46 protein-coding genes and 7 pseudogenes are annotated in these 57,671 nt (G+C 41.4%); 34 read left to right on the forward strand and 19 right to left on the reverse strand.

Annotated features, from left to right (window positions below):
- Positions 1-183 (forward strand): annotated as a pseudogene (locus AACW06_RS02840) (ISAs1 family transposase); the annotation flags it as partial.
- Positions 184-213: 30 nt separating this feature from the next.
- Here the strand turns inward: AACW06_RS02840 and AACW06_RS02845 are convergent.
- A pseudogene (locus AACW06_RS02845) lies at positions 214-1,229 on the reverse strand (nucleotide sugar dehydrogenase); the annotation flags it as partial.
- Positions 1,230-1,288: 59 nt separating this feature from the next.
- A pseudogene (rfaD, locus tag AACW06_RS02850) lies at positions 1,289-2,247 on the reverse strand (ADP-glyceromanno-heptose 6-epimerase).
- A 302-nt stretch (positions 2,248-2,549) separates the two neighbouring features.
- Between rfaD and AACW06_RS02855 the strand changes: the two are divergent.
- From AACW06_RS02855 to AACW06_RS02965, 23 genes are all read left to right on the forward strand, one after another.
- The gene (locus tag AACW06_RS02855; protein ID WP_238336620.1) at positions 2,550-3,755 is read left to right on the forward strand and encodes an LPS O-antigen chain length determinant protein WzzB; all 1,206 of its coding nucleotides are present in this window, start codon (positions 2,550-2,552) and stop codon (positions 3,753-3,755) included.
- Positions 3,756-3,991: 236 nt separating this feature from the next.
- Positions 3,992-5,272 carry a Vi polysaccharide biosynthesis UDP-N-acetylglucosamine C-6 dehydrogenase TviB gene (gene tviB, locus AACW06_RS02860; RefSeq protein ID WP_192073903.1) on the forward strand — a complete coding sequence of 427 codons (1,281 nt, stop codon included), beginning with the start codon at positions 3,992-3,994 and terminating at the stop codon, positions 5,270-5,272.
- 66 nt (positions 5,273-5,338) lie between these two features.
- On the forward strand, positions 5,339-6,370 hold the full coding sequence (locus AACW06_RS02865) for an NAD-dependent epimerase/dehydratase family protein (protein ID WP_192073904.1): 1,032 nt from the start codon (positions 5,339-5,341) through the stop codon (positions 6,368-6,370).
- A gap of 45 nt (positions 6,371-6,415) precedes the next feature.
- Positions 6,416-7,702, forward strand: a complete 1,287-nt coding sequence (locus AACW06_RS02870) for a lipopolysaccharide biosynthesis protein (RefSeq protein WP_192073905.1) — start codon at positions 6,416-6,418, stop codon at positions 7,700-7,702.
- Between the two features lie 236 nt (positions 7,703-7,938).
- Positions 7,939-8,952, forward strand: a complete 1,014-nt coding sequence (gene pseB / locus AACW06_RS02875; RefSeq protein ID WP_192073906.1) for a UDP-N-acetylglucosamine 4,6-dehydratase (inverting) — start codon at positions 7,939-7,941, stop codon at positions 8,950-8,952.
- Positions 8,949-10,124 (forward strand): UDP-4-amino-4,6-dideoxy-N-acetyl-beta-L-altrosamine transaminase, encoded by a 1,176-nt coding sequence (pseC, locus tag AACW06_RS02880; protein ID WP_192073907.1) that lies wholly within the window; start codon positions 8,949-8,951, stop codon positions 10,122-10,124. The genes pseB and pseC overlap by 4 nt, the downstream gene beginning before the upstream one ends.
- Entirely contained in the window at positions 10,124-10,819 is a 696-nt protein-coding gene (gene pseF, locus AACW06_RS02885; RefSeq protein ID WP_192073908.1) for a pseudaminic acid cytidylyltransferase, read from the forward strand. The genes pseC and pseF overlap by 1 nt, the downstream gene beginning before the upstream one ends.
- Before the next feature lie 13 nt (positions 10,820-10,832).
- Positions 10,833-12,335, forward strand: a complete 1,503-nt coding sequence (gene pseG / locus AACW06_RS02890; protein WP_192073909.1) for a UDP-2,4-diacetamido-2,4,6-trideoxy-beta-L-altropyranose hydrolase — start codon at positions 10,833-10,835, stop codon at positions 12,333-12,335.
- A gap of 7 nt (positions 12,336-12,342) precedes the next feature.
- Entirely contained in the window at positions 12,343-13,398 is a 1,056-nt protein-coding gene (pseI, locus tag AACW06_RS02895) for a pseudaminic acid synthase (RefSeq protein ID WP_192073910.1), read from the forward strand.
- Between the two features lie 2 nt (positions 13,399-13,400).
- The gene (locus AACW06_RS02900) at positions 13,401-14,540 is read left to right on the forward strand and encodes an N-acetyl sugar amidotransferase (RefSeq protein WP_192073911.1); all 1,140 of its coding nucleotides are present in this window, start codon (positions 13,401-13,403) and stop codon (positions 14,538-14,540) included.
- Complete coding sequence (gene hisH, locus AACW06_RS02905; protein WP_192073912.1) at positions 14,530-15,150, forward strand: imidazole glycerol phosphate synthase subunit HisH; 621 nt, start codon at positions 14,530-14,532, stop codon at positions 15,148-15,150. Before AACW06_RS02900 ends, hisH begins: the two co-directional genes overlap by 11 nt.
- 9 nt (positions 15,151-15,159) lie before the next feature.
- Positions 15,160-15,879: a HisA/HisF-related TIM barrel protein gene (locus AACW06_RS02910; RefSeq protein ID WP_192073913.1), complete on the forward strand. Its 720-nt coding sequence runs from the start codon at positions 15,160-15,162 to the stop codon at positions 15,877-15,879.
- Entirely contained in the window at positions 15,860-17,044 is a 1,185-nt protein-coding gene (locus tag AACW06_RS02915; protein WP_192073914.1) for an N-acetyl sugar amidotransferase, read from the forward strand. The genes AACW06_RS02910 and AACW06_RS02915 overlap by 20 nt, the downstream gene beginning before the upstream one ends.
- Before the next feature lie 35 nt (positions 17,045-17,079).
- Positions 17,080-18,078: a hypothetical protein gene (locus tag AACW06_RS02920; RefSeq protein ID WP_192073915.1), complete on the forward strand. Its 999-nt coding sequence runs from the start codon at positions 17,080-17,082 to the stop codon at positions 18,076-18,078.
- Positions 18,072-19,148: a Gfo/Idh/MocA family oxidoreductase gene (locus AACW06_RS02925; RefSeq protein WP_192073916.1), complete on the forward strand. Its 1,077-nt coding sequence runs from the start codon at positions 18,072-18,074 to the stop codon at positions 19,146-19,148. The genes AACW06_RS02920 and AACW06_RS02925 overlap by 7 nt, the downstream gene beginning before the upstream one ends.
- A 10-nt stretch (positions 19,149-19,158) precedes the next feature.
- Positions 19,159-20,427 (forward strand): hypothetical protein, encoded by a 1,269-nt coding sequence (locus AACW06_RS02930; RefSeq protein WP_192073917.1) that lies wholly within the window; start codon positions 19,159-19,161, stop codon positions 20,425-20,427.
- A 24-nt stretch (positions 20,428-20,451) separates the two neighbouring features.
- Positions 20,452-21,534: a glycosyltransferase gene (locus tag AACW06_RS02935; RefSeq protein WP_192073918.1), complete on the forward strand. Its 1,083-nt coding sequence runs from the start codon at positions 20,452-20,454 to the stop codon at positions 21,532-21,534.
- Position 21,535: 1 nt separating this feature from the next.
- Positions 21,536-22,591 carry a hypothetical protein gene (locus AACW06_RS02940; protein WP_192073919.1) on the forward strand — a complete coding sequence of 352 codons (1,056 nt, stop codon included), beginning with the start codon at positions 21,536-21,538 and terminating at the stop codon, positions 22,589-22,591.
- Between the two features lie 26 nt (positions 22,592-22,617).
- The gene (asnB, locus tag AACW06_RS02945) at positions 22,618-24,561 is read left to right on the forward strand and encodes an asparagine synthase (glutamine-hydrolyzing) (protein ID WP_192073920.1); all 1,944 of its coding nucleotides are present in this window, start codon (positions 22,618-22,620) and stop codon (positions 24,559-24,561) included.
- 94 nt (positions 24,562-24,655) lie between these two features.
- Positions 24,656-25,549, forward strand: coding sequence for a DapH/DapD/GlmU-related protein (locus AACW06_RS02950; RefSeq protein WP_339379016.1), 894 nt, complete (start codon positions 24,656-24,658; stop codon positions 25,547-25,549).
- A 55-nt stretch (positions 25,550-25,604) separates the two neighbouring features.
- Positions 25,605-27,533 (forward strand): acyltransferase family protein, encoded by a 1,929-nt coding sequence (locus AACW06_RS02955; protein WP_192073922.1) that lies wholly within the window; start codon positions 25,605-25,607, stop codon positions 27,531-27,533.
- A gap of 2 nt (positions 27,534-27,535) precedes the next feature.
- The gene (locus tag AACW06_RS02960; protein WP_192073923.1) at positions 27,536-28,666 is read left to right on the forward strand and encodes a glycosyltransferase family 4 protein; all 1,131 of its coding nucleotides are present in this window, start codon (positions 27,536-27,538) and stop codon (positions 28,664-28,666) included.
- A gap of 161 nt (positions 28,667-28,827) precedes the next feature.
- Positions 28,828-29,910, forward strand: coding sequence for an ISAs1 family transposase (locus AACW06_RS02965; protein ID WP_192073924.1), 1,083 nt, complete (start codon positions 28,828-28,830; stop codon positions 29,908-29,910).
- Here the strand turns inward: AACW06_RS02965 and tnpC are convergent.
- From tnpC to wecA, 4 genes are all read right to left on the reverse strand, one after another.
- Positions 29,902-31,437, reverse strand: coding sequence for an IS66 family transposase (gene tnpC, locus AACW06_RS02970; RefSeq protein WP_192073925.1), 1,536 nt, complete (start codon positions 31,435-31,437; stop codon positions 29,902-29,904). The two genes, AACW06_RS02965 and tnpC, sit on opposite strands and share 9 nt — an antisense overlap.
- 59 nt (positions 31,438-31,496) lie before the next feature.
- Positions 31,497-31,850 carry an IS66 family insertion sequence element accessory protein TnpB gene (gene tnpB, locus AACW06_RS02975; protein WP_192073926.1) on the reverse strand — a complete coding sequence of 118 codons (354 nt, stop codon included), beginning with the start codon at positions 31,848-31,850 and terminating at the stop codon, positions 31,497-31,499.
- The gene (gene tnpA, locus AACW06_RS02980; RefSeq protein WP_192073927.1) at positions 31,847-32,167 is read right to left on the reverse strand and encodes an IS66 family insertion sequence element accessory protein TnpA; all 321 of its coding nucleotides are present in this window, start codon (positions 32,165-32,167) and stop codon (positions 31,847-31,849) included. The genes tnpB and tnpA overlap by 4 nt, the downstream gene beginning before the upstream one ends.
- 271 nt (positions 32,168-32,438) lie before the next feature.
- On the reverse strand, positions 32,439-33,527 hold the full coding sequence (gene wecA / locus AACW06_RS02985; protein ID WP_192074020.1) for a UDP-N-acetylglucosamine--undecaprenyl-phosphate N-acetylglucosaminephosphotransferase: 1,089 nt from the start codon (positions 33,525-33,527) through the stop codon (positions 32,439-32,441).
- A gap of 260 nt (positions 33,528-33,787) precedes the next feature.
- On the opposite strand from wecA, the gene AACW06_RS02990 reads away from it, so the two are divergent.
- The 3 genes from AACW06_RS02990 to AACW06_RS03000 all read left to right on the forward strand — a co-directional run bounded on the left by AACW06_RS02990 (position 33,788) and on the right by AACW06_RS03000 (position 35,940).
- Positions 33,788-35,104 (forward strand): MBL fold metallo-hydrolase RNA specificity domain-containing protein, encoded by a 1,317-nt coding sequence (locus AACW06_RS02990; protein ID WP_192073928.1) that lies wholly within the window; start codon positions 33,788-33,790, stop codon positions 35,102-35,104.
- 100 nt (positions 35,105-35,204) lie between these two features.
- The gene (locus tag AACW06_RS02995) at positions 35,205-35,630 is read left to right on the forward strand and encodes an HI0074 family nucleotidyltransferase substrate-binding subunit (protein WP_168520693.1); all 426 of its coding nucleotides are present in this window, start codon (positions 35,205-35,207) and stop codon (positions 35,628-35,630) included.
- Positions 35,620-35,940, forward strand: coding sequence for a nucleotidyltransferase family protein (locus AACW06_RS03000; protein WP_192073929.1), 321 nt, complete (start codon positions 35,620-35,622; stop codon positions 35,938-35,940). Before AACW06_RS02995 ends, AACW06_RS03000 begins: the two co-directional genes overlap by 11 nt.
- 13 nt (positions 35,941-35,953) lie before the next feature.
- Here AACW06_RS03000 and AACW06_RS03005 read toward each other — a convergent pair whose 3' ends face one another.
- On the reverse strand, positions 35,954-36,880 hold the full coding sequence (locus tag AACW06_RS03005; protein WP_192073930.1) for a D-2-hydroxyacid dehydrogenase: 927 nt from the start codon (positions 36,878-36,880) through the stop codon (positions 35,954-35,956).
- A gap of 71 nt (positions 36,881-36,951) precedes the next feature.
- Between AACW06_RS03005 and AACW06_RS03010 the strand changes: the two genes are divergently transcribed.
- On the forward strand, positions 36,952-37,539 hold the full coding sequence (locus tag AACW06_RS03010) for a YjaG family protein (RefSeq protein ID WP_192073931.1): 588 nt from the start codon (positions 36,952-36,954) through the stop codon (positions 37,537-37,539).
- Positions 37,540-37,605: 66 nt separating this feature from the next.
- Here AACW06_RS03010 and AACW06_RS03015 read toward each other — a convergent pair.
- Positions 37,606-37,797, reverse strand: a pseudogene (locus tag AACW06_RS03015) (hypothetical protein); the annotation flags it as partial.
- Between the two features lie 15 nt (positions 37,798-37,812).
- Positions 37,813-38,868: a CNNM domain-containing protein gene (locus AACW06_RS03020; protein WP_192073933.1), complete on the reverse strand. Its 1,056-nt coding sequence runs from the start codon at positions 38,866-38,868 to the stop codon at positions 37,813-37,815.
- A gap of 315 nt (positions 38,869-39,183) precedes the next feature.
- Here AACW06_RS03020 and hupA point away from each other — a divergent pair, with 315 nt between their 5' ends.
- Together hupA and AACW06_RS03030 are read left to right on the forward strand one after the other, a co-directional pair.
- Positions 39,184-39,456, forward strand: coding sequence for a nucleoid-associated protein HU-alpha (gene hupA / locus AACW06_RS03025; RefSeq protein ID WP_010320328.1), 273 nt, complete (start codon positions 39,184-39,186; stop codon positions 39,454-39,456).
- Between the two features lie 42 nt (positions 39,457-39,498).
- Positions 39,499-40,182, forward strand: coding sequence for a DUF1481 domain-containing protein (locus AACW06_RS03030; RefSeq protein WP_192073934.1), 684 nt, complete (start codon positions 39,499-39,501; stop codon positions 40,180-40,182).
- Positions 40,183-40,234: 52 nt separating this feature from the next.
- Here the strand turns inward: AACW06_RS03030 and purD are convergent, their stop codons facing one another.
- On the reverse strand, positions 40,235-41,530 hold the full coding sequence (gene purD, locus AACW06_RS03035; protein WP_192073935.1) for a phosphoribosylamine--glycine ligase: 1,296 nt from the start codon (positions 41,528-41,530) through the stop codon (positions 40,235-40,237).
- A gap of 95 nt (positions 41,531-41,625) precedes the next feature.
- The gene (gene purH / locus AACW06_RS03040; RefSeq protein ID WP_192073936.1) at positions 41,626-43,236 is read right to left on the reverse strand and encodes a bifunctional phosphoribosylaminoimidazolecarboxamide formyltransferase/IMP cyclohydrolase; all 1,611 of its coding nucleotides are present in this window, start codon (positions 43,234-43,236) and stop codon (positions 41,626-41,628) included.
- A gap of 164 nt (positions 43,237-43,400) precedes the next feature.
- Between purH and zntR the strand changes: the two genes are divergently transcribed.
- Positions 43,401-43,811 (forward strand): Zn(2+)-responsive transcriptional regulator, encoded by a 411-nt coding sequence (gene zntR, locus AACW06_RS03045; protein ID WP_192073937.1) that lies wholly within the window; start codon positions 43,401-43,403, stop codon positions 43,809-43,811.
- 144 nt (positions 43,812-43,955) lie between these two features.
- Positions 43,956-44,303 (forward strand): annotated as a pseudogene (locus tag AACW06_RS03050) (winged helix-turn-helix domain-containing protein); the annotation flags it as partial.
- Positions 44,304-44,334: 31 nt separating this feature from the next.
- Here AACW06_RS03050 and AACW06_RS03055 read toward each other — a convergent pair.
- Positions 44,335-44,526: pseudogene (locus tag AACW06_RS03055) on the reverse strand (transposase); the annotation flags it as partial.
- A 63-nt stretch (positions 44,527-44,589) separates the two neighbouring features.
- Here AACW06_RS03055 and AACW06_RS03060 point away from each other — a divergent pair.
- Positions 44,590-44,976, forward strand: a pseudogene (locus tag AACW06_RS03060) (lysine decarboxylase LdcC); the annotation flags it as partial.
- 132 nt (positions 44,977-45,108) lie between these two features.
- Here the strand turns inward: AACW06_RS03060 and AACW06_RS03065 are convergent.
- Positions 45,109-46,749: a methyl-accepting chemotaxis protein gene (locus AACW06_RS03065; protein WP_192073938.1), complete on the reverse strand. Its 1,641-nt coding sequence runs from the start codon at positions 46,747-46,749 to the stop codon at positions 45,109-45,111.
- Between the two features lie 455 nt (positions 46,750-47,204).
- Here AACW06_RS03065 and AACW06_RS03070 point away from each other — a divergent pair, with 455 nt between their 5' ends.
- Positions 47,205-48,422, forward strand: coding sequence for a tyrosine-type recombinase/integrase (locus tag AACW06_RS03070; RefSeq protein WP_192073939.1), 1,218 nt, complete (start codon positions 47,205-47,207; stop codon positions 48,420-48,422).
- Between the two features lie 43 nt (positions 48,423-48,465).
- Here AACW06_RS03070 and AACW06_RS03075 read toward each other — a convergent pair whose 3' ends face one another.
- The 6 genes from AACW06_RS03075 to AACW06_RS03100 all read right to left on the reverse strand — a co-directional run bounded on the left by AACW06_RS03075 (position 48,466) and on the right by AACW06_RS03100 (position 57,547).
- Positions 48,466-48,879 carry a hypothetical protein gene (locus tag AACW06_RS03075; protein ID WP_192073940.1) on the reverse strand — a complete coding sequence of 138 codons (414 nt, stop codon included), beginning with the start codon at positions 48,877-48,879 and terminating at the stop codon, positions 48,466-48,468.
- Positions 48,879-51,767 carry a type I restriction endonuclease subunit R gene (locus AACW06_RS03080; RefSeq protein WP_192073941.1) on the reverse strand — a complete coding sequence of 963 codons (2,889 nt, stop codon included), beginning with the start codon at positions 51,765-51,767 and terminating at the stop codon, positions 48,879-48,881. The genes AACW06_RS03075 and AACW06_RS03080 overlap by 1 nt, the downstream gene beginning before the upstream one ends.
- A gap of 27 nt (positions 51,768-51,794) precedes the next feature.
- A complete protein-coding gene (locus tag AACW06_RS03085; protein WP_192073942.1) occupies positions 51,795-53,771 on the reverse strand; it encodes an ATP-binding protein in 1,977 nt (658 codons plus the stop codon).
- A gap of 6 nt (positions 53,772-53,777) precedes the next feature.
- Complete coding sequence (locus AACW06_RS03090; RefSeq protein WP_192073943.1) at positions 53,778-55,001, reverse strand: restriction endonuclease subunit S; 1,224 nt, start codon at positions 54,999-55,001, stop codon at positions 53,778-53,780.
- Complete coding sequence (locus AACW06_RS03095) at positions 54,998-56,566, reverse strand: type I restriction-modification system subunit M (protein ID WP_192073944.1); 1,569 nt, start codon at positions 56,564-56,566, stop codon at positions 54,998-55,000. The genes AACW06_RS03090 and AACW06_RS03095 overlap by 4 nt, the downstream gene beginning before the upstream one ends.
- 378 nt (positions 56,567-56,944) lie before the next feature.
- A complete protein-coding gene (locus AACW06_RS03100) occupies positions 56,945-57,547 on the reverse strand; it encodes a YagK/YfjJ domain-containing protein (RefSeq protein WP_192073945.1) in 603 nt (200 codons plus the stop codon).
- Positions 57,548-57,671 lie beyond the last annotated feature (124 nt).

Raw genomic sequence — 57,671 nt, forward strand, 5'->3', positions numbered from 1 at the left:
GTTTTTAAAGAGGATAACTCTCGGATTACTTTAGATGGTGCCGTCGAGAACATAGCGCTGTTCAGACGCTTTGTAATGAATATGCTCAAGCAATGTGATTGTGGTGCGCCAAGCCAAAAAGTGAAGTCGAAAAAAGCGGGATGGAACGATGATTATCGGGCTAGAGTCTTCTTTGGGTTATAAATCCATCAAAGTATGCTCCCGCCCTGCACTCAATACCGGCTCATAGACAATGACTTCGATACCTTTGGCTTTTAATCGCTTCATAATCCCTTGAATTGATGAGGCTCGAAAGTTATCCGATCCTGATTTCATGATAAGGCGATTAATCCCTACCACTTTTGGATTGCGCTTGATGCTGCTATCAGCAATAAAGTCTTTGCGGGTTCGGTTAGCCTCGACGATTGCGCCAACAATATTGTTAGGCACATTCTGGTAATTGGCCAACAATTGCTTGGTGTCTTTAGGCAGACAGTAACCACCGTAACCAAATGACGGATTGTTATAGTGGTTGCCAATGCGAGGGTCTAACCCCACCCCTTCAATAATCTGGCGGCTATCAAGGTTGTGTGCTTCTGTGTAAGAATCTAACTCGTTAAAGTAGGCCACTCGCATGGCTAAATAGGTATTCGAAAAAAGCTTAACCGCTTCAGCTTCAGTTGAGTTAGTGAAAAGAACAGGAATATCTTTTTTTCCGCCCCTTCAACTAATAGGTTGGCGAATGTTTGTGCACGCTTGCTTTGTTCCCCTACGATAATTCGCGATGGGTATAAGTTATCGTAAAGCGCTTTACCTTCACGTAAAAACTCAGGCGAGAAAATGAGATTATGACAATTAAGGTCTTGTTTGGTTTTTTCAGTATAGACAACCGGTATTGTTGATTTGATGATCATAACCGCATCTGGGTTTATCGTCATCACATCGGCAATAACCGCCTCGACCGAGCTGATATTGAAGTAATTGGTTAATGGGTCATAGTCGGTCGGTGTCGCGATAATCACAAAGTCAGCATTTTCGTAAGCTTGCTGTTTGCAGGTTGTGGCGACAAAGTTGAGAGACTTGTTGGCTAAAAAATGCTCGATTTCACTATTGGCAATGGGTGATTGTTTGTGGTTTAGCAGCTCTACCTTTTCCGTGATTATATCCATAGCAACCACTTCGTGATGTTGTGACAACAGTATCGCATTCGAAAGCCCGACATACCCTATACCAGCAACCGCTATTTTCAATGTATTTACCTTACTATTCGTTATTCTTATAAGACATGTTGTTCATAGGACAGTAATCACTAAGCGTTAATAATGCTCATATATTCAGCAACACCTTCAGCGACAGTTTTAAATTGGTGATCACAACCAGCGCTTCTGAGCTTACTTAAGTCGGCTTGAGTAAATTCTTGGTACGCACCTTTTAAGTGTTCAGGGAATGGAATGGTTTCCACTTTACCTTTGCCATGGTGTTTGATAACGGCTTTTGCAACTTCCTGGAAAGATTCGGCATTAGCCGTCCCTAAGTTATAAATACCAGATACGCCATTGTCCATAAACCATAAGTTCACCGCAGCAACGTCACCGACGTAAACAAAATCACGTTGGAAGGTTTCACTACCTGCAAACAATTTCGGGTTTTCCCCAGCATTCATCTGGTTATTTAGGTGGAAAGCAACAGAAGCCATTGAACCTTTGTGCTGTTCACGCGGACCATAAACATTGAAATAACGAAAACCAGTGACTTGAGAAAGCTTCTCGCCATGTTGCTGCGCATCTTGCCAAACTCGGCGTACATAGTTATCAAATTGCTGTTTTGAATAACCGTAAACGTTTAATGCACCTTCGTATTGTTTTTCCTCGACGAAGGTGTCGGTATCACCGTAGGTCGCAGCAGAAGAGGCATACAAAAATGGGATCTCACGTTCTAAGCAGTAATGAAGCAACTCTTTAGAGTATTCATAGTTTTAGAGTATTCATAGTTGTTGAGCATGATGTATTTACCATCCCACTCGGTGGTCGCAGAGCAAGCACCCTCATGGAAAACCGCATCGATTGGGCCAAAATCATCACCCGCCATAACTTGGGCAAGGAAGTCATCACGGTCCATATAGTCAGCAATATCAAGGTCGACCAAATTTTGAAACTTACGACCATTTTTAAGGTTGTCGACAACAAGAATGTCGTTAATGCCTTTTTCATTAAGTGCTTTGATGATGTTGCTGCCAATCATGCCAGCGCCGCCAGTTACGATGATCATAAATTTGTCCCAAATAAATGTTAGCTGCATGGAAGTATAACATTTCAATAAGCATTAGGAAGAGTACTAAAGGTGAAGTGCCAATTGGTTGCAAAGTGAGCAGTTGCTGTTGTCGATATGTCGGTTTCATCACAGTTATTTCGTGCAGTTAAAAAAATAGAGTTCATGTCAGATAAAATAACGGACCGAGAAAGGAGTTACATCGTCAGCGGGTGTTAGAATGCGCTGCCTGACTATCGCCACTTTGGCTCGATTAAGGTACAATTTTGCCAAATTAATGCAGCGATTAACTGCTACACAAAATGAAGTATTATCGTATTGGGGTCATGCTCAAGGGCGGTAGCGTACCTAAATGTCAGAAAAAAGGGAAGTTTGTGAATAACCATTACCAGTCATCCAACCAAAATCCGTCTCCCCCACAAATCCCAAGCTTTTACGAGCAGAATGATGAGATTGACCTCAAAGAGCTTTTTATGGCTCTTTGGCAAGGAAAGTGGTTCATCATTTTAACTACCTTGGTATTTGCGATAGGCGCTATTACCTATGCGTTAACGGCGCAGGAATGGTGGAGTAGCAGTGCAAAAATTGCTGTGCCGCAAGTTCAAGATTTTACGCAATACCAATCTCAAGTTAAGCAATACCAACCAATTTTTGACGTTTATCAAGAAGACGGTACGATCTTAGTGAATAACTATTTAGATGGTTTGGTTATGCCTCAACAGCTATTTCAATCATTCATTATGGCTTTTGAGTCGAATAAAAATAAACGTAATTTTTTAGATGGTAATGCTGTCTTTCAAAATTTCAAAAATAAGTTAGATGCCGAAGCCGAAGCCGAAGCCGATGAAGCTACACGTCGTTTGTATAATGCATGGTTTAGTAAACTAGCAACATCACAACCAGATAAAAGCAATAAAAATATTATTGAGCTAAAGGTTCAGGCTACGACAAAGCTAGATAGCTATAATTTACTACAAAATTACATTGCTTATATTAGTGATATTGTTCGTCGCGATGCTTTGCAAAACTTAAATGCGATTATTAATACTAAAAAAGATGAGCTATTACAGCAAAAAACAGCACTTTCTTTACAAGCAAAACAAAATCTTGAAGTTGAAATTCAACGCGCTGAGTACGCACTGCAAATAGCAACAGCGGCAAAGGTTTACACACCCGTACAAAACCTAGGTGAGAAGGAGATTTTTTCAATAAACCTAGGAAGCGCAGCTATTGAAGCAAAAATAAATGCGTTAAAAACTATATCAAACTTGAGCGTTATTGAGCCGCGTTTACAACAGATAGACTCAAAACTAACGTTAATTAACAACACAAAAATAAACCCTGAGATAGAGTTTGCTACATTTCAGTATTTAGATGATGTTCAGATGCCATTTAACAGAGATAAACCCAAACGAGCACTAATTGCAGTGTTAGGTGCGCTGTTAGGTGGAATGTTGGGAGGGGCTGTTGTGTTAGTTAGATTTGTATTTAGAAAAGAATCTAAGTAATTGATTTTTTTAAAACCTGTCTCGAATTTGTTAAATGTGCATGAACTTTATCAAGTTAGTCGAGATGAAGGGCACATTGAAAAGACGGCAGTTAAAATTCGCATTGAATACGGAGTTCTGTGAGCGAGTTTTATTTGGTGATTAACATTTAGTTAACTCATGCGCGGACCCTGCTCAGTGGGGGAGTAAGCTGAGATGGGAAGTTGAAAGTTTATATTTGAACTAGGTTAGAAAAGATGAAACTATCATTAGAACAGACAAAAATAGGCATTATTGGTTTAGGTTATGTTGGACTACCACTAGCGGTTGAATTTGGGAAAAAAATTCCGACTATTGGCTTTGACATCAATGAAGCGCGTATTAGTGAATTATCTTCCGGTCAAGATAGCACTTTAGAATGTAGTGAAGAAGAATTGGCTGAGGCAGAATTTTTATCTTACAGTGCATCTTTGGAAGATCTGAAAGAGTGTAATGTTTATATTGTTACTGTCCCAACACCTATTGATGACCATAAACAGCCTGATTTAACGCCATTGATAAAAGCTTCCGAAGCCTTGGGAGCAGTGATTAGCAAGGGGGATGTAATTGTTTATGAATCAACAGTTTACCCTGGTGCTACTGAAGAAACTTGTATTCCTGTTGTAGAAGCTGCATCAGGCTTGGCTTTTAATAAAGACTTTTTTGCCGGCTATTCTCCAGAGCGAATTAATCCAGGAGATAAAGAACATCGTGTTACAAATATCCTCAAGGTGACTAGTGGTTCAAACGAAGAAGTAGCAGAATTTGTTGACCAGCTATACAAGTCAATAATCGAGGCTGGCACACACAAAGCATCAAGCATCAAAGTCGCTGAAGCAGCAAAGGTCATTGAAAACACTCAGCGAGATGTGAATATCGCGCTCATCAATGAGCTGTCTATCATTTTTGGTAAGTTAGGGATTGATACATTAGAAGTTCTAGAAGCTGCAGGGACAAAATGGAACTTCTTACCGTTCCGTCCTGGCTTAGTTGGCGGTCACTGTATTGGTGTTGATCCATATTATCTAACACACAAGGCTCAAGCTGTCGGATACCACCCTGAAATGATACTTGCCGGGCGTCGTTTAAATGACAACATGGCTAAATATGTTGTTTCAGAATTGGTAAAAAGTATGCTGAAAAAAAGAATTCATGTTGAGGGGGCTAATGTGTTAGTGATGGGCCTTACTTTCAAAGAAAATTGCCCAGATTTGCGTAATACTAAGGTTGTTGATATTGTCTCTGAGCTAAAAGACTATAACATTAATGTTGATATAACAGATCCATGGTGCTCAAATGCAGAGGCTCAATCTGAATACGGTTTGTGTTTGACCAATGAACCAGCGAAAGGCCAGTACGACGCAATTATTATGGCTGTAGGGCATAACGAGTTCAAAAACCTAGGTGCGGAAGCTATTCACAGCTTAGGCAAAGAGACTCACGTACTCTACGACTTGAAATACATCTTAGATAAATCAGATGTAGATATGCGCTTATAATTACAATTCAATAGGTATCAGGTAAATCACATAATGTGAGTTCTGATACCTAGTTACAGGTAAATCATGATTAAATTTGAACAAATCAAGCGTGAACTGCTTACTGAGCCCAAAACTTGGCTAGTAACAGGCGTTGCTGGCTTCATTGGATCAAACTTGTTAGAGACACTCTTAAAACTTAATCAAACAGTAGTAGGTTTAGATAACTTTGCAACAGGCTTTCAATACAACCTTGATGAAGTGCAAGGGCTTGTTTCTGATAGTCAATGGCGAAAATTCACCTTTATCGAAGGCGATATCCGTAACTATTCTGATTGTCAAACGGCTGTTAAAGGTGTTGATTATGTTTTGCACCAAGCCGCGTTAGGGAGTGTACCACGCTCTATTGCTGATCCTATTACTACAAATTCGGCAAATATATCTGGTTTCATTAATATGCTTAATGCGGCGAAGGAAGAACAGGTTACTAGCTTTACTTATGCCGCTAGTAGTTCAACCTATGGTGACCACCCTGCTTTACCAAAGGTTGAAGATAACATAGGTAAGCCTTTATCTCCTTATGCTGTGACAAAGCTTGTAAATGAGCTTTATGCAGAGGTTTATGCAAGAACATATGGCTTTAAATCTGTAGGCTTACGTTACTTCAATGTCTTCGGTAAAAGACAGACTCCAAATGGTGCTTATGCGGCGGTCATCCCCAAATGGACATCTTCAATTATTGAAGATGAAGATGTATATATTAATGGGGATGGTGAGACGAGTAGGGATTTTTGCTATATAGCTAATACAGTCCAAATTAATATATTAGCAGCGACTTGCGATGAAGCTTCTAAAAATAATGTATATAATGTTGCGGTCGGAGATCGAACTACATTAAATGATTTGTATGAAGAAATTAAAATTCAATTAAACAATAATGGTATTTCTACTGAAAAGTCCCCGTTCTATCAAGAGTTTAGAGCTGGAGACGTGCGTCATTCGCAAGCTGATGTATCAAAAGCTAAAGTCTTATTAGGGTATGAGCCACAGTACAATATAACCGATGGGATTAAAGAAGCGATGCCTTGGTATGTCAAAATACTCAAGCAAGGGGTGTGATTAATTGTGTTGTGCTTTAATGATATTCTCTTGTAAATTCATACTATGAGTAAAAAACTAATTGGCAACGGATTTATATATTTGTTTACAAATATATTTAATGCGGCAATACCATTTCTTCTTCTTCCGATATTGACAAGAGTACTAACTCCTGAAGATTATGGTTTAGTCACGATGTTTACGTTGTCAGTATCAATATTAGGAACATTTATTGGGCTTAGTGTACATGGTGCAATAAGTGTGAAATATTTTCAAATATCTGAGGAGGAACTGTCTGAATATGTAGCATCATCACTGCTGATACTTATTGTTAGTTGTTTGTTAGTCTTATTTATAGTTTGGAATGTCGACTTCGTTAGTGACTATACACTATTACCAAAAACTTGGTTGATAATAGCCTGTTTTACTGCAATGTCACAGTTTATTGTAAATATTAAATTGGCATTATGGCAAGTAAAGAAAGAAGCAATTAAATTTGCACTATTTAAGATATCATTAACATTATTAAACGCGACTTTATCAGTTTTCTTCTTATTCTTTTTATTGAAAAGTTGGGAAAGTCGTACCCTAGGTATTTCAGTATCCATTTCATTGTTTTCTATTATCGCGTTATTATACCTTTACCTTAATGGTAATTTAACTATTAGAATAAAACGAAAACACTTATTGGAAATCTTAAGGTTTGGAGTGCCTTTACTTCCTCATGCTGTTGGTGCATTTGCGATTTCAATGGTGGATAGGCTTATTGTTGCCAATATTTTAGGTGATAAGTCTGTGGGGGTTTATATGGTAGGTCTGCAAGTAGCAATGGTGATGGCTATATTATCTGATGCATTTTCAAAAGTTTATTCACCTTGGTTGTACGAAAAGTTAAAAGAGAAAACTGAATCAGCATACCTTATGATTACAAGTTCTACTTATATTATATTTTTGTTTTTTTCTATGATGATTTTCCCAGTATATTTTGTTTTGAAGTTTCTACTTCCTTATATAGTAGGCTCTGAATTCTATTCAGCTGATGAGCTAATTATTTGGTTTGTTATCGGTAATGCATTCACGGGTATGTATCATGCTATTGCAGGCTTATATTTCTTTACTGGAAGAACTGGTTTGTTATCCATGGTTACTTTGTTTTCTGGAACCCTGTCTATATTATTAACCTATTATATGGTTTTACGGTGGGGGATCATAGGAGGGGCGATTTCGTTTGCAATTAGTAACGCATTTATGTTTTTATCTGCTCTTTTTGTATCGTCTTTTATTATAAAGCTTCCTTGGTGTAAATATTACTCTATGTTTGTTTTTTTAAAAGTTAATATAATAAAAAGATGAGAAATATCATAGCGGTTAGTGTTGTGTTTTATTTGTAATGATACACCTTTCAAGGGCGTGTCATTATGGAAGTGCATATGTATTTGTTATATAATAGTAAAGGCTGATGAAGTATCTAAATGAGAATGCCATACTATTTTTACATTTTGGTAAGTAGCTACCAGATATGGACGTTATGGCTAGTTGGTGGTTTTTCTGAGACGATATTACGATTTTTTAAAATATAAAGGTGTTTCATGCTAAATAATAAGAGCGTATTGATAACTGGCGGTACTGGTTCATTTGGTAAGCAGTTTATAAAAAGTATTCTGGAGCAGTATGATGATGTTAAGAAAATAATCATTTACTCTCGTGATGAGTTAAAGCAGTCAGAAATAAAGCTACAGTATCCGAGTAAAGATTACCCTCAACTTCGCTTTTTTATCGGTGATGTACGCGATCAAAACCGCCTAATTCAAGCTTGTGAAGGTGTAGATGTCATAATTCACGCCGCTGCAATTAAACAGGTTGATACAGCTGAATATAACCCGACTGAGTGTATTCGTACTAATGTCGATGGTGCTGAAAATGTAATCAATGCGGCTTTACAGTGTGGAGTAAAAGATGTTGTTGCACTTTCTACTGATAAAGCTTGTGCGCCCATTAATTTATATGGTGCAACTAAATTAGCATCGGATAAGTTGTTTGCTGCAGCTAACAATATTAGAGGCTCTAAAGATATCCGTTTCAGTGTTGTTCGTTATGGTAACGTGATGGGTTCTCGTGGCTCTGTTATTCCATACTTTATGAAAAAGAAAGAAGAGGGTGTTCTGCCAATTACTCACGAAGAGATGACACGTTTTAACATCTCTTTGCAAGACGGCGTAAATATGGTGATGTACGCACTAGAAAATCATTTAGGCGGTGAAATTTTCATCCCCAAGATCCCATCATACAAAATCCTAGACATAGCGGAAGCAGTGGCTCCTGGCGTGGCTACAAAGGTTGTGGGGATTCGCCCAGGTGAGAAACTACATGAAGAGATGATTACAGATACGGACTCGCTAAATACGATTGATTTAGGTCGATATTACGCAATTTTGCCATCAGTATCACTGATTTATAGCGAACAGGAATATATGGCTCACCATAAAGCAGAAAAAGTACCATTCGGCTTTAAGTACAACTCAGGAACAAACACTGAGTGGGAAACTATTGAAGGCCTGCGTGAACTTATCAAAGAGCATGTTGATCCAAACTTTGCAGTGTGAGACATATTGTGATTCCTTACGGTAAACAAGATATCAATCAGCAAGACATCGACAGTGTTTTGGGTGTTTTGAAATCGGACTTTTTAACTCAGGGGCCTCAGGTTCCTGCATTTGAGGCTGCGCTTGTTGAATATACGAGCGCTGGTTATGCGCTAGCCGTAAACAGTGCGACATCGGCACTCCATATAGCTTGCTTGGCTTTAGGGCTTGGGGAAGGGGATTGGCTATGGACATCCCCAGTCACTTTTGTAGCGTCGGCAAACTGTGGCTTGTATTGTGGTGCACAAGTTGATTTTGTCGACATAGACCCTGCGACCTACAACCTGTGTCCTAAACGTCTTGAGGAAAAGCTGATTGCAGCCAAAGCAAATGGCAAGCTACCTAAAGTCGTTGTTCCTGTGCATTTGTGCGGTCAACCTTGTGATATGGCTGCCATTGGTAAACTGGCAAAAGAGTATGGTTTTAAAGTCATTGAAGATGCGTCACATGCGATTGGTGGACGTTATAAAGGTCATCCGATAGGGAATTGCGAATACTCAGATATTACGGTATTTAGTTTTCACCCAGTTAAGATTGTAACCACTGCTGAAGGTGGAGCGGCACTGACTAATCAAAAAACGCTGGCAGATAAAATGGCGCTGTTGCGCAGTCATGGTGTGACTCGCGATCCTGAGTTTATGCGTGGGGAGTCTCATGGCGGTTGGTATTATCAACAAGTCGACCTTGGTTTTAACTACCGCATGACGGAGCTTCAAGCGGCGTTAGGTGTGAGCCAAATGCAGCGTCTTGATGAGTTTGTGACGGCTCGCCATAAGCTTGCTAATGGATATAACGAAAAACTCGCTGATTTACCTTTAGTGTTACCTTATCAGTTACCTGATACGTATTCTGGGCTTCATCTTTTCGTGATTCGTTTGCGTTTGAATGAGATTGAGTTAACGCATAACCAGGTGTTTGATGCGCTGCGTGAACGTGGAATAGGGGTCAATCTGCATTATATTCCTGTTCATACTCAACCTTATTATCAAGATATGGGGTTTGTTGATGGGGACTTCCCGGAATCTGAACGTTACTACAGTGAAGTAATTTCTCTTCCGATGTTCCATAGTATGACGGGAGAACAGCAAGATACAGTAGTTCAAACTTTGACCGATATCTTGCAGGGACGTTAATGAAAATTGCAATCATTCCTGCACGTGGTGGTAGTAAGCGGATCCCACGTAAGAACATCAAGGCGTTTCATGGCAAACCTATGATTGCGTATTCGATTGAAGCTGCAACAGCATCGGGGTGTTTTGATAAGGTCATTGTTTCTACTGATGACGTTGAAATAGCCAATGTCGCGAAAGAATACGGAGCGCAAGTGCCGTTCTTGCGCCCTGATGACATATCCGATGAGCATGCGACCACCATGGACGTGATGGCCCATGCCATTCGTTGGTGTGAAAGCGAAGGGTGGAACGTAGAGGCGGTGTGCTGTTTGTATGCTACCGCTCCTTTTGTACTGCCTAAAGATCTCCAGGAAGGTTATCAATTGCTTCAAGACTCTGGGGTTCAGTTTGCTTTCAGTGCAACGTCTTTCCCATTTCCAATCCAACGCGCAATTAAGCTTGATGAGCAGGGTGCTGTTTCCATGTTCTCTCCGGAGAATGAGCAAGTACGGTCACAAGACCTTGAGGAAGCTTATCACGATGCGGGTCAGTTCTACTGGGGGCAGACCAATGCCTTCTTAAACAAACTTTCTATCTTCTCGCCTCATTCTAAAGCCGTGCGACTGCCTCGTTGCCGTGTTCAAGATATTGATACGCAAGAAGATTGGGAACTGGCAGAAGCGCTTTACTCTGCTTTTAAATTGGCTGAAAAATAAAGTCGAAATTGCTATGAAAGTCGTTTTTCGAGTCGATGCTTCCTTATTGATTGGAAGTGGTCATGTCATGCGGTGTTTGGTGCTTGCTGACCAACTGAAGCAAAAAGCTTATGACGTCACTTTTGCATGCACGCCTTTAGAAGGGGACATGCGGTCGTTCATTCAGCAAAGAGGGTTCGGTGTTATAACACTGCCAGCCCCTCAACAAGTTGTCGCTCCCCTGCACGATGCCGATTATGTGGCTTGGCTTCAAAAAAGCCTTGCTCAAGACGTAAGCGACTTCGTTGCCGCTGTGGGCTCTGCGGATTTGGTCGTGACAGATCATTATGCTATCGATGAACAATGGCAGCACTCAGTTAAGCAGGCGATGAACTGTCGCTTGTTGGCCATTGACGATCTTGCTCGCGTTCACTGTGCGGATGTCGTGCTTGATCAAACTTTAGGGCGTGCCGAGGCAGATTATCGTGGCTGTGCTTCAGTTGTATTGGCAGGAAGTGAATATGCCATGCTGCAACCTGCTTTTGCCAAAAAGCGAGAGTTGGCATTGTCTCGAAAGCTTGTGTCGGAGCCCTCAAAGGTACTGATATCGATGGGTGGGGTTGACGCTCCCAATGCGACTCTCAAGGTTCTGGAGTCTTTAGTGCCTAACGTTCATGCTAATTTTACCGTCCTGCTTTCTCCGCGCGCGCCTCATTATAAAGAGGTTAAACAGTGGTGTGCGGAACATCACTTTGTTACTCATCTGGACTTTGTCTCCGACATGGCGAGCTTAATGTTGGCGCATGATGTTGCGATTGGTGCTCCTGGCACAACCAGCTGGGAGAGAGCCTGTTTGGGGTTACCAAACCTGATTGTTCCTCTGGCGGACAATCAGAAGTTGATCAGTCAGCAGTTGGTTGATTGTCAGGCTGCTATTAAGGTGGAAGTTGAAGATATCTCCACCAGAGTCGTGAGTGCTTACTCTGCATTGATTGAGCGTTGGCATGAGATGAAACTTGCCAATTTAGCGTTGTGTGATGGCCGTGGTGTTCGCAGAGTCGCGCTCATCATAAATGAGTTACTCACATCGGATAAAGCGCCTTTGTCGTTAGTCTTGGCAGCTCAAGAAGACATCCAGCTTGTCTATGAGTGGCAGTGCCACCCGCGCACGAGAAAGTATGCGCTAAACTCAGATCCCCCTACTTGGGCAGAGCATCAAGCTTGGATGTCAAAAAAACTGACTGAAACGTCTGACTATTTTTATATGGTAACGGATCGCTTGGATCAACGTCATTTGGGTGTCGTGCGCTTAGACAGAATAAAGGTCGGACATTACCTTGTGTCGATCTTTGTGGAGCCAGGGAGTTACGGTCAAGGCGTTGCATCACAAGCTCTTGCGATGGTTGATGCGATACACCCTGACGTTACTTTGCATGCCACGGTTTTAAAATCAAACGGTGCTTCTCAGCGACTATTCCAGAGAGCCGGTTACCAACAAGTCGATGATGAAACTTACCTTCGACAACCTATTGATTGAGGTAAAAATGAAACCATTTATAACCATTGACGGCCGCCAAATTGGCCCAGATTTTCCACCATATATCATTGCTGAGTTGTCTGCTAATCATAATGGTGATATCAACCGCGCCTTTCAGATTATGGAAGAGGCGAAGAAGGCTGGGGTGGATGCGATCAAGCTTCAAACCTACACTCATGAAACCATTACGATGGACTGTGATTCTGAAGAGTTTCAGATTCATGGTGGTCTATGGGGTGGCCAAACCTTATATGAACTTTATAAAGGCGCTCACATGCCTTGGGAATGGCATAAGCCCTTGTTTGAAAAAGCAAAAGAGCTAGGTATGACGATATTCAGCTCACCTTTCGACTTCACGGCCGTGGATTTACTGGAAGAGCTAGATGCTCCTGCCTACAAGATTGCATCGTTTGAGGTAATTGACTTACCGCTGATTAAACGCGTTGCTCAGACTGGTAAGCCAATGGTTATCTCTACCGGTATGGCGAATGAAGAAGAGATTGCCGAAGCCATTAAAACGGCGAAAGATAATGGTTGCCAAGAATTGGTTGTGTTGCATTGTGTGAGTGGGTATCCGGCACCCGCTGAGCAGTATAACTTAAGAACGATTGCAGATATTGCTCAGCGCTTTGATGTGCTTTCTGGTCTTTCTGATCACACAATAGATAATGCGACAGCAGTGACGTCTGTTGCTTTGGGGGCTTGCTTGATAGAGAAGCATGTGACGATGGACAGAAATGGTGGTGGCGCTGATGATAGCTTCTCTCTTGAACCTGCTGAGTTAAAAGCTCTTTGTCAAGATACGAAAACAGCATGGCAAGCACTCGGTCATGTGAATTACGAAAGAACAGAAGCAGAAAAAGGTAATGTGAAGTTTCGCCGCTCTTTGTATGTAGTTAAAGATATAAAAGCAGGTGAAGTGCTGACGCCTGATAATGTGCGTAGCATTCGTCCTGGATTTGGCTTGGCACCGAAGCACTATGAAGCGGTGTTAGGCCGAAAAGTAACGCAAGCCCTTTCCCGTGGTACGGCACTGTCGTTTGGTATGATAGAGATAGATTGATAATGAAATACTGCAAAAAGTGCTTAACGACGGACCTTCGTCCTAACGCTTCTTTGTCGGAAGGAGTGTGCATCGCGTGTCGTTATTCTGAATCAGAGAGTAATGATAATGCCAGCTTGAAATTGAAATTGCTTAAGGACAAGATTCAGAAAAGTCGTCAGAAACAGAGAAACAAAGGTGCGTATGACTGCATCGTCGGTGTGAGCGGAGGAAAAGACAGTACCCGCCAAGCTCACTGGGTTCGTGACCGTTTAGGGTTACGACCGTTATTGGTATGTTGTGCTTATCCTCCGAAGCAGATGTCTGAAATCGGTGCGCGAAACCTAACAAACCTGATTGAAATGGGTTTTGATGTCATAGCCGCTACGCCAGCACCACAAACGGCCGCTCAACTCGCTCTAGAGTCATTTAAGCAATTTGGCAATGTTTGTAAGTCAACGGAGATGTCCCTGTTTTCTACGGTGCCTCGCTTGGCGATAGAGCTTGGAGTGAATACCATTTTTTGGGGTGAAAACCCTGCGCTGCAAGTTGGTGATGCGGCGGTTGAAGGCTTTGATGAGTTTGATGGTAATAATTTGCGTCGATTGAATACTTTGACGGCAGGCGGTACGGATTGGCTGAAAGCCGCGGTCGCCTCTCCTTACCTGGCTGAACATTATTTATACCCAAATGAGATAGAGTTTGAGCGTAAACAAATCAACATTTTCTATCTTGGCCCTGCATGGGACGATTGGAGTAATGATGACAACTCTGCCTATGCATCGCTGCAAGGTTTAACACTTCGACCGGGTGAGGAGCTGGAGACGGGGGACCTGTCAAACGCGTCTATGCTGGATGAAGAGTTTACGAACATCAATATGATGTTGAAATACTATAAATTTGGTTTTGGCCGAGCAACCGATGCGGTGAATGAGCAAATTCGCGCGGGTAAACTCACTCGAGAGCAAGGGGTTGAAATCGCAGAAAAGTACGATGGCCTTTGTTCAGACCGCATCATTCAAAGTTACTCAGATTATGTGAGTATAACAATGGATGAGTTCTGGAACATTGCGAATCACTGGATAAATCCTACCATTTTTGAGATTAGACCGGGTCAACGTCCAGTGAGAAAATTCAGTGTGGGAGTGGATTATGAAGGTTGATATTCTTGATATCGGTAGTGGTAACATTCGCTCGGTAAGAAACTGGATAGAGAAATCTCATGTATCTACTCGAGTTGTGACTTGCCCGGAAGATATTCAATCCGAGATGCTTGTTTTACCTGGCGTCGGCTCGGCGGGCTCATACATGCAACGAATGAAAGCGGGGCATTTTGATGAAGCGGTGAAAGAGCATGTCAAGCAAGGTCGTCGTTTGATGGGGATCTGTCTTGGTTTTCAGTTAATGATGGAGCACTCCGAAGAGGATGGTCATGTTGAAGGGCTGGGCTTGCTTAGCGGGCATGTCGAGCATCTGCCTAGTGCAATCTCTCATAACGGTTGGGAGTCGCTCTCTTTTCATCGGCATGAGATGAATGGTCAACGTTTTGGAAGCCGTCATCAGTTGAGTCAGAAGCGTATTTTTGATGGACGCGTTTTTTATAATCATGAGTATGGTGTAGTTAGTCAAGACGATGCCGCCTTTGCTCTTCCAGTGAGTCATGCTCTGGAACAGTACAGCGGACTGTTGGTGAAAGATAACATCATCGGTATTCAGTTCCACCCTGAGAAAAGTCAGGTGTCAGGAACGGACTTAATCAATATGATTCTTTAGGGAGATACGATGCGAGTCGGCTCTACAGTTTTATTACACAACCAACAATGTGTGCAGTCTTATCAATGGACTACCCTGCGCCCTTTAGGTGACTTACAAGGGGTATTGGACTCATTAGAAGAGTACCAATGTGACGAAGTCGCCATTATTCGCCCCGTGAGAGCGTGTGATACGTTGGCGAAATTTGAAGAAGACATTCAGGTGTTACACCGCTTGAAAACCATGACGCCTATCAGTTTTGGAGGGGGGATTCGAACGTTGGAGCATTTAGCGTTGTTGAATGACTTGCCGGTTGAGCGGTTGGTGTTTTCCTCTGCATTCCTGTCGAAAGATCGTGAATTGCTTGAAACGGCTAAAGATCTCTTTGGTCACCAAGCGATTCAATGCTTACTCCCGATTCAGAATGGTGAGGGAAGTATGCAAGTCTACTGTTCTGAAAAGGCGATGTTTATTCCATTGAGTGACGTTGATTTCGACTTCATTCAGGCGTATGCCAACGAGGTCATCTTGTTGGATGTGATGCATGAAGGGGCGAATAACCAATTTGATTTTGAACTGCTGAAACACATTCCACTGAGCCATCGCAAATTGATTGTCAGTGGTGGAGTTGGGTTTGAATCCGTCAAGTCAGCACACAAACAAGAGCTTGCTTCTGTGTTGGTTGATAACAAAGTCCTACATAAAGAATATTCAATTACGAGTTATAAACATGCTGTCAAGATGTCCTAAATGTCATTATCCAACAAAGCATCCATTTGGTTTGATTGTTTCTGAGCAAGAATGCTCGGGTTGCTTCACTCATAAAGAAAAAGATCAAATAGATTGGAGTGTCAAAGCTGGTGAACTTGAACTGACTCTGAATCGATTTAAAAAACAGCGCAGACAATACGATTGTGTTGTCCCAGTTGTTGGCGATGCCGAAGATTACTACACCTTGAGTAAGGTATTAGAATTAGGACTGTCTCCACTTGTCGTGTGTGTGAATGACTACTTTAAGAACGATATTGGTTGGCATAACCTACATAACTTGATCACACACTTTGATGTGGACTCATTTGTATTTAACCCAGATATGCGGGTATACAAAGATCTGGTGAGAACCTCGTTGCGAAAATTTGATCATATGATGCTGCCTTTTCTTCAATTGCATACTTCTTTCCCCGTACACGTTGCGTATGAAAGAAAGATCCCACTTGTTATTTGGGGGCAAAATCAAGCGGTGGAACAAGTGGGTAAGTTCTCCCACCATGATGCAACTGAAATGAGTCGTTGGAGCCGTCGAGAGCATGACTTATTTAATGTCGAGGTTGAACATTTAATAGGTAATGGTGCTCAAGTTGATGAGCGTGAGCTTAACTACTATCGATACCCAAATACTCAGGCTTTATCGCGTCGAGGGGTACAAGGGTTATATCTAAGTAACTACATGCGTTGGGACCCACTGGCTCAAAACCAAGCGATGACTCAGCACGGGTTCGTGCCAGAAGCAAACTCATCTTCATTTGATGTGTATGAGCGAGCAGGCAGCTCGGTGTACTATCAGTTGCATGATTTACTTAAATTGAAGAGAGTAGGTTATCGTAAGGTGAATGATCATGTGGCAAGGGAGATTCGTCACGGTCGTTTAACGAGTGAGGAAGGTCGCACCGTATTGGAAGGGTATAATCAAGCCCCGGTTCATGTGAAGCCATTTTTTGATTGGTTGGGTGTCAGTAAGAGTGGCTACGACTGGTTTAAGATGCATCGCCTCAAAGCAGTTCAAGCGCTTATCACTGAAAGTCGCTGTGACGTTGACATTATAGTGAGGTTGCCAAGAGCTGTGAGAGATTTTTTATTACCGACAAAAACAGCACGAGAGCACCATGTTGTTTTTGGAAAAGGTATATCTATCTGATATTGAGTGTTTTAATTGCAGTTTGGGATGTGTGAATGAAAATTAGAAAATCGCAGATTTATCAACTTGAAGCCCCTAAAGAGCTAAAAGTTATAGATAGGGAACTCTCGATCGAAAGTGGCGATCAAGTGTTAGCTGAAAGCATTTATAGCGCTGTATCTCCAGGTACAGAGCTGTCAGCATGGATGGGAAAGCCTCCTTTGCGTCCGGGTAAGATATACCCACGAGTGCAAGGCTACTGTAATTTGGCTCGAGTTGTTTCTATTGGTAATCAGGTTAAAAATACTAAAATAGGCGACTGGATTCTTACTCATCAGTCTCACCGAACTGAATTCTGTATTTCTGAGAGTGAGATATTAGTTTCATTTGATAACTTAACGGATGTTGAAGCAAAAAAAGTTGTAAACACTTATTTGTATCACTTAGGCTACTCTTCATTACTTAAAGCAAAATTTTTCCCAGGACACAAGGTGGGAATTATTGGTTTTGGTGCTTTAGGCTATACAACGGCTGCTTTGGTTGCTGCATTTGGTGGGGCGCCAGTTTTAATCACTAGCGATCCTAAACGTGTATCTATATTTAATGACCCATGTGTTTCTACATTGTCAAAAGAAAGAGCACGAAGTAATGATGAACAAGATTCGTTCGATATAATTATCAATACATCCGATAGTTGGGACGATTATTTAATTGGATTAAAGCTGCTACGGTTAGGGGGCGTTTGTGTGCTATTAGGCTTCCCTGGTCGAGGTGAGAACCTACCAAGCTTTAACCCTTTAGATTCTAGCTACCTTTACGATAAGCAGTTGAATATAAAATATGCAGGTCATGTTTGTGAAAGTGATTGTCTTCCTATAGATGTCAGGTTTACGCTAAAAAGGAATATGGAATATATATCGGATATGATTTTGAGTAATAGAATTGAAACAGCAGCTCTTAATTCTTATGTAGAGAATTGGAAGGAATTAGAACAAGTATATACTCATTTAAATAATAGAACTGTCCCATCTCTAGGGGGTATTTTAAAGTGGTAGCAAAGTGTGCAGTGATCGGTTGTGGAAGAATGGGGGCTCAAAAATCTGAGCGACTAGAAGGCATTGTTCCTTCTGGTTGGTTACCAATATCACATGCTGAATCAATAGAACAAACTGATATTATGAGTTTGGTTGCATTTTCTGATAATGATGAAAATAGGCTTGCAGAAGTTTCAAGTGACTATGATGTAGATAAAAAATATCTAGACTATGAAAAACTGTTAAAAGACGTTCAGCTAGATATTGTTACAGTTGCAACTAGAACGCCGATGAAGTTTGATATTATTAAAAGTTCAATTTTAAAAGGTGTAAGGGGGATCTATGTTGAGAAACCACTTTCAAACAGTTTGAGAAAGACTGTTGAGCTTTTAGAGCTTGCTGATAGCCACAGGTGTTTTTTATCATATGGCGTAAATCGAAGATTTCATTACGTATACAGAAAAGCAAAAGAGTTGTTGGCTGAGGGTGCTATCGGTAAGTTAATAGAAGTTAGTGTTGAATTTGGATGTTCACCATTGCTCTGGACTCACCCTCATAGCATGGACATGCTCACGTACTTCGGTGGAACTCCTATTAGTGTTAGAGCTGATTTAGACTCCAACTCTTTTAACCTTGTTAGTGATAATATCGTAGACTCTGATCCATTAATCCTAAGTGCTCAAATTGTATTTGAGGGTGGGGTTCGAGGTTCAATAAGCTGTGGTGAAGGAGGTGTTGTTCGATTGTTAGGCTCTAATGGCACAATGATTATCCATGGTGATGGTGCTTGTATCCAAATGTCTACTAAATCAGAATCTCATTCTCCATATTTTCATGATCAAAAGTTTATAACACCTCAAGCGCCTAAAGGGGCAACTAAAGTTGCTTTCGAAGAATTAGCAAAGGTTGTACAGGGGAATATATCAGAAGAAGAGTTTATCGAAAAAATATCACCTAATGATATCTTGTATGGACAACAGTTACTATTGGGATGTGCTTGGTCACACTTAAATTCTAATAAATACATTGATATTGATACTATTCCGAGTGATCTAACTGTTACTGGTAAAAACGGGCAATACTTCGCATAAGTTACAGAATATGAAGAAATTTCTAAATGCAATAAAGACGATTCGTAGTGCTATTCTTGTAAAAGATGAAAAACCAGACTATATATCAAAAAATTCAATCTTGTTTGGCTGTCATGATGTTAACCGTTCTATGAAAGAAAATGGAAAATATTATTCTCCAATTTTAGAGGGTGTTAAATCATTACTAATTGGTAAGTATGATTTTGTAAATATCTCACATCCGTTTGCTATACTATCTAGTGGTAAAGTAAAGGGAGGAAGCATAACTTTAAACTATAGGTTCTTAGCTATGCGAGTTAAATTGTTTTTTAGCTCTATATTAGGTTTGAAGAATTATGATGATTATCGAACGGAATTAGAGCTTCGAATATATAGTGATTTACTTGAAAAAATAAACCCATTGATGATAATTTCGATTCAACCGCCACTTGGACTGTGTAAAGCTGCGCGTTTGAGAGGAATAAAAGTGGTTGAACTAATGCACTTTAATAATATAAGTGCACATGATGATATATTTACAAAACATTTCTCTCTTCCTGATGAGTTATTACCTAATGTTATTCTGAGCTTTGATCAATGTAGTTATAAGACTGTTTCGGGTTTGTGTGAAGGTCGTGACATAATATCTTATCAAACCGAAGATGCTTGGTATAATCATTTGATGTTTAATAAAGATAAAAATAATGATGAATTAAAGTCGATAATCGGCGATTTTGACAAAGTTATTCTAGTATCGCTTCAGTGGGGCTATGATGGTGAAAGAGACCGGTTATCAAATATAATACCTAACGGTATAGTTCATCCTGCTATTGAAGATTTAATTCAAGAATCTAGCAAGGATACTTTATTTTTAATTCGTCTACACCCAATTCAGATGTTAAGACCTTGGTATAGACACCATGTGGAACATGTCCGAGCATTAGCTACAAAATATAAAAATGTTGAATTTGAAATGTCAAGTAATTTACCACTGCATTACATACTTGATGACGTCGATGTGCATTTGACTATGTCTAGCAGTTGTGTAGGTGAAGCTGCGATAGCAAAAGTTCCTTCTCTTTTACTATGTCCATCTTTAAAGCTCGGAAATGAAAACTATGGACTTTTTAGAGAGCTTGAGTCTGAAGGGTATGTTACCTTTGGTGAATTGAATAAAGAGTATATACAGAAGTGGGTTAATATATCGTGTAAACAAGGTTCAAAAGATATTTACAATGTCGAAGAAGTTCGAAATTCATTGAAAGCATTTTATTTTGATTTAATAGAAAATAAATATTAAAAACAAACCTTAAGGTTAAAGTAAGTGAAAAAGTATATAGTCATGGTTTCAGGTGGAATTGGGGGGGCTGAGAAACGATTCTTTGATATTTTTAAAGGGTTAGTTGCATATGATAAAGAAATATATCTAGTCCTACCAAGTTGCCTGTTTAACTTGATATCGGAAAGCGAAGATGTCCAGCCTTATCTTTGCAATATTGTAATAGTGGACATGCCTGCGTGGTCACCAATACGCTTTGCCTGGAGATTTTATAACGATGTTCTTAAAGTGGCTAAGAACGAAGATGTTTTCCACTATCCTTTAAGCCCTCTTTTTTTTCTGCACCTTTTCGGAGGTAAAAAATTCACAATTTCATATTGCGATTGTTACAATCCTCCTAAATTAAGTACTAATAATAAAAATTCGACACTACAATATATTGCCAGCTTTTTCTCAAGTAAAATTGATATTTTGAGTCCAAATGTTTTTTCTCTTGTAAAAGATAGGAATCCTTATCTTAAAGACAAAATATCATTGACTCCTGGGGGGACATATATTTATCCAACTGAAAATGGAAATGAAGAAAAAGAACGAAAGTTAGTTTTTCTATCTAGATTGGAGCCAAATAAAGGAGTTGAGGTGCTATTCTCATTATTGCCTAAAATTAATGAGCAATTGAGCTCGGAGGCATCAGTGCGATTTGAAATTTATGGCTTAGGGAGTCTATCTGATTTTGTAACGGAGCAAGTAGAGATACTGAGGCTTAAGGGAATAAATATAGACTATTTGGGTTATGGTGACCCTAAGAAAGTTCTTCCAACTGCTTGGGTTGTTTTTTCTTTACAGGAAGTGACGAACTACCCCTCAAGAGTTGTAGCAGAGGCGCTATTGGAAGGGTGCGAGGTTATTATTTTAGATACTGGTGATAGTCGAAGATTTGGTGACAAAAAAGGAGTAAGTTATTTGGATGAAAATTTAGAGAACATAGAAGAAATTGTTAGTGATATTATCGAAAGATCTACTTATAATAATATTAATATTGTCAATGTTATAAAAAATGAAGCCCGATGCTCATTTAGTTCGAATCAATATATCAGCTACTTCTATACATTACTAGGCGGTAAATAAGGTGAATGTTGGTAAATCAAATTCATTGATCCTATGTGTCATTTCTTTTTTTATTGTAAGCTCGATTATAGTATTTTTTTCAGAATCTATTCAAGCGATGCATGCTGCTGATTATGGAAGTGCCTATTGGTTTGCTAGTGACCCTGGTGTTTATTATAAAATATTTTTACTGCGTGATGGTTCAACCATGACAACTGAGTCATTAATTTACTCATTTATGGTTGGTGCGCCGGTTTTAATGCTATTGCTAACTGATGGTCAAGTTTCACCTATTCTTATTTTTTCTTGTATGGTCTTCTTTTTTTCTCTTTATTCATCTATGAAATATTTAGAAAGAAATAGGATTCTATTTTTCTTTGGGATTGTTCTGATTCCATATGTTGCATTAGGCTTTTTTGCTTTAAACAAAGAGATATTTGTAGTGTCGTCAACTCTATTTTTTTTGGCGTACTATAAAAGTAACAATATTAAATATTTATTATGTTGCTTTTTTTTTCTGTTTTTTGCTCGTTATTACATGCTGTTTGTGTTTGTTTTTTGTTTATTTATTTTCCCTCCCGGAACTGGTAAAGTTCGTTGGAATTTTTTGTTATTGTCTTTATTTTTAGTTTCATTGCTCTCGCCCTTTGTTTTAAAAGGAGGCGCCTTGATGTCCTACTCTAGTGATGCAGCTGTTGGTGATAGTGGTTTTGTTTCTTTAACATTTTCAAATATGATTAGAAACTATATGTACTTTGTGGCATACATACCTAAGTATATTATGTTAATATTATCAAGGTTTTGGACTGTAATTGTGTCGGGAATTCATGCGGGTGCTAAAGCTAATTTATTGGGGTTTCTGTTTTCATTGTATACAATATTGGTTTTAATTTCGGTTGTTTTTAAAGTACATAACAAAAAAAGTGACTCATATCCATACCTAATGATGGCGATATTTTCCCCACTTCCAATTATGTTTAACGATATATTTCATTGGCGTTATTATATCTTTACAATTCCTGTTTTTATTTTTTATTTAAACCAAAGGAAAATTAATAATAGTGAAAAAAGACATTAAGTTTTCTTATCATCGAGAGATAAAGTATGTGCGGTATAGCAGGTTTTTATAGTAAGAATATCCCTTCAACATCCAGTTATGATGTTTTACGTAAAATGGGTAATCAAATAGAATCAAGAGGCCCAGATAGCTCAGGAGAATGGCTAAATTCAGAAGGAAAAGTTGGTTTCGCTCATAGAAGGTTGGCTATTTTAGATATAAGTGAGTCTGGGTCACAACCAATGACTTCTCAGTCAAAAAATTTTACTATTGTATTTAACGGTGAAATATATAACCATCTAGAGTTAAGGGCTTTAGTGGAAGAAGAGCGTGAAAATTTTGAGTGGATAGGTTTCTCTGATACAGAAACAATTTTAGCTTGTCTGGACGTGTGGGGTGTAACAAGGACTCTTAGTAAGTTGGTTGGTATGTTTGCTTTCGCTGTCTGGGATGAAGGTTTAAGAAAGTTAACTTTATGCAGAGACCGTATGGGTGAGAAACCTCTTTATTATGGCTGGCAACAAGATGAGTTTTTGTTTGGCTCAGAGCTCAAAGCACTTAAGGCTCACCCAAAGTTTGTCGGTGAAATAGATAGAAGGTCTTTAGCACTTTTACTTCGTTATTCTTATATTCCATCGCCAAATTCAATCTATCTAGGTATATCTAAATTAAGTCCAGGACATTATTTAGAAGTAGATTTAGAAAAAAATACATGCAACGAGTATAAATATGAAGACGCTGAAGACCTAATTCTTTCAGCAAAGAATAACTCATTTAATGGTACTGAACAAGAAGCTATAGAGAAGCTAGAAGGTCTCTTAAAAAAAGCAGTAAAAAGTCAAATGCTCTCAGATGTTTCAGTCGGAGCATTTCTTTCTGGAGGGGTTGACTCTTCTTTGGTGGTTTCCTTGATGCAATCTCAGTCAGAGACTCCGATAAAGACTTTTTCAATAGGGTTTCAAAATGAGGCTTATGATGAGGCTGTTTATGCGAAAAAGATTGCTGAGCATCTAGGTACAGAACATACGGAGGTGTATGTAAAGCCAGAAGATGCATTAAATGTTATTTCACTTTTACCTCAGCTATTCGATGAGCCTTTTGCTGACTCTTCTCAAATACCAACCTATCTGGTATCCAAAATTGCAAGCCAACATGTAACTGTTGCGTTGTCTGGAGATGCAGGAGATGAAGTATTTTGTGGTTATAATCGTTATATTGTGACTGACAAAACTTGGAGATCGCTTGCTAAATTACCTTTAAGTGTAAGGGCAATATTGTCTAAATTGATAACACTTTTACCTATAAAATATTGGGATGCACTTAACAAGGCTTTGCCTTTTAAGCACCAAATGTCCCGGCTTGGTGAAAAAATGCACAAAGGTGCTGCGGTATTAACCTCTGATTCTCTCACTGATCTTTATACAAACTTGGTTTCGAATTGGCGAGAGCCAGAAAGTGTCGTTTTAGGAGTGGACAAGAGACATGTTTCCTCAATTAAAGAACATGCAAGTAGGCGCTTGTCAAGCGATATTGAACATATGATGCTCTTAGACACGCTCTCTTATTTACCTGACGATATATTAGCTAAGGTTGATCGTGCTGCAATGGGAGTATCTTTGGAAACTAGAGTTCCTTTCCTCGATCGTGATCTTGTTAGATTCGCTTGGTCTTTACCTTTAAACCAAAAAATTAGAGATGGTGTAGCCAAGTGGTGTCTTAAAAAAATATTGTATAAGTACGTTCCCAAAGAATTAATTGAGCGCCCTAAAATGGGGTTTAGTCTTCCTTTGGCTGAGTGGTTACGTGGTCCGCTCAAACCTTGGGCTGAAGAGCTATTAGATTGTGATAAAATGAAGACGCAAGGATATCTTGACTCTTCCGTTATTAGAGAGCTTTGGCTGGAACATTTATCTGGTCGTAGCGATAAACATTCTCAATTATGGCCGGTTCTTATGTTTCAGCAATGGTTAGAATATAATGAGTTCAGTTGAACACTTCTCATTGAGGGAATTTTTAAAAGCTCACACAAACATACTTGTTATATTTGTGTGAGTCTATGAAATTAATTTAATTAAGGTATAGATGATGTCAAATAGGGCTATCGATTCAGATTTATTAAAGAAAATACTGGGTGTTGATGTATCCCCTGTTTCTTTTTCTGCTATCGGCGACATTCATTCAAATCATTCAAATAATTTGTTGACCTATTTGAAAGAGAAGAAATATATTGAAGTTGTATTAAATAATAAATTTATTCGGGGTGTCATATGTACCCAAGAAGTAGCTAATTTGTTACCGGATAAAATTGTTAAAGTTATTCATAATGATCCAAACTATGCTTTTTTCTCTATTGTTGATTATTTCGGCAATAGTAATGTAGGCGACTTTGACAGTGTTATTAAATCTCCAGTTTACTATTCTAATATAACGATTAGTAATAAAAATGTACAAATTGGCGAAAACGTTATTATTGAGCCAAACGTAACAATACATTCCGGAGTTGTAATAGAAAATAATGTTATATTAAGAAGTGGTTGTGTAATTGGTTTAGATACATTTCAACACCAAAAGACGTCTAAAGGAATTATTAGTCCAAAACATGACGGTATTTTACACATAAATTCAGGGTGTGAAATCGGAGCTAACTCTACTTTGAGTCGTGGTTTTAGTTACCGAAATACTGTTATTGGCAATCATTGTAAATTAGATGCTCAGGTGTACGTCGGGCACGGCACGATTATCGAAGATAACGTGTTGGTCTGCGCAGGTGCTAGAATTATGGGGCATGTTCGTATCTGTGAAAATGCCTTTATTGGTCCATCAAGTTCAGTTAGCAGTAGAATCCATATAGGCTCTAATGCAAGGGTTTCTATTGGCTCTGTTGTTACTAAAAATGTCGAATCTGACAGCGTCGTATCTGGGAATTTCGCAGTTCCTCATGATAAATTTATTCAGTTTATGAAAGCACAGGTTGAATAAATAATTTCTTTAATTTTAAGAATTGAAGTTATACTTAGTTCTTTAGAGGTATATAGTGAAGTATAGAAAAGATATTGATGGCTTAAGAGCTGTGGCTGTTCTATCGGTCATCTTTTTTCATTCTGGCGTGATTGCATTTTCTGGTGGTTTTGTTGGAGTTGATGTATTTTTTGTTATAAGTGGTTATTTGATAACAACTCTAGTTTATAACGACATTAAGAAGGGAGAGTTTAGCTTTTTATCATTTTATAAGAGAAGAGCGTTAAGATTACTTCCTGCTCTTAGTATTACGCTATTTTTTGTTTCTCTCTTTGGTTTTATTTTTCTTAATAATGCAGAGTTTAGTAATTTAGGAAAAGAAATAATATTCTCCTCTGTTGGTTTGGCGAATATATTGTTCGCTCAGGGGAGTAACTATTTTGTTAATGATAGTGTTTTCAATCCATTAATCCACCTTTGGTCACTGGGTGTTGAAGAGCAATTTTATTTTTTTTGGCCATTGATATTATTCCTTTTAGGACGCTATAACTTTCGCTTTCTATTTGTTATAACATTGTTTTTCATATGTTCATCTTTATATTTGTCAGAGACTGCAATTGAGATGAACCCTATAAAGTCTTATTATTACCCACATTATAGGTTCTTTGAGTTATTAGTAGGTGCTATTTTTGCTATTTTAGCTTCGGATAGGCGTTTTTCTTATTTGCATTCTAATGCCGTAATTAATGAGTTACTTTCATTTTTTAGTTTTTTTGCTATAGTTTATTTTAGTTTCGCATTTGATGAAAATACTCTATTTCCAGGGCTCAATGCCCTTTATCCTTGTATTGCTACCGGCATTTTTCTGTTTTGTTCAAAGTCAACAAAAATGGGTGACATATTAGGGAGTAAATTTTTTGTCTTTATTGGTTTAATATCTTATCCATTATATCTATATCACCAACCATTTTTATCTGTATTGCATTTTTTCAATATTGATATGAACCCTGTAAATTTAGCAATTTCTACGTTATTGGTTTGTAGTCCCTTAGCTTGGCTGACTTATAGATATATAGAGAGGCCGCTCAGGAAATCGTCTAGCTTCCATAAAGGAAAATGGCCAAGTTCATTAACTTTGGTTATATCTACTATTCCAATTTTTGTTGCTATAGGTGTTTTTATTAATAGAACACATGGTGTCCCTTGGAGATTTAATCTTTTGAACTCATTTGCATATGAAGTGAGTCAAAACAATGTTAGTAGCTTTCATGATAATTTTCAGCGCGGATATTCAGTGGGGCAGGAATCTGAGGGTAGGGTGTTATTCGTTGGTGATTCTGTATTACAAAATTACGTGGTTCCAATTGTTAATGCTCTAGATATCGAGCAATATGATCAAGTGGATGTAGTAAGTCGGGGAGGGTGCGTATTACTTAAAGGAGTTTCATTCCTTGATATTTTTTCCGATATATCATGTGATGACATTCGTGATAAGTTGTACTCTAGCGACAAACATTATAACTTAGTAGTTATATCGCAAAGCTGGTCTCTATACGATAAAAACATTCTGAACACTATAGATGATGGTAGCGAACTCTATTTTTTAAAAAAATGGGATAAACTACTATCGGATACCGTTGAATATTTTAATAATAAAGCTGATAAGGTGGTGATTATAGGAGCACATCCTTTTGTATCTGGAGCACAAGCTATTGAGCCTAATATACTGTTGACTAAGTCGAAGTATTTATCGGAGATACAGAGTTTAGAAGTGGTAAATATTAATTATTTGATAGACTCAAAGGTTTTTTTTCAATCATTTGTTAACGATAAAACTTCTATCTTATACCCATATGATATATGGTGCGGTGATGGTGGGGCCTGTAAACTTCATGATGAAGATTGGTCTTTTTTTGTAGATACAAAACACATTTCGTACGCTGGTGCTAGTTTCGCTGAAAAAAGATTGAATCAAGAGAGAATGTTGGATCTATTTAAAGACTAATTATGAAAAAAATAATTTTTGTTGTTAATGATGACTGGTTTTTTAAGTCACATAGGCTCCCAATTGCGTTGCGTGCAAAGCAATTAGGTTATGATGTACATATTGCTACGGGCCAATATGAAGGGTATTCAATCTTTAAGGAGTATGGGTTCAAGCATCATACTTTTAGAATTGCAAGGGGAAAAGTTAGCCCGATTTCTGATCTCTTTATGTTGGTTGATTTATGTCGATTATATTTCAAAGTTAAACCTGATATTGTTCATCATGTAACTATAAAACCAGTGATTTATGGTGGGATTGCATCGAGAATTGCGAACGTCAAAGGGATCGTTCAAGCAATATCTGGACTTGGTGTTATATTTATTGGTGAGGGTATTCGAGATCAAATCAAAAAGTATTTAGTATCAAAGTTATATAAAGTCGCTTTAGGTGGAAAAAACTCCGTAATTATTTGTCAGAATACTGATGATAAAGCAACATTAGAAAGTTTAGTAGGGTTGCCAAAACTCAACTTTAAGATAATAAAAGGGTCAGGTGTTGACTTGGTAGCATTAAAATATGTTCCATATAAAACTAGAGGAAATAAAAGGGTGGTTTTGTTATCTAGGATGCTAAAAGATAAAGGAGTATTAGAATTTTATGAAGCAGCAAAGCTATTAAAGCCCAGTTTTTCAAGTACAAAGTTTATTTTAGCCGGAGGAACCCACGACAATCCATCCTCCCTTGATGAAAAGAAGCTGGAATCTTGGAACAAAGAAGGGGTCATTGAATGGATCGGTCATGTGGACAACCCTAATAGTGTAATAGAAGATGCCGATATCGTTGTTTTACCCTCATACCGTGAAGGGCTTCCTAAAGTGCTTCTGGAAGCTGGCGCTATTGGGAGAGCGGTAGTTACAACCGATGTCCCTGGTTGTAGAGATGCTGTAATTGATGGACGCACCGCATTGGTTGTGAAAAGTAAATCAATAGATGAATTATCTGAGGCAATTAGAACTTTGTTATTAGATCATGAATTATGCGTATGTATGGGACTAAATGGACGGCAACTTGTAGAAAAGGAGTTCTCGATCGAGCATGTGGTTCTTAAGCATTTTGAAATATACGATTCTTTCGGTAACAGATCAATTTAGGGCCGGCTCACCCCATTTCAGAGACATCTGACATTAAAAAATTATCAGAGAACTTCTTTTTCCACTGAAGAGGGGTGAGAGTGTGCCGTGGCACTGAATCCGGTTTTCTAAGCAGGGAAAATTCATGAACATACCCATGTTTAAAGCAGGATAAGCCGAACATGAATTATATGGAATTTAAAGAGCATTTTAGCATATTGAGTGATACTCGTCAGGAAAGAAAAACGACTTATAACTTCTTCGAAGTGATGTTCCAAGTAGTGACCGCGATGTTATGCGGAATGAAAACTTGGGATGATATTGAAGCCTTCGGCGAAGAGAATTTAACGTGGTTTAGAAAGTTCAGTGACTATGCCCATGGAGTGCCGAGCCACGATACGCTGGCACGCATTGTTGGGTTGGTTGACCCGGACGAATTCTCACTGTGTTTTGTCCGTTGGTGTAATGATATTCAGCGCGAAATGGCGCTTGAAACTCATCATGTTGCGATTGATGGCAAGTCCTTGAGAGGAACATATGATTACAGCAAAAACAAGTGTTTAACACATATGGTCAATGCTTATTCGGTAGATGCAGGGCTTGTTCTTGGTCAGTTAAAGACAGATATCAAATCCAATGAAATTACGTTGATCCCAGAGATTTTAAAGCTAATCAAAGTGAAAGGACGGGTAATCAGCCTTGATGCTATGGGCTGCCAGCGAAGCATAGCAAAAGAGATAGTGGAAAGAGGTGGCGATTACTTAATGTCGGTGAAAAGTAACCAACCGCGTTTACACGGCCTGTTCGAATCGAAATTTGCTTTTGATAAGCTTGGAGAATACGCAGCCCAATCGGTTGAGCAAGAAGAGGTCGGTAAGCGAGGGCGCAAGATGGTGAGAACGTATATTACCGTACCATTTGAGCAAGAGCATGGTGACTTTGCAGTAGACTGGAAAGAGTTGAAAACGCTATGCATAGCAGTAACTTACCAGAAAGATAACCACGAATTATCAGGCAGTATGGGAATACGGTATTTTATTTCCTCGAAGAAATTAACCCCATCAGGCTTTGGTCAGTTGTGCCGTGGAAACTGGGGTGTAGAAAGCATGCACTGGTGGTTAGATAGTGTGATGAATGAAGATGATAGCAGAATCATCTACAAGCACGCCTCAGAAAACTTGTCACGAATTCGTCAAATGTGTATGAACTTTATCAAGTTAGTTGAGAGTATCCGCCCCACGATCCCACGGGGCGTTTTAGTGTGAGAAGTTCCAAGGAAGCAGTGAGTTGATATCAGGCTCGGACTTTGCCAGCTCTTTCATACATTTGACCATGTAATCGTAGAGTATCAGTCCGTTGGCTTTCGCCGTCTCGATGATGCTATACAGCAAAGCGCTCGCATCAGCACCAAGCGGATTCGTCGAGAATAACCAATTTTTTCGGCCAATGACCAGCGATTTGATTGCGCGTTCCACTCGGTTGTTATCGATAGATAAATGTCCATCGTCAACATAGCGTATCAGCTTAGGCCACTGCCCCAAGGTGTACTTAATCGCTTTTCCAAGCGGACTCGATTCAATGACTTTCTGCGAGGTTAACCAGTCATAGAGATCATCCAGCAGCGGTTTGGCTCGGGATTGCCTTTCAGACCAACGTTCTTCGACCGAAGCGAGTTTTAATCGCGATTCCAGTGCATACAGCTTTTGGATTTTGGCTAACGCCACATCCGCTTTACCTGTTTTGCCTTTGCCCTGAAGCTTCTTCGCCTCCATGAACTTACGGCGAGCGTGAGCAAAGCAACCCACATTGGTCACGTTAGTTAATCCGTCATAAGCCGCGTAGCCATCACTTTGCAGATAGCCTGAGTAATCGCCCAAGAAGTTCACGGGACACGCTCTCGCGCGACTGTTTTGATAGTCGAACAAGACGATATTTTTCATGTCAGGTAAGGTGGCTTTGGGGGAGTCGGCTCCCGAGCAGTACAGCCACATGTAACATTGCTTGTCTTCCTTGAGTACATTGAGTGGCGTTTCATCGGCCTGAACCACCACTTGTTCAAGTAAATGTATTTTTAATGCTTGATAAAGCGGTTTGAACTTTTCACTGACTTGGATTACCCACCTTGCCATGGTCGTTCTCGATAACTCAATGCCTGATTGGGTGAACAAGGTTTCCTGACGATACAGCGGCAGCGCATACTGATATTTGCCTAAAATAATGTTGGCAAGCAGGCTTTCGGTAGCGAAGCTTTTGGGAATGATGCTTATCGGTGCGGGTTGTTGGTGAATTTTGCTTTTTTCAGCCTGTTGTTCACACTGACGACAGGCGTATTTCGGGCGAACATATTCCAACACTTTTAGGACGGCGGGCGTGAACTCCAGCTTTTCACTGCGGTCTTCGCCGATTTTATGCAGAGTGTGTTGGCAGCATGAGCACTGTTTGTCGTGCTCATCTAGGTCAAGCTCGATAATGTCACGTGGCAAGTCTTTAGGAAGCGGTTGACGTTTACCACGATGTTTGATGGTCGTCGTTGTTGTGGTGGTGATAACCTCATCTTCCGCTTTCGCCGCTTCACATTCCGCCTCATTAAAGAGGTCGCCCTGTGCTTCGTTATATGGTTTTAACGCTTCCGAGCGTTTGGCGAACTGACGGTCAAGGGCCAGTTTAAACTGCTCAATTAAGGATTGGCGCTCTTGTTGCCACTCTTTTTTCTCCGACATCAACGCTTTCACCATAGCTTGAAGCTCGGCGATGTCTTGGCTTTCTGGGTTAATATCGGGCGTCTTTTTCATGGCATTGATTATACTAAAAACACCACGCCAAAGCTTGATATAACTGACTTTTTTCGAGCTTAACTCATTGTGAAATTGTCTATTTTTATCGGTTTATGGCCGATTATCGTGAAGCCAGATAACAGCCTGTCTAAGTCAAAGTGAGTCAGGGTGTACATCTGTTTTTCCTCTTGAGTGGGCCATTTGAATTTGGCTTTTTCGAGCCGTTTGTACCACAGGGCAAAGCCCGTTTTATCCCAGTACAACACTTTAACTTTGTCGCGTTGTTTATTGGTAAACAGGAATAGCGCACCTGTGCCTAACGGCAAATCGGTTTCGGACTCGATAATTGCGGCTAATCCATTGATGGATTTTCTAAAGTCCACGAACTCTCGATACAAGTAAATATTGGGTGCACTGAGCATTCTCTTCATGATAGTACCCCAATTAGTTCGGCTAAGTAATGGACGGGAGTGCCTTGAGGTACGCTGAGTTCAACGTTATTTATCGATAAAGTCATATTGGCTACGGATGCTTGAGCCACTTGGTAGTGAGTCGTTTTTTCGATAACTTCGGCTTTAACAAAGCCGCCGATATTAGCTGACTGTGTAGTTTGTAACTGTTGGCGTTTGGCATAAAAGGTAGGCAGACTTAGCCCGTTACGCTCACAGAAGACCCGCTGGGATAGATGACTGGATTGGTATTTTTCAAACAGGGTTTGCCATTCTTGGTCGGTGCGTCGTTTTGCCATTTCAAATCTCCTTGTGGTTGGAGATTTGATCTTATGGCGGACTGAGGATGATTAGAATGTGGGGTTTATGATGCGCTTACAGTTGAGATGAAGGGCACCCTGAAAAGACGGCAGTTAAAATGCGCATTGAATACGGAGTTCCGTGAGCGAGTTTTATTTGGTGATTAACATTTCGTTAACTCATGCGCGGACCCTGGTTGTGAGCCTTTATGTAGAAAGGGTGTTTATTAATTTTCTATGGTGCATGCCCTTGGTGAATATTTTCATTTTGTTATTCACTTTTATTATTTTTTGTCGGAGAAACATCCAAAGCTTGCTTTAACCACGTAGTGATACGCCAAACGTAAGTGAGGATAAGCAAGTAAATCAAGAAACAGGCGATGAAGGCATAGAACATAACATATTCAGGTACGCCCATTATTTCTGCATAAATACCAATACCAGCATAAGTTGCTGCAATCAGGCAAATCACAATTAGAGTCTGAGTTGAACTCAGGCCTAGGCGCTGAAAAATGTGATGTAAATGCTCTCTGTCTGGTTTGAAGGGTGAGCAGCCACGTTGCATTCGACGTATCATTATTGCAGCCATGTCCATAAGCGGTACAGCAATCAACCATAGTGCGGTAACTGGCTGAAGAGGTGCCCCTTTTCCATTTTGGCTTGAAAGCAGTAAAAACCAAATTACAGTGAATCCAATAACCATGCTTCCAGCATCACCCATAAAGACTTTGCGTTTTCTTCCAAATGCACCAAGGTTTAGAAGTATGTATGGCAGCATGATCACAACCATCACCAAGCAAAGGTAGGCAATATTTTGTTGCCCATCATGTGCCAGTAGAATCCCCAATCCGCCAAAAGTGACGACCGAAAGCCCTCCTAATAGCCCATCAATACCATCAACCATATTAAACGCGTTGATAGCGCCAACAACGGCAAATATTGTAACCAAGTAACCAAACCACCCTAATGTGATTACATCTCCTGTTCCAAAGACATCACCAATCGTGTGGAGTTCAATTCCTCCTATCATCATCATGGCTACCGATAGTATGGCTTGAACAGCAAATCTAATCTTGAAGCTTATATCGAATTTATCATCCAACGCACCAACAATAACTAAGGTCATGATACAAGCAGCAAATAGAGGTGTATGGGGGATTATAGATGTGTTATTGAATAAAAAATAAAGCATAGATATACATATCGATATGCCCCCAACTAAAGGGATTGAACCATTGTGTAGCTTTCGTGCATTAGGCTTGTCGACTAAGCCTATCTTTTTTGCAAATTTTCTCAGCAAGAACAATGAAGCCAGAGAAAAGAAAAAAAGGAATGCGAGGTCAACAAGTGGTATTAGCACGAAAATAAGCCTTTTAGAATAGTGATGAACAATATTAAACGAATTACACTTTTCGATAAAGTAAAGCGATTCGTTCGGTGAGTATATCCTTAGCTTTTTGCCATCAAAACAGTGTTTTTTGATTAACTTTCTTAAAAATAGGTGTACCAACACAGTTTATTACATTGTGAAATTGATGTCGATCGGGCTGATTGAATGAGAAATTCACTTTGGATTGAATTGAATTCACAATGCATTTTTGATTCTTTAGGAACTCGCGTATGAACATCACCCATCATGGCGGAAAACATACGGTCACCGGCTCTTGCCATGAACTCAATCTTAATGGGGGCAGCGTACTCATTGATTGTGGTTTAGTGCAGGGGAAAAGTCCAAAGTCGCTCAATATCGAATTTGCGCTTCGCCATATCAAAGCGTTGGTGTTAACGCATTCGCATATTGATCATATCGGGCGTATTCCATGGCTATTGGCTGCAGGCTTTAACCAACCGATTTACTGCACTCCTGCAACTGCAGAGCTTGTGCCACTGATGCTCGAAGATGGCTTAAAGCTTCAACTTGGGCTTAACCATGGGCAGCGCCATCGAGTATTGGATCGCGTAAAGTCACTGATTAAGCCTATTGAATACGGCGTGTGGCAGCCAATTTCTCGTGATCTCCCTCATTGCTATTTTCGCTTCAACCCAGCAGGTCATATATTGGGTTCGGCATTTGTCGAGTTTAAATTACCAAATAACGAGATTGTGGTTTTTTCTGGTGATCTCGGTCCAAGCAATACGCCACTGCTGCCAGACCCTGTTTCGCCACCACGTGCGGACTACCTCTACATTGAAACGACCTATGGCGATAAAGTTCACGAAAGTGTCGAGCAAAGGTCGCAGCGCCTACAGGCCATTATCAACCGTTCACTGCAAGATGGCGGCACGATCTTGATTCCTGCGTTTAGTGTTGGTCGAACTCAGGAATTACTGTTTGATATCGAGCAGTTGATTTTCGAACATGGTATTGCTGGAAATATTCCGATTATTTTAGACTCGCCGATGGCGCAAAAAGTAACCAAGTCTTATCGCCGTTTTAAAAAACTGTGGGGCAAAGAAGCGAAAGTGCGTTTAGACGCAAAGCGGCATCCATTGGCTTTCGAGCAGTGTATAACGGTTGAAGATAATCGCTCACATCATGCTTTAGTGAACCGCTTAGCCTCAACGGGCGAGCCCGCAATTGTTGTTGCTGCTTCTGGTATGTGTGAGGGTGGGCGAGTGATGGACTATCTAAAAGCGCTATTGCCAGATCAGCGCACCGACGTCATTTTTGCAGGTTACCAAGCTGAAGGAACGCTAGGCCGCGCAATACAGCAAGGTGATAACCAGGTGTGGATTGATGGTAAACAAACGCAGGTTAACGCGTTCATTCATACCATGTCTGGCTATTCAGCCCATGCAGATCAAGCAGACCTGTTGCGTTTTATTGAAGGTATTGCTGAAAAACCAAAGCAGATCCATCTAATTCACGGAGAGCCGGAAACAAAGCAAGCTTTTGCTGTAAAGCTCAGAAGTGCGGGGTATAAGTTTGTGAGTTGAGGTGAGTCAGCGAACGAAGGTTTGCGTTTCTCTTTCCTTGGTGGGAAGGTATCATACTTCATCCGTTAGAATTCGAGCATCCCGTGCTAAGGTGAATACGATGACTTTAAATCCTCAACGTTGGAAACAGCGTCTACAAAACTTATCCAAAGCGCAGCATCGTCTTGAAAAAGCTTGTTCTCAAAAAACTTACAATGAACTAGAGCTTGCTGGGTTAGTGCAAACGTTCGAGTTTTCATTTGAGTTAACTTGGAAAACGCTAAAAGATTTACTTGAATTTGAAGGTTTTGATGTTGCTTCACCACGAAGTGTTATTCGTACTGCATTAGAGGCGAGACATCTTTCTTCTGATCAATGTGAGGTGCTACTTGAAGCATTGATGAAGCGAAATCTGCTATCACATACCTACGATGAAAAAAATGTCCTTGAAGCACAACAGCTTATTGTGGAACGTTTTTCTCCGGTAATCGGTGAGATTACCGACTATTTAGAAGTGAAAAGTTTAGAGGCAAAAAGTGGTCAGTAAAGCCCTTGTCTCAATAAAAATTGGTTTAAAACTTCATCAATATCAGTTATTGAACGACGCAGTATTGTCCAACCCTTTGGTTGAGCGTGCGTGGGTTTTTGGCTCTCGGGCGCTGGGTACATTTAAAGAGAGTTCAGATATCGACATTGCGTTAGAAGGGAAAGCGCTCACCTTAAATGAGATTGCGCTGATGCTTGATACTTTGGATCAATCATCTTTACCATACAAGGTCGATTTGTTGATTAAGCATAAAATCACTTCACCTGAATTGTTGGCCCATATCGAACAGCATGGCTTGCGGATCAAGTGAAAGCCGAAACCCCTTAATACCCTTTATCAAAATCAATACGGTTTTCCAGTTGGAAACCTTCACGCCATAACTGGTAGTTGCGTGTAAAAATCTCTACCACCTGCTCAGGAAAACTGACAGCGGCAATGTGCGGAGTTAACGTGATGCTCGGGTGTTGCCAAAACGAATGTTCCCTATCGAGCGGTTCTTGCTCAAATACATCCAGATAGGCGTGTTGAATGTGACCCAGTTCAATCGCGGTAATGAGGTCACTCTCGACGAGGTTTTTGCCGCGTCCGACATTAAACAATAACGCCTGTTGGCAATGACTCAGCGTATTCTGGTTTAACAGACCGAGCGTTTGAGGCGTGTTGGGTAAGGTACTGACCACAATATCGGCTTGGGCAAAGGCCGCGCCAAGTTCATTGACATGATAGGTCTGATCAAATTGGCCACTTCTAGCAGGGATCCCTGTACTGTTAACCCCAACAACCGTTAAACCAAACGCTTTTGCTACCTGTGCTAAGTGACTACCAATCGCACCCGTGCCGAGTATAACCATGGTTTTGCCATTAATTGACTGGTAAGCATGCGGTAGCCATTGTTTGTGTTGCTGTTGAACTTGGTAGCGTGGAAAGTGCCTGAAATGTGCAATAGTGTAGCCAAGTACATACTCGGCAATTTGTTGGCCAAAGATGCCTTTCACATTGGTCAATTGGTAATCTTGACGCAAATTAGGGTCAATTAAAGTATCCACACCGGCATAGGCTGATTGTAACCACTCTAGATTAGGGAAGTCTTGCAGACACTTTGCGGCCATTGGGGGAGCTGCTAGCAGAATAGTTGCTTGGTGGCGATCGGTAGTGATAACCAAGTCTGTCAAACCCGCTTTCTCTAGAGCTTGGCGGTAAATCTCATCATGCTCGGTAAGAATATACACTTTATCGGTGAAATTGTTCATCAGCTTTGCTTTTTTCCCTGTTGTTTATCAAGTACACTTCCGCTGTCTTTTTCTGCAACGATTGAGTGATTATGCTACAAAACCCTCTACAGGTTCGTCTTGAGAAATTTGAACCTTGGCAACAAATTACTTTTATGGCGTGTTTGTGTGAACGTATGTACCCGAACTATGCCATGTTTTGCGATAATGCTGAATTTGCTCATGCGCGAGTATATCGCGATATTCTAGACAGCGTTTGGGAATTGCTCACGGTAAAAAATGCTAAAATTAATTTCGAGAATCAGTTAGAGAAGTTGGAAGAGATCATTCCAAGCTCGGAAGATTTTGATGTTTACGCTGTTTATCCTGCAATCGATGCGTGCGTAGCGTTATCTAACTTGCTGCATGGCTTGCTTGACCGTGATTATTTGTATGAAAACATGCAGAAGATCAGTCAAATTTCAGTGCTGACAGTCGCTCAGTTAGAAGAAGCGCAAACCGGCGAAGCGATCAATAATGAAAACCAAAAGCAGAATGAAGCGGTTTGCGAAGAGTGGGATATCCAGTGGGCTATTTTCCGTCCACTTCGTGAAGCGGTTGAACGCGACATTGATTTAATTAAAGATTTACGTCAAGAGCTGCGTGATGAAGGCGTGAGCAACATTGGTGTAAGTCTTTAGCTTAAGTGCAAAAAATCCGATATCTTTGTTTCGATATCGGATTTTTGATATTCAGTTTAACGTGAATTAAGCGTGCGTTTGTAAATACGCTTCCAACTCTTCCATTAAAGTTTGGGTCACTAGCTCACCGTCAAGATAACAAGCCACATCATTTCCGTTGCGCACGCCTAAAAGCGTTGCTTTCTCACCGTTGTTGTAAGTGATGTTCATTTGTATGGTGTTGTCATCAATTTTCTGCATTTCACCTTTTTCAATCATCGAGCTTATTGGTGATTATTCTTCATCTCGATTTTCAATGACACCGTGTTTCTTTTTCCACATTTCCCAGCGTTGGTAGGCCAACTGCTGCATGTCGGTGATCTTGTCAGCCTCATCTACAATTTGCTCACCTAGTAAATATTCAAAGATATCTTCTAAAGTCAAAATGCCTTGTACTGTACCGTATTCATCGACTACTAAGGCTAGCTGTAGACGCTTTTTCATGATTTGCTCGAACGCTTTAAACAGGCTCATTTTGTTTAAAAGCGCATGCAGTGGGCGCATCACTTCTTCTAAACGTTTCTCACCTTGTCCTTTTTGTTGCAGCTTAAATAGCTCTAAACGAAGCACAAAGCCGACAATATTGCCTTTGCTTTGGTTATATACCAGTGGACGTGAGAAAGGTGTTTCACTGTGTTGCTGTAAAAATTCATTGATGGTCATTTCACCATCGACGCGAAATAGTACCGTGCGTGGCGTCATTACTTGGGTGACCGGGACATACTGAATACTCAACAAGTTATTGAGTATTTTTGATTCGCCTTCGGTAAGCTCACCACTTTCATTGGCAAGTAGTGCCATAGCCGATAATTCATCGCGCATTTTAGGTTGTTCAATATTACGAGCCAAACGCTTGGTGATCTGCTCTGAAAACCAGACAAATGGAGTCAATGCCCAAACCATCCAACGTAGTATTGTGGCAGCAACAGGTGCCAGTTGACGCCAGTAAGTAGCGCCTAGGGTTTTGGGGACAATTTCAGAAAGTACCAAAATACCTAACGTTAATACTGCAGAGAATACTCCCAGCCATTCGCTGCCAAATACCACAGCAGCTTGTGCACCAGCACTAGCTGCACCGATGGTATGAGCGATGGTATTTAGCGTTAAGATTGAAGCTAGTGGGCGATCAATATCCGCTTTTAACTGGTTTAGTTTTTCAGCAGCAGGGTGCTGTTGTTGACGTAGTTGAGCAAGATAGCTCGGTGTAATACTTAATAGCATCGCCTCTAAAACCGAACAGATAAAAGAGACACCGATAGCAACGGCAATATAAACCGTAAGCAAAAACATGAATGATCCTTAGTAAGATATACCATACCAATAGTGCGTTTCACGATACCTGAACATGACTGGTGCTGATATTTTAAGTCGTCTACTGACTTGAAATATCAGGCTATTCAAGTATAGACATGCTATAAATAAGGCTTTCAAGCATGAAAAACAAGCCAATGTGTTTTGTTAATCAGTAACAAATTGTGAGTTAATGCTCATATTGTGGTTAAAAGTAAGGCATAGAGACAAAACTTCAGTGACAAACCTTTGCCAGACGGGGGCTTTATGCTTTAGAGTGATCTCAATTCGATAACCTATAAGAAGGGAAACCTAATGAACAAGACCCAATTAATCGACTTTATCGCAGAAAAAGCAGACCTATCTAAAGCACAAGCAAAAGCTGCTCTTGAAGCGACTTTAGGCGCAGTTGAAGGCGCTCTCAAAGAGGGTGACCAAGTTCAACTAATTGGTTTTGGTACATTCAAAGTAAACCACCGTGCAGCGCGTACTGGTCGCAACCCTAAAACGGGTGCTGAGATCCAAATCGCAGCAGCAAACGTTCCAGCATTCGTAGCAGGTAAAGCGCTGAAAGATTCAGTGAAATAATTTATACTACGCCGAGATACTCTCTCGGCGTAGATTCTTCCCATGAAAAAATTCCTGTTACCATCTCTATGCTCTCTTTTCCTTATCGGGTGCACTGCTTCTAGTCACACGCCCAATATTGAACAATATGTAAATTATACCAGTGGACAAACGATGGGTGATGCCACCAGTTTTTATTGGTATACCGAGCGTCTTGTTTTGCCCAACAGTGCCGCTGACTATGTCAATTCTGGTGAGTATGGTGGCTATCAAACCAATTACCGCTGGGACGAAGGCTCATTGCGAGAGTTAAAGCGAGAAGGTTCATTACCGAGCAACAATAACTTGGTGCCTTATAGTATTCATCTGCGTTTTAATAAAGATGGTGAAGCGGTTTATCAACAATATCGTGTTGATGGAAAAGTGCTGCCATTGAGTAAAGAGCAGCTATCTATTTACCTTGCGCAATCTCAGTATGTTGCTTCTGTTACTAAAGACAATCGCGGTTTGTCATTAATCCAAGGTGTTTGGGATGGTGAAGTATTTGCAAGCTGCACTGGCAATCAATACAGTCAAGTTGAATTCAATCAAAACTTGCATCGCGTTGATACGAGCTCTTCGTCACCGAAGCATTACCTCGCTTTTCTTGGTAAGGTTCGCAATAACCGCATGTATGTTGAGAGGCTGTTAATGCAGGCCGATGAAAACCATGGTTGTGTAAATAAGCCTCAATTGATAGAAGATTAAAAAAATAAGGCGTTCATTGAACACCTTATTGACAAGAAGTGATGAGCTGTTTTTAGTTTGACTCTTGCTCACGTGCAATCGCGCGGTAACCAATGTCGTTGCGGTAGAACATACCATTCCAACTCACTTGTTTAGTAAGAGCATAAGCGCGCTGCTGAGCTTCTGATACGCTATTACCGAGTGCTGTTGCACACAGTACTCGGCCGCCGTTAGTGACTACATCGCCAGCATCGTTGTTGGTTGTACCTGCGTGGAAAATTTTCTCACCTTCCACTTCTTGTTGTGGTAAGCCTGAAATGACATCACCTTTAGCGTAATCAGCCGGATAACCGCCAGCAGCAAGGACAATACCGATAGACGCACGAGGGTCCCATTTCGATTCCATCTGATCAAGTTTACCATCGATAGCTGCCAAACAGAGTTCAACCAAGTCAGATTGCATACGCATCATAATCGGTTGGGTTTCTGGGTCACCAAAACGGCAGTTGTATTCGATTACTTTTGGTGTGCCAGCAGCATCAATCATCAAACCTGCGTACAAGAAACCTGTATATGGGTTACCTTCAACTGCCATGCCACGTACGGTAGGGTAAATGACTTCTTGCATCACGCGGTCATGAATCTCAGCGGTCACAACTGGCGCTGGGGAGTAAGCGCCCATACCGCCAGTGTTGGGGCCGGTATCTTTGTCGCCGACGCGTTTGTGGTCTTGGCTGGTGGCCATGGGTAACACATTTTCACCATCAACCATCACGATAAAGCTTGCTTCTTCGCCATCTAAAAATTCTTCGATGACCACGCGACTGCCTGCATTGCCAAAAGCATTGCCTGCCAGCATATCTTTAATCGCATCTTCCGCTTCTTGCAGGGTCATTGCCACGATAACCCCTTTACCAGCAGCAAGGCCGTCAGCTTTGACAACAATCGGTGCACCTTGCTCACGTACGTATGCTAAAGCTGGGTCAATTTCAGTGAAATTGGCGTAAGCCCCAGTTGGAATTTGATGGCGAGCTAGGAAGTCTTTAGTAAAGGCTTTAGAGCCTTCAAGTTGCGCCGCTGCCTGAGTTGGACCAAAAATAGGTAATCTAGCTTCACGGAAAGCATCAACCACGCCAAGAACCAATGGAACTTCAGGGCCAACAATGGTCAGTTCAATCTGTTTCTGTTTGGCAAATTCAACTAGTTCAGAGATGCTCTCTACGCCAATGTTGACGTTTTCTAGTTTAGGCTCAAGTGCTGTTCCTGCATTGCCTGGCGCAATAAATACAGTTTCAACTTGAGAGTTTTGCGCGACTTTCCAACCAAGAGCGTGTTCGCGACCGCCAGAACCAATAATTAAAACTCGCATATTTAAAATTCCTTAATCTTAAAATATCGTTCACTCAAAGTAGTTGCTGCTGTGGCGTCGTTAACGACGCCACGCTGCCAAATACGAAGAGAGTATTAATGGCGGAAGTGACGCATTCCGGTAAAGATCATCGCCATACCGTGTTCGTCGGCGGCGGCAATCACTTCGTCATCACGCATTGAACCACCAGGTTGGATCACGCATTTTATCCCCGCTTCTGCAGCGGCATCGATGCCGTCACGGAATGGGAAGAAAGCGTCTGATGCCATCACACAACCTTCCACTTGTAGTCCTTCATCTGCGGCCTTAATCCCAGCGATTTTCGCCGAGTAGACGCGACTCATTTGGCCAGCGCCCACGCCGATGGTCATATCACCTTTAGAGTAAACAATTGCGTTAGATTTCACGTATTTTGCTACCTTCCAGCAAAATAGTGCGTCTTTTAGCTCTTCTGCGGTTGGTTGGCGCTTCGAGACAACTTTAAGATCTTCGGCTGAAACCATGCCTTGGTCACGGTCTTGCATCAGTAGGCCGCCATTAACGCGCTTGACATCAAAGCCTGTTGTCTTCGTTGACCATTGACCACATTCAAGTAGGCGAACGTTTTTCTTCGCAGCTACAACTTCTACCGCTTCCGCTGAAACAGAAGGAGCGATGATCACTTCAACAAATTGACGTTCCACGATAGCAGCTGCAGTTTGGGCGTCTAGCTCACGGTTGAACGCGATGATGCCACCAAATGCAGACGTTGGGTCTGTTTGGTAAGCGCGGTTGTATGCTTCAAGAAGGTCACAACCTAGTGCAACACCACATGGGTTAGCGTGCTTTACTATCACACATGCTGGCTCGGCGAATTCTTTTACGCACTCAAGTGCTGCATCGGTATCGGCGATATTGTTGTAAGACAGCGCTTTGCCTTGGATTTGGCGTGCAGTCGAGACTGAGGCTTCCTCTGGATTGGCTTCAACATAGAAAGCGGCCGCTTGGTGACTGTTCTCACCATAGCGCATATCTTGTTTTTTGAGGAACTGCTGGTTGAAGGTGCGAGGGAATTTGCTCTCTTCATCGGCCTTCTTTCCTTCGTCATCAAGTAAAGAGGCGCCGTAAGAAGGAACCATAGTGCCGAAGTAGTTGGCGATCATGCCATCGTAGGCAGCAGTATGTTCGAAGGCCGCAATCGCAAGGTCAAAACGAGTTTCTAGAGTAAGAGACTTATCGTTAGCGTCCATCTCGGCAATTACGCGGTCATAGTCATGTGCATTCACCACGATAGTTACGTCTTTGTGGTTTTTAGCCGCAGAGCGAACCATGGTTGGGCCACCGATATCGATGTTTTCAACGGCATCGGCTAGAGTACAACCTGCTTTTGCTACGGTTTCTGCAAATGGGTACAAGTTCACTACCACCATATCAATGGCTTGAATACCGTGTTTTTGCATGATTTCATCATCTTGGCCGCGGCGGCCCAGAACGCCACCATGCACTTTCGGGTGTAGTGTTTTCACACGGCCATCCATCATTTCAGGGAAACCGGTATAGTCAGAGACTTCTGTTACTGCAATACCTTGGTCTGCCAATAGGCGAGCGGTGCCGCCAGTAGAAAGAATATCGACACCACGCTTCGTTAATGCTTGAGCGAACTCAACAATGCCTGTTTTGTCTGATACGCTGATCAATGCGCGGTGAATAGGACGAGCGTTATTCATGCTTCGGTCTTCCTCAAATCATGGAGTTAATGGGAAATTTGATGGCGCACATTCTAACCAAATAATTACAAAAAAGCTCGAGCAATCGTTTGCTATTGCAAAAATAATTGTAGAAATGGCGAGAATAGGCAATAAAAGTTACGAAAAGGTTAATTGAGGTATTTATGTTTCAGATCGGTGAATTAGCAAAAAGGTGCGGTGTATCGACAGATACATTACGTTTTTATGAAAAAAATGCGTTGATTAAGCCTGCAGGGCGCAGTGAGTCTGGTTACCGTTTATATAATGAAGAAAATCAGCAACAAGTCAGTTTTATTCTTAAGGCGAAAAGAGTCGGGCTGAGTTTAGATGAGATAAAAGAACTATTAGAAATTAAATTGGAAGCAACAGTACACAGTTGTGCAGAAGTGAAATCGATCACCTCAGCAAAATTGATGTCAATCGACCAAAAAATTGCTGAACTGACCACTATTCGTCAAGCATTAAAGAAAATTAATGATGCGTGTTGTGGCCATGCTGAAGATAACGCCAGTCACTGTTCTATTTTGACGGCGTTAGCCATCAATAAACCTTAGTTTGCATTTTTGATAATAGTGAGTGTTAGGGACGTTATATAAACCTTTACATAATCGCCTGCTTATTTTATTGATATTTTTAATATCTAAATTAAACGGATGTGTGAGGCACCTCTTATTGCTGTTGTTGCTTGTGGTGCACACATGGTTGGAATGTATTTTCAAATCAACGACTGGATTTTGAGCGTTGATGAAAATAAGTTGTATCGCCAAGATAGGGAAGTTGCGGTCGAACCGAGATTAATAAACCTTTTATATTTTCTTGCAAGAAATTCACGGGAAGTGTTTTGTCGTGAAGAGTTGATAGAGCACGTTTGGAACGGAGCGATTGTGACCGGCCAAGTGGTGATTCAATCAATCTTTGAGCTGCGAAAACTACTACGTGATGGACGTGAGGAGAATATTAATTATCTCACCACCGTACCTAAACGCGGCTATAAATTAATGGCGAATGTGTCTGAAATTACGTCAGAACAATTTGCACAGCAACGCGTTGGCGTTGTCGTATCAAATGAACCATTACAAGTTTGGCATTTTCAGTGGTGAGTTCTCTTTCTCTATCGTTGATTTTTGCATCTTTACGCCACCCATAAATTTGAAATTCATACAACGATAGCTGTCGTGCGGCAGCTGCGACACCGACTTTCTCTGCTAACTTAAGCGCTTCGGCTTTAAATTCAGGAGCATGTTTGATTCGTGTTTTCTTAGTTGTCATTGTTCACATCGTTAGTGATTGTACTCACTTAACTCAGTGTCCAAAACTTCTGGTGTAGATCACTACGATTTGAACCTGACCATTCGTACAATGTTGCCTTCGCTTTATAAAGAAGATACAAGTTTTTACGAGGGCATGCGTATCCAAGAATTGACGCAAAGTATTCATGACCTGATTAAGAAATATGCATTGCCAGAATTGATGTACAAAGCATTTGATGTATTGCCTGAGATGAAAGTGACGCCACACGCGGCATGGCAACAAGAGCTTCGTGGTCAAACGGAAGAAGTGCTGTTGAATGAAATGGTCACAGAAAGTTCTCGTCCAGTATTAGAGTTTTTAGAAATGCTGTGTGAAATCGGTGCTTATTATCCTGGCTTTGAAACGGATATTCACGGTTTGTATCGTCAGGCCGATGGTAGTTACACAGTGAAAGTGCTGAAAGATTAATAAAATAGAAAATTAATTCGAGCGTGCCTCCATTCACCAATGTACGTTGAGCAGAGAGAGCCTTTTGACTCTCTCTTTTTCGTTTTTATTTCTCAATCATCGAATTAAGCTGACCGTTATTAAGCCGTTCATTTAAACCTTAAACACACCGACGCTACGAGCTAGTTGCTGGCCGCTTTGCATCAATTGTTCGCTGGCGGCGACAACTTGGTTTGCTTGCGCTGCCGCTTGGGTACTGTGATCGGCGATATTGGTTAAGTTGCGGCTGATTTCATCGGTCGCCATAGTTTGCTGAGAACTGGCTTCAGCGATGTGTTCATTGAGCGATAAAATAGTATTCACTTGCTCATCAATTTCATTGAGCATTTGCTGTGCAAGCTCAGCTTGTTCTAACGTTGCTTTTGATTGCTGCTGAGTTTGTTCCATTGACTGGCTGAGTTCTTTAGCTCGATTTTGCAAGCTAGCAATGATCTGTTCAATTTCATTGGTGCTAGTTTGAGTTCGAGTCGCCAGTGCCCGCACTTCATCGGCAACCACTGCAAAGCCTCGACCTTGCTCACCAGCACGAGCCGCTTCAATGGCTGCGTTGAGTGCCAATAAATTGGTTTGTTCTGCCACGCCTCGAATCACAGCCAGTACAGCACCGACATCTTGCGTTTCTTTAGTTAGACTTTGAGTCGTCGCTTCGGTAGCGGTCAATAAGTCGGATAATGAATCCATGTAGCTTGAGGCTTTGGCAATCACGGCACTACCTGCTTGGCCTTTTTCACTCGCAGTGTGCGCGGCTTTGGCTGCATCGTGAGCGGAGTTGGCTACTTCTTGGTTGCTTGCATGCAACTGATTCATCGCCGAAGCTACGGTATCGATTGATTGCTGTTGATCCATGGCTTTATTCGATGCGTTTTGAGCCACTTGTGTTAACTCAATAGCAGAGCCTGTGATGTGTTCAGTTATCGGGTTAATGTCTTGCACAATATGGCGAATTTTGGCCGTAAATTCATTAAAGGCTTGTGCGATATGCGAGAGTTCATCATTGCCTTTCACGTCCAACTGCTTGGTTAAGTCGCCATCACCTTTAGCGATCTCTTCTAATGCATTTTGCGTTTCTTCACAAGGCTGAGTAATGCTGCGGCTGATGGTGGCAGAAAGGGCGATCATCACAATAATAACGGCGCTAAGCAGCATAAGAACGGATTGAATGCGTTGCCAAATCAGTGCGTTGATATCATCAATATACACTCCAGTCCCAATGATCCATCCCCACGGCTTAAACAGTTTTACGTATGAAATCTTTTCTACATCAACCTCTGAGCCCGGTTTTGGCCACATGTAGTTGACAAATCCCTCGCCTTGTTTTTTGGTGACATTAACGAATTCAACGAAAAGTTTTTTACCGGTTGGGTCTTTGATTGTTGAGAGATTTTTTCCATCTAGTTGCGGCTTAATCGGGTGCATGACCATTCTTGGTTCAGAGTCATTGATCCAGAAATAATCTTCATTTTGATAGCGAAGTTTAGCAATGGCTTGTTTGGCTTGCGTTTGAGCTTGTTGTTGAGATAGCGAACCACTTTGTTGTAATTGATGGTAATGCTCAAGCAAGCTATGCCCGGCCTCCACTAAGTGGCGGGTTTTGGTTTGCTTGGCAGTCATCAGATCATCTTGATAATCATTGAGCATCGAGATAAAAGGGATCAGTAACAGCAGCGTGATAACACTTGTCAGCAAGAATAAGCGGGTTCTGATTTTGGTGCGGCGTAAGCTGGATAGGGCCATAAACTTCACTCCTTGAATACGGCTAGCGATACTTCTCTAAAGAATCATTTTTATTATTGGATGTTTGATTATGGTTGAATTTCTAAAAATTGAACATAACAGAGTACATTTGTTACGTAAATGCGACTAAAGGAGGAATAAAACATCAGCTTATTCATCGTTTCACTTTTTAAATCTCACAATAAAAAGTGTTTAAAACGAAAAAACCGAGCACTGAGGCTCGGTTTTGAAAGCGATGGTATTTAACGGTTAGATTAGTTCATGCCGTATTATCAGAGCTGTTGTTTTCCCTTGTTTTTTATTGTTCGCAGTTGAGTTTTAAATTCCATTTTAATCAATGTATTAGCTGGGTTTTTGTTTTTATTTGTCTTTGGTTGTTTTTGGTCTTATCATGATCTTGGGGTACATATTGGGGTACATGGAATTGATTCTATGTACCCTTTTAAGAGGGCGTCATGGGCAAACTATACGATAAACATTTAAAGTCAGTTGTAGATAAGAGTCATTCTGGAGCGTTTGTATTAACGGATGGTAATGGCTTAAGTGCTCGTGTCTCTGTTAAAGGAAAAGTTCGCTGGCAGTACCGGTACAAGATTGATTGCAAGAATAAACGGATGGATTTGGGGGATTATCCGGCCTTGTCTTTGGTGAAGGCAAGAGATATTGCTGACCAGTGTCGCGAGTGGTTGGCTGAAGGTTTTGACCCTAAACTAAAGCGCAGCCTAGAGCGTGCAGAAAAGCTATATCCTGTGACTGTAATAGAAGCTCTTGAATATTGGCTTACAGAATATGCTGAAGAAAATCGAGCCAATGCAGATAAGCATCGTGCTCAGTTTCAGCGTCACATATACCCCTACATTGGAAAGCTTCCGATTGAACAGACAGAAACGCGCCATTGGGTGGAGTGTTTTGATCGGATTCGTAAAGGCATTTCGGGTAAACAACGTCCTGCTCCTGTTGCTGCTGGTTATGTTCTTCAAAATGCTAAGCAGGCGCTTAGATTTTGTCGAGTAAGGCGTTATGCCACCAGCCGTGTGTTAGACGATCTCACTATTTCGGATGTCGGTAATAAGCAACGCAAAAAAGACAGATTACTTTCAGTTCAAGAACTGGTTGATGTTTGGTGTCTTACCGAGGGAACCAAACTACTCCCTTACTACGCTAAGCTTATTCGATTGTTGATAATATTTGGTGCGCGTAGTCAGGAAATTAGACTGTCGACATGGGCTGAATGGGACTTTAATGAAATGCTTTGGACAGTTCCGAAAGCTAACAGCAAAACAGGTGAGCGAATTTTACGCCCGATTCCTGAAGAATTAAAAGATTGGCTTGTAAAGCTAAAAATGGACACTAACGATAAGGATTTTATTCTAGGGGAATTGAAATCATCAGAGTCTGTTAGTCAGTTTGGCCGAAAGCTCTGGAAGCGACTAGAACATGCAGAAGCGTGGACCCTGCATGATTTACGCAGAACGTTTGCGACTTGTCTGAATGACCTTGGTGTCGCCCCGCATATCGTTGAGCAATTGCTAGGGCATAGCTTGGGTGGCGTTATGGCTATTTATAACCGAAGCCAGTACCTGCCAGAGAAGAGAGCTGCGCTTGATATGTGGGTAGAGCATCTAGATACGCTACCCATGGCTAATGAAAATGTGATTCCTATTAGAGCTTAGGGTGGCATCTTAGATAAATCGCTAGCATTGACCGTTTACAGAGCTATTCTTTGAGGATTTTTTGTAAACAACTAAATGCATCTTCAATTAAATAGGCGTTTTTTTCTGGCGACATTCCATCGACAGTTTGCTTTACTGCCTCGCTGGGCCCTAAAGTGACCGCAGTTAGTATTAAGATACCACCAATAACTCGTAGAATTTGCGATTTCCTTTCAGTTGCAGGTGAGAAGAGGTTATCTAGGATCCATAAAGCTGCTGATAAGATTACTAGAGTATGACTATCAAAGATTCCAATCTTGTAGGCAGAGTAGAAAAATATAACTCCTAAGATTAGTAACAAAGTTAACCAAAACTTACTCTTTGGCTGAAATGACCCAAAAGTAGCTAGCTTTAGGGGCTCTGCTCTATATGCGGCCTCTACAGATTCTGCGTATTTTTTATAAGCTTCCAATCCCATTACAGCCCGCCAATAAACGTATCTACAAACCCTTTGAATCGCTCAGTTAGGCGATTTACGATCTTTTTGCGTTGCAATATGGTCGGCTTAGCCTCAAGAGTATCGGCAAAGTCTTCACGTAACGGCATTTCCTCGCTAAGCTCATAGCGGTTAACTAAAATTTGTAGCTTGTCGGTATTGAGCTTTTCTTCTTCGGCCAATTGTTCCAGTGCTTGGCGTTTCTCTCGTTCCCAGAAATACTCGAACTCTTCTTCGACATCAGTATGCGCAGGAATACCGTCGAGGTGCTCATTCATGAATTTCTCGATGAGTTCTTTCTTGCTCATTAAGGCTGGGTCTGAATTGATCAGGTTAGCGATAACTTGTCGTTTCTTCTCCTGACTCTCACCGCTCTCTTCTTGATACAGTTCGCGCAGTAAATGCAGTATGTAAGCGACATTGACTTCATCTCTGTGTAGCAGTTCTAGTTCGAAATCAACGTCTTCTAGAATGGAAACCTTCTCCTTGCTGGTGGACTCACGAATCTGTCGGCTTAGGTCGGTGTATTTGCTGGTGAAGTCTTGGTACTCCTGCTCATCCATGTCGGTGTTCGACATCTCAAAGTCAGCATAGTTACTGAGCATATTCTTGAGTTGCACTAGCTTACGGAACTGTAGGACGAACAGCTTTTGCGCATCTTCATCAGGCAGTAGATCAACAGCATCGACATTTGGTGTTATTGCTTTTAATGCTTCACAAGCCTTATTGAAATCGGCAAGCAGTTCTTCATAAGGGGGCAGTTCAATCAACTCTTTGGGTTGTTTATTCGAAAACAGAGTGAACGCTTCATCTGCGGCTTTTTTCAGGTTTCTGAAGCAGATGACATTACCATGAGACTTCTTCTCGTCCAGAATGCGGTTGGTGCGTGAGAACGCTTGTATTAGGCCGTGATGCTTGAGGTTCTTGTCGACATAAATGGTGTTCAATCTTTTCGCATCGAATCCGGTTAAGAACATGTTTACCACCAGCAAGATATCAACTTCTTTGGCTTTTACTCGTTTAGATATGTTTTTGTAGTAGTCGTAAAAGGAGTCACTGTCTTTGGTGCTGTAACTTGAGCCAAACATCTTATTGTAGTCGGCAATAAATCCTTCGAGCTTTTCTCGGCTATGGAGTTTGACGTTGTCGCCTTGGTTGAGGTATTTCTCGGCAACTTCCTTGACTTGCTTATCGTCGCTAACGCCCAGTTCAAACTCTTCTTCTTCGTTCGCTTCAAAGTTGAAAATGGTCGCGATTTTAAGGTTGTGCTTGCCTTCGTTCTTCTTCTTGGCAAACAACTCATAATACTGAATTAACTCAGGTACACCGGAGACACAGAATATAGCGTTGTATTCGCCACTATGGGTTTTACGCTTATGGTTGGCAATGATGTAGTCAGTGATTCTTTCGAGTCGGGCTGGGGAGGTGAGTAGCTCCTTGGTATCGATATCTTCTACTTCGATATCGAGGTTGTTGTTTGAGCCATCTTTGTATTGATAGCGTCCCACATATTCAATCGCAAATTTAAGCACGTTTTGGTCACGGATTGCATCGACAATCACATAGGCGTGCAGGCGCTCGCCAAACAGATCTTGAGTGGTCTTTTTGACCGAGTTCTTGGCGATAGCATTTTCAACAAAAATGGGTGTGCCCGTAAATCCTAACAGCTGCGCATTGTTGAAGAAGTTGACAATGTTTTGATGTGTATCGCCAAACTGACTACGGTGGCACTCGTCAAAGATAAAGACGATACGTTTTTCTCTTAAGGTCTCCATCTCACACAGGTAGCGCTGTTTGGTTACAATGTTATTTAGCTTTTGTAGGGTAGTGACCACCAGCTTGCTATTGCGTTTTTCGTTGACGTCCTTGCCCTTGATTGGCTTGTCTAGTAATTGATGGAACAGGATACGAGTGTTGCTGGTGGTATCCACACAGCCTTTAGAGAAAGCATTAAACTCCTCGGCTGTTTGGTAATCGAGATCCTTCCTATCGACGACAAATATAACCTTGTCGACCTCGCTCAAGGCCGTCATCAACTGAGCTGCTTTAAACGAGGTGAGGGTTTTACCTGAGCCCGTGGTGTGCCAAATATAGCCATTGTCTGACGAAGTTTTGACCTGATTGATGATCGCTTCTACCGCATAAAATTGGTAAGGGCGTAACACCATTAGACACTTCATGGTTTCGTTGAGCACAATGTACTGGTTGAGCATCACAGTGAGGTGCTGAGGGGTTAAAAATGCCTCGGCGAATTCATGGAGTTTGCAGATGCGATGGTTATCGATATCGGTCCAGTCAAAGGTCTGTTTAGCAGAGAGTTCACTGTTATTGGCAAAGTACTGGGTGTTGACGCCATTGGACACCACAAATAGCTGAATGTAGTTAAACAAGCGATGGTTGGCATGATAAGAGTGCTTTTGATAGCGCTTAATTTGATTGAAGGCCTCTTTAAGCTCTATGCCTCGGCGTTTTAATTCTAACTGCACCAGTGGCAGGCCGTTGATCAGAATCGTCACGTCATAGCGGTTAGTGTAAGTGCCTTTGACGGTAATTTGCTGCGCAATCTGGAAGCGGTTGTTTTTTGGCTTATCAAACAGCAGAGTCAAATGCATCGTATCGCCATTATCGAGGGTGATCGCGATGCGGTCGCGCAAGGTTTTGGCCTTGGTGAAAATATTGCCTTTCTCTAACTTACCGAGCACTTGGCGAAACTCTGACTCCGAGAGTACGCAGTGATTGACGCGCTCCAGTTGCGCTTTGAGGTTTGTCTCAAGAGCGTTGTTGTCTTTGAGTGTTACTACTTCAAAGCCCTGCATACTAAGCTGCGTGACTAGGTTATCTTCTAGTTGTTGTTCTGATTGATAAGCCATCGTTCTTATTTGCCTTCCTACGCTGATCTAGTCCTGCTTTATATTATTTTGAGTGGTATAGCCTTGCTCGGGATGGTTTGGAGTCGTCGGATAGACTAAGTAAAGTTGTTGTTGTTTCACCATTTGACTGAGGTAGTTCTTTCTGAGTGTGTCTGGCTTCATATCTAGTAGGTTTGCGATATCTGCTAGTTTCAGGCACTGAGGTTCAGCAGCTTTGCATAACTCAATGATGGTTTGTTCTACGGTCGCTTTGGATTTCTTTCTTCCTGCGAGTTGAGCAACTGGATTCGATATTCGTTTGAGTTCTGACCACAAATGTTGCGCCTGTTCATCAAATTTGCCGTTTTGGTCCGGAGTTAGGTCCGGAGTATGAGTATTTTGGTCCGGAGTTAGGTCCGGACCTTGAGACTCTAGGTCCGGCACTTCGTTACCAAATAGAGAAAGTTGCGCCGCACTCGGTGAGGCGACAAAACTAATGCTCTTGCCCGCTTCATTATCTGGGGTAGGTACCTCAATCCCTTTTAGGTGATAGATTTTACCTTTGTGTTTGCCTGCCGACTCTAAATACCCAACTGAGACCAATTGGCTAAGCGCCAGTGTGACCTCTCGGGTGTGCTCAGAGGTGAGAGAGCAAATACGCTCATGGTTAAACCAAGACTCGGTTACAGCCGTTACCAGTATGGTGCGTTTCAGCTCGTTCAATTGTTTATAGTTTTCACCAAACAGATCGACGAGTTGCTGGTGGAGCTCTGGTGACAATATATTCACCATACGCAGTTCGAGCAGCGTTTGGTCGAGTTCGTGTTTTTCGTAGAGGTGCGGCGGTTGCCAGTTTTGGCTGCGGCAGTTGCTGTATATTTTAGGAATACCGGAGCCTGCTTTTTCACTTAGACCAATGTTTAAGAACATTTGATGAATCGCTGGGTTGCGGCACTGGCTGTTACCACCAGCAATGGCTTCCTGTACTGGAATGCGCATTAAGCCAGGATTGCGAAAACCAATAAAGTCGGGATGTTTTTCAATTAAGATATTGTCTTCTGAATCAAAGTCAGCATGCGCGAGCGTGTTGACCAAAGCTTCTCGAATTGCCTCATGTGCCGGAGAGGTGTCGAGGCGTTGACCATTATTCAGTTGGAAGCTCACTTTTAAGTCGGCGGTGAGTTTACGATAAACCTTGCGGTAGAAATCAAAGGCATTACCTGACCACGAACCATCGGTGTAGATACGGTCTATCCAGCGATGAGAGCTATCGTCTTTCTCTTGGTAGTCGAGAGAGTAAGCCGGAAAGGCATCCTGTAGGGCATCCCAGCGGCCAAACATGACTAAGCCTGCCAATGTTAACCCTTCAATACCCGATGCGCGATCTCGTCGCCAAGCGCGAATCGAACGCAGGAATTCTTGATCTGAGAGTTCTAAAAATGGGTGCTGAGGTTTGGCATCTTTAAACATTTGACGATAAACGCGCAGGCTTTCTGGCTCAATATCATCAGGGGTAAAGTGCTCTAAAATCCGTTGGTCGCGCTCGTTCTCTTGCTCTGCCATCATCTGTTTGACGCTATCGGCAGTGCATTTCTGGTCAGCTTCATATCGACGTACAAAGCTGCCTGTCAGTGGGTTGCCATTGATATAAACCGGACGCTCTTTTCGCGGCGCTCTTGGTACATCAATACGAATCAGAGCTTTACCTTCGATAACCTCAACGCACACGTCGCGCTCGCTGAGCAAATTGCAGCTTACTTTGTTGGGGTTATTGGCTGTATCGACGATGTTCTTAACCAATGGGGCAGGGTTTGCGATGCCTTCAAGGCTAAACTGACCACGTTTTTCCTTGATACCGAGCAGAATGACTCCGCCTCGGGTGTTAGCAAATGCGCTATAGGTTTCCCACATATCGTTAGGAACTGCGCCTTTACCATCTCGACCACCAGCAAGTTTGCACTCCACTTCGGCGCTCTCTTGCAGAGCTTGAATATCTTCGAGGTTATTTAAGGTTAACTCTGCCATGGTTCCTCACACAAACATCTGTTGCAGTAGGCCTTTTTTAAACTGCTTGGTCTGATCGATTTGCTTAGTAACGGCGTCAATTTTCTGGTCGATGGATTGTAGGAATTGAGCGATTTTTTGTTGTTCTTCTTTAGATGTAGGAACCGTTAATTTCATTGTTTTCAAATGCGAAGCATACAGGTGGATCACAGAACTACCTTGTGATAAGGCTGCAATCGTTGTTTTTTTAGCTGAATTTAAAAAGTAAGATAAAAATATCCCATTAATTTTTGATTTTACGATTGTCAAATCTCCGCTATAGGCGACATTTGGGAGCATGACACAAGATGCTGTAGCTATATCTATTTGGGTTTCTCCTGAACAAGGTAAGATTACATCATTGATTTCACTTAATATTAAAGAGTTGGTCTCTACATTTGTATAAGAACTAATACTGTTGATTACTTCACCATATATGGTATAGAGCTCTCCATAACGAATGCATGGTGTTTTGCCATTTTCAACAATGTCAGATTTTGATATCCCTTTTCCTTTTGAGAATTGAGCAATATCTGAAAATAGAAACTCCTTCCACTCCGGAAATGCCTTCCCATCCTCATCTTTAAAGCGGATCTGTTGGCTAAAAACCTGCTGCATCACGCCCTTTTTGTACTCTTTAAGAAGACGGTGCTTTTCGGTTAGTTGGCTGATTTTGGTGTCGACTGAAGTGAGGAAGTCAGCGATTTTTTGTTGTTCTTTCCTATCTTCTGGATATACAAAAGGTAGTCCCTTAAGTTCGTCAGTATCGAGTTTTCCAGCCCCAATTCCAGTACCTGTAACCATGTTTAACAGTCTGTTTTCTTGTGCTAGAAACCACAGTAGAAGGAAGTTGCTGGATGTCACTTCACTTGTATTGATAGCTTTTACATCTTGGTTGAAAGCTACTTTGCGCGTTGCTATGCCAACCGGAATTTTGTTGAAAAGCATGCTTCCACGGACAAGCAATAGCAACGTGCCATTTTTAGCGACTTTAGCTGCCTTTAAGCCGCCTTCTGTCAGAGTGTATTCGGAGCTTCCAAATGAGTGACTGTGCATTGAAGACGCACTTATCCATGGATAGTCGCCTCCCCAAAAACTTGAATTATTTTTAGATGGAGTATTTCCGGACTTAAAAAAAGCTATGTCTCCGAGTCGGGTGTTAACCCAAGGTGTAGTAAAAGATTTGAACCTCAGTTCTGGCGCATTGTTCATTCTTTCACCTCAAACGGTGTATCAATCCCCAACTCAGCACAGTAATCGGCAATGGTCTTATCGGTCTCGAGCATGGCTTTATCGTTATCCACTAGCTGTTTGGCGATGGCAGATAAGTCGACAGGTGCTTCTTCTTCAAAGGTATCGACATAGCGTGGAATATTGAGGTTGTAGTCGTTTTCGGCTAAGTCAGCTTGGGTGGCAACAAAAGCAAATCTGTCGATGTTTTCACGTTTGGCGATAGCATCGAGAATGCGCTGTAAGTCTTCTTCTCGCATATAGTTGTTATTGGTGCCTTTCTCAAAATGCTGACTGGCATCAATAAACAGCACGTTGTCATCGGCGCTACGGTGCTTTTTAAATACCAATATACAGGTCGGGATAGAAGTACCAAAGAAGATATTGGCTGGTAGGCCGATCACCATATCAAGGTAGTTTTTGTCTTTGAGTAGGTGCTGGCGAATATGCCCTTCCGCTGCGCCACGGAACAACACACCGTGTGGCAATACGACTGCCATGCGGCCTGTGTCATTGAGCTGGTGGATCATGTGTTGCACAAAGGCAAAGTCAGCTTTAGATTTTGGTGCGAGTTTACCGTAATCGGCAAAGCGATCATTGTTGAGGTGTAGCGGGCTGGCTGACCATTGGGCAGAAAACGGCGGGTTAGCTACGACGGCATCAAAGCGTTCATCAAAGTGCATTGGCGTTTCTAAGGTATCGTCGTTTTCAATATCGAAACGTTTGTAGTGCACACCATGCATGATCATGTTCATGCGGGCTAAGTTATAGGTGCTTGGGTTACGCTCTTGGCCGTAGTATTTGATGTCCTGATTGTTTGACTCTTTAGCCACTCGAAGCAATAGCGAGCCAGAACCGCAAGTTGGGTCATACACCGATTTCACCGTGTTATCGATGGTCACGAGTTTTGCCAGCAATTTAGACACCATTTGCGGGGTATAGAACTCACCCGCCTTTTTACCCGCACCACTGGCGAACATGCCAATCAGGTATTCGTACGCATCGCCCAGAATGTCGATTTCGCTGTCGTGTAGGTGAAAGTCAATGTTGTCTAGGTGGATTAGCACTTGCGCAATCAGCTTGTTGCGTGCGTCCGGCGTTTTGCCTAGCTTGTTTGACTGTAGGTCGAGTTCATCAAACAGGCCGTTGAAGTCTTCCGCGCTGTCGGCGCCCATGGTGCTTTGTTCGATATCGTTGAGCACGTCGCGTACATCATCGAGAATGAACTCGCCATTTTCGCCAGCCTGCGCAATCACATGGAATAACTCAGAAGGTGCAAAAAAGTAACCGAGCTTGTCGATCGCCTCTTCACGAATCGCTTCTAGAATCTCTTTGCCTTGATCACTTTGCTCATCAATATTAGTGAATTTAATCCCATCTTCTGAGAGTAGGGCGTCAGCATATTGATTGAGGTTATCGGATAGGTACTTGTAGAAAATGAGCCCCAAGATGTAGTCACGGAAGTCGTCGGCGGCCATGTTGCCACGTAGCGTGTTCGCGATGTTCCAAAGCTGTTTTTTCAATGCTTGTTGATGTTGTTCGACCATGGTTATTGCTAATTTACAAAGAGTTTATGCACCTGATTGTACCAGAATTTTTCAGTGACTAGCGGGGATCGTGTTGCGCAGTGTTCATTATTTTTGCAACACGCCGCGGAGATCAAATTCCTTGTATTTGGAGCAGGTTAAGAGTTTCGCCTGAGAGAATATCTAACAGCGTTTTTTCTCACATCCATGCCAATGCATTTGGCAAACTTTATTCCTACGAGGTACGTTTATTGTTGTAGTTATGGTTGATATTTTATTTGGACGTAAAGTATTGATCCTTTGTCACTTTATATATCATTGATAAATAGCGCTTGAGGCCTTGCTGTATAAGGCTTAGGCCGCTTATTGTGATCAATTGTCCGATCAGTTTCGAATATCTTACCGCGTAGCATGATATTGCTTGGGTTTAAGGCGGCTGGTGTTGTAGTTTTGTACCCCTTTGACCGCCGATTTACCCTTATTTTTAGCCATGTAGCTTAGGCGAAGTCGTACAGCATTGAGCTCATGATTTTTTAGGTAGGTTTGGATACGATAGACACGGTTTTTGACTTTATAGGAAAAGTTAGCGGGATCAAGTTGATGCCATAATTCCATTGTTAGTTTGTCAATTTCATAACTTTTCTGACATACATGACCACTTAACATTATTGCAGCATGGTAGTGCTGGCTTGCCGCTCGCTCCTGTTCTCTGACCCAAATATAGCCAATCTGGCAACGGTAGTGCTTTTTGAGTTTTATGATCAGTTTTTTGAACAAGGTAGAAATAGCCTGGTTATCCTTAGTAAAGGTGTACTGATGTAGCTGCAATAGAACGATTGTTACCTTGGAGTAATAGCTCAACATGCAATCTAGTTGTTCAAATCCGGCTTTTAGTATCTTGAGGTTGAGACCTTCTGAATTCATGAATACAAGTTGTGATGTTTGATTATGTTCGTAAATGGCGAGCTTTGATTTGATTGGGTGCAGTGAAAGGTGGGACATACAATATATATTACCTGTATCGGCTTAGCACATAGATTGGACTAAACATCACGGCTGATGGAGCTTATCCATTGCCGCGACATTGGAGCAGAAGTTTGTTTCCAGTGTCAGATAAGGACAAAAC

Source organism: Vibrio sp. S12_S33 (genome assembly GCF_963889785.1).
Taxonomy (GTDB): domain Bacteria; phylum Pseudomonadota; class Gammaproteobacteria; order Enterobacterales; family Vibrionaceae; genus Vibrio; species Vibrio aestuarianus.

Excerpts from the sequence above, each read along its gene's own strand:
- AACW06_RS02855 (WP_238336620.1), top strand. The coding sequence starts at position 2,550 with ATGAAGTATTATCGTATTGGGGTCATGCTCAAGGGCGGTAGCGTACCT.
- tviB (WP_192073903.1), top strand. The coding sequence starts at position 3,992 with ATGAAACTATCATTAGAACAGACAAAAATAGGCATTATTGGTTTAGGT.
- AACW06_RS02865 (WP_192073904.1), top strand. The coding sequence starts at position 5,339 with ATGATTAAATTTGAACAAATCAAGCGTGAACTGCTTACTGAGCCCAAA.
- AACW06_RS02870 (WP_192073905.1), top strand. The coding sequence starts at position 6,416 with ATGAGTAAAAAACTAATTGGCAACGGATTTATATATTTGTTTACAAAT.
- pseB (WP_192073906.1), top strand. The coding sequence starts at position 7,939 with ATGCTAAATAATAAGAGCGTATTGATAACTGGCGGTACTGGTTCATTT.
- pseF (WP_192073908.1), top strand. The coding sequence starts at position 10,124 with ATGAAAATTGCAATCATTCCTGCACGTGGTGGTAGTAAGCGGATCCCA.
- pseG (WP_192073909.1), top strand. The coding sequence starts at position 10,833 with ATGAAAGTCGTTTTTCGAGTCGATGCTTCCTTATTGATTGGAAGTGGT.
- pseI (WP_192073910.1), top strand. The coding sequence starts at position 12,343 with ATGAAACCATTTATAACCATTGACGGCCGCCAAATTGGCCCAGATTTT.
- AACW06_RS02900 (WP_192073911.1), top strand. The coding sequence starts at position 13,401 with ATGAAATACTGCAAAAAGTGCTTAACGACGGACCTTCGTCCTAACGCT.
- hisH (WP_192073912.1), top strand. The coding sequence starts at position 14,530 with ATGAAGGTTGATATTCTTGATATCGGTAGTGGTAACATTCGCTCGGTA.
- AACW06_RS02910 (WP_192073913.1), top strand. The coding sequence starts at position 15,160 with ATGCGAGTCGGCTCTACAGTTTTATTACACAACCAACAATGTGTGCAG.
- AACW06_RS02915 (WP_192073914.1), top strand. The coding sequence starts at position 15,860 with ATGCTGTCAAGATGTCCTAAATGTCATTATCCAACAAAGCATCCATTT.
- AACW06_RS02920 (WP_192073915.1), top strand. The coding sequence starts at position 17,080 with ATGAAAATTAGAAAATCGCAGATTTATCAACTTGAAGCCCCTAAAGAG.
- AACW06_RS02930 (WP_192073917.1), top strand. The coding sequence starts at position 19,159 with ATGAAGAAATTTCTAAATGCAATAAAGACGATTCGTAGTGCTATTCTT.
- asnB (WP_192073920.1), top strand. The coding sequence starts at position 22,618 with ATGTGCGGTATAGCAGGTTTTTATAGTAAGAATATCCCTTCAACATCC.
- AACW06_RS02950 (WP_339379016.1), top strand. The coding sequence starts at position 24,656 with ATGTCAAATAGGGCTATCGATTCAGATTTATTAAAGAAAATACTGGGT.
- AACW06_RS02960 (WP_192073923.1), top strand. The coding sequence starts at position 27,536 with ATGAAAAAAATAATTTTTGTTGTTAATGATGACTGGTTTTTTAAGTCA.
- AACW06_RS02965 (WP_192073924.1), top strand. The coding sequence starts at position 28,828 with ATGAATTATATGGAATTTAAAGAGCATTTTAGCATATTGAGTGATACT.
- tnpC (WP_192073925.1), bottom strand. The coding sequence starts at position 31,437 with ATGAAAAAGACGCCCGATATTAACCCAGAAAGCCAAGACATCGCCGAG.
- tnpB (WP_192073926.1), bottom strand. The coding sequence starts at position 31,850 with ATGAAGAGAATGCTCAGTGCACCCAATATTTACTTGTATCGAGAGTTC.
- tnpA (WP_192073927.1), bottom strand. The coding sequence starts at position 32,167 with ATGGCAAAACGACGCACCGACCAAGAATGGCAAACCCTGTTTGAAAAA.
- AACW06_RS02990 (WP_192073928.1), top strand. The coding sequence starts at position 33,788 with ATGAACATCACCCATCATGGCGGAAAACATACGGTCACCGGCTCTTGC.
- AACW06_RS02995 (WP_168520693.1), top strand. The coding sequence starts at position 35,205 with ATGACTTTAAATCCTCAACGTTGGAAACAGCGTCTACAAAACTTATCC.
- AACW06_RS03005 (WP_192073930.1), bottom strand. The coding sequence starts at position 36,880 with ATGAACAATTTCACCGATAAAGTGTATATTCTTACCGAGCATGATGAG.
- AACW06_RS03010 (WP_192073931.1), top strand. The coding sequence starts at position 36,952 with ATGCTACAAAACCCTCTACAGGTTCGTCTTGAGAAATTTGAACCTTGG.
- AACW06_RS03020 (WP_192073933.1), bottom strand. The coding sequence starts at position 38,868 with ATGTTTTTGCTTACGGTTTATATTGCCGTTGCTATCGGTGTCTCTTTT.
- hupA (WP_010320328.1), top strand. The coding sequence starts at position 39,184 with ATGAACAAGACCCAATTAATCGACTTTATCGCAGAAAAAGCAGACCTA.
- AACW06_RS03030 (WP_192073934.1), top strand. The coding sequence starts at position 39,499 with ATGAAAAAATTCCTGTTACCATCTCTATGCTCTCTTTTCCTTATCGGG.
- purD (WP_192073935.1), bottom strand. The coding sequence starts at position 41,530 with ATGCGAGTTTTAATTATTGGTTCTGGCGGTCGCGAACACGCTCTTGGT.
- purH (WP_192073936.1), bottom strand. The coding sequence starts at position 43,236 with ATGAATAACGCTCGTCCTATTCACCGCGCATTGATCAGCGTATCAGAC.
- zntR (WP_192073937.1), top strand. The coding sequence starts at position 43,401 with ATGTTTCAGATCGGTGAATTAGCAAAAAGGTGCGGTGTATCGACAGAT.
- AACW06_RS03065 (WP_192073938.1), bottom strand. The coding sequence starts at position 46,749 with ATGGCCCTATCCAGCTTACGCCGCACCAAAATCAGAACCCGCTTATTC.
- AACW06_RS03070 (WP_192073939.1), top strand. The coding sequence starts at position 47,205 with ATGGGCAAACTATACGATAAACATTTAAAGTCAGTTGTAGATAAGAGT.
- AACW06_RS03075 (WP_192073940.1), bottom strand. The coding sequence starts at position 48,879 with ATGGGATTGGAAGCTTATAAAAAATACGCAGAATCTGTAGAGGCCGCA.
- AACW06_RS03080 (WP_192073941.1), bottom strand. The coding sequence starts at position 51,767 with ATGGCTTATCAATCAGAACAACAACTAGAAGATAACCTAGTCACGCAG.
- AACW06_RS03085 (WP_192073942.1), bottom strand. The coding sequence starts at position 53,771 with ATGGCAGAGTTAACCTTAAATAACCTCGAAGATATTCAAGCTCTGCAA.
- AACW06_RS03090 (WP_192073943.1), bottom strand. The coding sequence starts at position 55,001 with ATGAACAATGCGCCAGAACTGAGGTTCAAATCTTTTACTACACCTTGG.
- AACW06_RS03095 (WP_192073944.1), bottom strand. The coding sequence starts at position 56,566 with ATGGTCGAACAACATCAACAAGCATTGAAAAAACAGCTTTGGAACATC.
- AACW06_RS03100 (WP_192073945.1), bottom strand. The coding sequence starts at position 57,547 with ATGTCCCACCTTTCACTGCACCCAATCAAATCAAAGCTCGCCATTTAC.